Raw genomic sequence first — 56,970 nt, forward strand, 5'->3', positions numbered from 1 at the left:
GTATACCTTCTACTTTTTGTAGATAAAAAATGCATATTAGAGAATATTTAACACTTCTCGATACTATAAGGGGGATTATTAAATGGGGAGAGTCCAACAACTTGCACCAAATTTTTATTGTATTGATACACATGATTTAAATCGTGAACAGCGTACAAGCTCTTATTTGCTAATCGATGAAAAAATTACATTAATCGAGACTTCTGCTAGTCCTTCTATGCCATATATAATAGAAGGTTTAAATGAATTACATATTGATCTAGAGGATATTCAATATGTAATTGTTACACATATCCATTTAGACCATGCTGGCGGTGCAGGCTTATTTTTACAAAGTTGTCCAAACGCTAAATTCGTTGTACATCCACGGGGTGTATCTCATATGGTTGATCCTAGTCGCCTAATCGCAAGTGCAAAGAGTGTTTATGGGGCAGACTTTGATCGTCTATTTGATCCAATTGTCCCTATTGATGCTGAACGCATTATAGAAATTGGACATGAGGAGGTACTATCTTTAGGTCAACATCAGCTAACGTTTTATCATACAGAAGGTCATGCAAAGCATCATGTTTCCATGCTTTATTCTGCTACGAATGGATTGTTTGTTGGAGATACAACTGGTGTACGTTATCCAGAAATGGAGAGCGAATCGATCGATTTAATTATTCCCTCCACTTCACCGAATCAGTATGACCCAGATACGATGGAGCAATCTATCGAGCTTTATGAAACCTTAAATGCTACAGAATTGTATTTTGGTCATTTCGGTGCTTATAAAAATCCAGATGAAGCTTATAGACAAGTGCGCTATTGGACACCGCTATTTTTAGCTGAAGGGGAAAAGGCGTTAACGGTATCTAGTGATTTTAAAGAACAAGTACAATTTTTAGATACACGCCTAAAGGAACTTTTGTACAACTATTTACAGGAAAATGGCATCGCAGAAAATCATCCGGTTTATCAAACAATCCCCTTCGATACTATTGTTTCGGCAATGGGAATTTTGGATTACTTAGAGAAAAAGAATGCCAATAGTTAAAGCAGACTTAACTGGAGAGGAGTAATCCTCTCTGTTTTTTTATATTCATTTTTCTTCAACGGTTACGAAATGTTTGATTGCAGCAGGCAAGCAAGCGAGTTCTGATTTAAAGAACCCTGGGAATAGAAAGGTATCCTGAAGATTCGAAATAGGTAACCATTCTAACCTTTCTTCAATACCATCACTGGTGCAGCTCTCACATTTAACTTCGATTTCTTCACTTGATTTCATCAAATAAAAGAATGATATTTCATGAAATTGCGTTTCCCCATATGTATCACTTTGAAGTGGAAAAAAGTTTTCATGAATAAACACTAAACGATCAACTTCAAAATGTACTTTGGTTTCTTCAAAGCATTCTCGGATAATGGCTTCTTCCAAAGTTTCCTGTAATTTCACTCTTCCCCCGACTGAGTAGTAGTAAGGGTCACGATTATTTTTAACCATCAGCACTTTACCATCTCGGAGAATGATTGCGCCCACCCTCATATTGAACACCCCATCTTTAGTTGGGAATGTAATGTCCTGCTTTTGTTTATCCATCAGAATCTCCTCCCTTTCAAATGTTAACTCTACCACTCTATGTAGCTATCTTTTCTCGAAATTGCACCGGACTATGTAGGTACCGATGCAGAACAGCTTTGTTAGTATCTAAAAGGTATTGTTTTAATCATTATAGAATATAGAAAATATAGGGAATTAAAAATAATAAGAGGTGAGTTAAATGAACGATACGTTTTATAGTAAACACTTTCAGCTAGAACAAATTGGTCAAGGTATCTATGCAGCAATAGCCCAAGAAGGTGGCGGGGCTGTAGCAAATGCAGGTTTTGTGTATTTAGGCGATAAAGTAATCGTTTTTGATACATTTAACACACAACAAGCATCTAAAGACTTAAAGCTCATTGCTGAAAAAATAACAAACCGAGCTGTTACATGGGTTGTTAACAGTCATTGGCATGGCGACCATATTCGAGGCAACCAAACATTTAAAGATTCTATTATTATTTCAAGCCAAATTACATATTCAAAAATAAGAGACATTCATCCCTCGAGAGTCAGTAAACAAAAAAATGATATTCAAGGTTTAAAAGATTATATTCAATCCTTAAAAGACCAGCTACATCAAACCAACGATAACAAAATACAATATCAAATAAATTCTCTAAATGAATTAAAAGATTCTTTACCTACATTAGAATTAGTATTACCGAACCAAACATTTATAAATGACATAACCTTTCAAGGAACGAAACGTTGTGCAAAGCTTTTTACATTAGGAGGAGGCCATTCATTTTGTGATGCAATGCTTTATATACCTGATGAGAAAGTAATATTCATGGGTGATTTATTATTTGTGAAATGTCACCCAACGTTTTTTGAAGAGTCTGATCCTATGAAATGGAGCAATATTTTAAAAAAAGTTGGACGACTAGAAATTGACGTGGCTGTACCCGGACACGGTCCCAACAGGTACAAAAGAAGATATCTCAGAAATAATTAATTACATTTCAGAATTAACTTCCATTGCAGAAAAAAGTAACCAAAACGAGGAACTAGAAATACCTGAAATCTTTAAAGATTGGAGTTCACCGGAGATTTTCCAACAAAATATAAAACGACTAAGAGAAGTGTCAATTCAATAAAACAAACCTTCCCATCAAACCTGCTATAAATTAAAAAGACTCCTTTAAAAAAAGGCTGTGTTAATTAAAAAATAACAAAGGGAACTTGAATAAATGTAGTTCCCCATCCTTATTCTTTTAGTACAAATCTCCATAGTCTTTTATAAAAGCAAGTGTTTTTTCAAATAATATGGGTTGAATCTCAGGATATGTTAGGTATTTTGGTAGACTGCTAAAAAGTTGTACTTCTTCAATTTCAGAATCAGGTAATTGACCAATTTCCTCAATCTTTGCAAAATATAACCTTCCAAAAACCTTTTTTAAGGAATCATCCATTGAATAATCGCAGATTGGTAATAGGTCAACGTCTCTACTTCCAGTTTCTTCAAACAACTCTCTTTTTGCAGTTTCATCTATCTTCTCACCTGGTTCTCTGTGACCACCAGGTATCTCCCAAGATTGTCGATTAAAATGTCTAACATAAACCCATTGTCCCTGATAATAAGCGCTTATCACGGAAAATTCTAACTTTTCATCATTTACCGAACCAATATCATAAAATTCGATTTTCATTTTTCACCTCATTCATTTTTCATTTGCATAGGGTTTTAACCTATTTACTCGAATTGCTGATTGTGCGGAATCTGTGCATTAGGACATCTTTTTTTTAACTCTAAAATAAACTTCATTTTATCTTTTGGTAAAATTTTTATACTACCGTGAGCTGCTGTTTTATAAAATATTTCAAGACCCTTATCAGATGATGAAATTCGATAACCAGTAAACTTATCTATCGTTGGAGAAACCTTTGTTATACTTTGATATGGAATTTTACTTTTGAATGGTCCACCTTTAACTAAAAAATAATTTTCACAGAAAACAAACTTAATAGAATTTGCGTAACACCATATAAAAATTGCTGAAATTATAAACATTACAGACATAATAAATACTGTTGAAAATGATATAATCGGAAGCATTGATATAGCCCCCAATATCCAAATCAATAAGAATATTAAGTTTAAAGAAAAGATATCTACTTTTGAATGATAAACCATAAGAATTATCCTACCTTTCTTATTAATGTTGTAGGGATGAATCCCATCTCAATACAAGGGTATATGTTGATTATATCAATCCTAAGGCAAGAGGTTTGAGTTTAAAAAAATAAAAACAGATGCCATTGATATCTATTTCAAAAGATTTACACACAAAACTCATTACAGTCAAAAAGTTTTTTTGAATTCATGCATTTCAATGATAAGAAAAATTTCCCGAAAATGCTATTGCTAAAGGACGATGTTTAAATTCTCTTATGATTTGGAAGGTACAAATTGAAAAAGGCGCATCAGGAAACGTTGATTTCCATTGCGCCTTTTTTTATTTAGTAATTGTTCGTGCTAAAAATGCGGAGAAGTGTTGTCGTGTTAATGGTTGATTCGGTTTAAAATAGCCATTTTCACCCGTTGTAATACCATATTGAGCTAAAATTTGTACGTATTCATAGTACCAATCCGTTTTTGACACGTCTATAAAAGTAATCGGGAAACCTTTCTTTGGTTCTAATTGGTAAGCATTTACTAAAATCTTCGCCATTTGTGCTCGCGTGATTGTTCCATTTGGATTAAAACCATTCGGGTTTTTATCGATAATTCCGCCACTGACAAGCTTTTGGATATTCGTATAATTTGGATGCGTAATAGGAACGTCTGGGAATGCATATGGGTTTAACATTATTGGAATACTAGGTGCATTCGCACGAGCAATCATTGCTGCAACGTGCTGACGTTGCATTGGATTCGTTGGTTTAAACGTATTATCTTCATAGCCATTAATAATGCCAAGTAGACGAATACACATAATTTCTTGATAATAAGTGTGTGTTTTTGGCACATCTTTGAAATCCGATAATCCATCATTAAATAAAAGGGTATATTCACCATTACTCATTGCAGTAGCTTTAACATAATACGTACCTTTCTTTAATTCCTTCACGCCGCTTTGTTTATTATTCCTACCTTCCCAAATTACGTTATTGAAAGCATCAAGTATTTGTATGTTCATTGTACTTACTTGAAGAGGATCCATTATCCAAGAAATAGTTTTTGTTTTATCGATTGTAAATGTGTAATAATCAACGTCATGACGCGCATCGAAATAGCCATACATCATGTTATTGAAGTGAACAGGGGAAGCGTTACTCCTTGTGTCGTTCCCTTCTTGTTCTGCATAATCACTCTTTGTCGTTACTTGAAATGTATATGGTTTGGATTCATATGTAGAAACCCCCACATAGTAAGTACCTTTACCTAAACCTATTGAATACGTTAGATCGCTTATTACTTCCCAACGATTCCATTCACCAATAAGGTTGCCGTTTGCATCTGAAACCGATAATGATGTATTTGTCGGAGCGTCTAAATCAATATGGAATTCTTGGTAACCGGCTTTTTCAACATTTAATTTATAAACATTATATTCTCCTGCTCTTCCGGGTGAAATAGCACGCAATGGTGTATTGAAGGGAAGTAACTGTGCAGTTTGATTTGAATTGTTATCTTCAATATTAGGATAAGCATTTTCTTCAAAAGATAAAGTAAGTGCATACTTTTCATCATCCGATCTTGGTACGACCTTTAAATAATAATTGCCAGGTGCTAAGCCCATTTGGAATGATTTCTTACTGCTAAATTTAAATAATTCTTTGCCACTTTTATTATAGACATAAAAGTCATATTCTTTGTAGAAGTCTTGGCTATCTTTTTGTAAATCAATGTTAGCAAATCCTAACTTTGGGATAGAAAATGCAAACATATCTTCATCGGAGTAGTGGTTAGCGCTCGCAATTATTTGTTTGTTTAATGGTAGAGCTGTTGCTGTCTCAAATGTATTATTGAATTCGAATTCGCTGTTTTTTGGAGCATCTGAAAACGAATATGTAAATTCATAGTTATTGCCTTTAGCTTCGATAAAGTAAGTACCACGTTTAATTGGAACTGTTAAATTACCCTTTTGGCCATAGCTTAACAATTTATTTTCATCACTATACACGGCTAGGCTAGTCTTTGTACCAGAAACATGTAGGTATTGATCTTCTTGTGAAGTGATTTTGTAATAGTCTACGCCAGGGCCTAAACTTGTTGTACCTTTAATAGTTGTATTTGCAGGAATTTCTGGAACTTGTGAAGATATTCTATCATTCGGCTCAACATCGTATGTGTGACCCGCAGTAAATCTTGTTGTAAAAGCAAAGGAGGCTTCAGGGATGCGTTCCAAAGTACTGATACGCAGTTTATATGTTCCTGCCTTTACACCGTATGTTGCAGAAAGGCCATCTATCCCAATCGTTCCCCTATCTATAAAAAAATATAATTGATTACCATACAGTTCAAACTCCGGATACATTTTGTTTTGAGCACCATCAAAATCAATTGTTAAAAAGCCAAGCTCTGGAATCGTAATATCGTATGTAAGCCATTGATTTTGTTTGGCAGTTCCAGTTATTTTTTCATCAAGCGAAATCGATGCAGCGTCAGCCGATGTAGCGAATATGGCACTAAGAATAACTGCCAGTAAATAAGCGTGAATTTTTTTCATAATATACCTCCAAAAACCTAAATATATCAAAATCTTAACATACAATAAAAGGGTTTTTGAACTGGTAAAAAATGATTTTATGTTTTGGATAGTATGATAAACCCCTTCTTCTCTGCAAGAGGTTCGAATTTAAGAAAAATAAAAACAGATGCCATTGAGATTTATCTTCTTTGTAAGCTGTTTTATATATAAATTAGAACCATTTAAAAAGCATCGACACTTTAGTCGATGCTTTTTGTACGTAAGTTTTGCTCTTATCTTCTAACTTCTAGTCATACTTATAATGTAAGTCATTGCTCCTTTAACCGTTCTAAAGCTGATTGAAAATCCTGGCTCTCCCCTACTTGACGAAAATTTTTGAATGGATTACTCACTTTTCTCATTCGCTCCAGAACAGCTGGGATAGTAAAGAGATCTGGTGTTAAATGCTCATTAACCTCCTCCCAGTGTAATGGCGTTGCCACTAAGCCCTTCTCATTCCCACGAGTTGAGTATGGCGCAATAATCGTCTTGCCTTCTGCATGCTGCACATAATCTAAATATAATTTTTGATGTCTATTCTTCTTTAAACGCTCAATCGTATACAAGTCCGGTTTTTGCTCACATAAAAAACGACAGAGAAATTCAGTAAATACTCGTACCTCCTCATAAGTAAAGGTATTTTCAGGTAACGGTATATAAAGCTGTAATCCTTTGCCACCCGATGTTTTCACAAAAGATTGGAGCTTAAAATAATCGATCATTTCTTTTAAATCTAGTGCCCCTGAAACGGCAAGCGAAAAATGATCGACAGAAGGAGGATCTAGATCAAAGACAATTTCAGTCGGATGCTCTGTTTGTAACGTTTGAAATGGTATGTGAAGCTCTAATGCAAGCTGATTGCCTAGCCATAATAATGTTTCAAGATTGTTGCATACAAGATAATTAATATCGTCCATCCGCCCTGTTGAAGCAAATTCAGGGATCTTCTCTGGACTACTTTTTTGATAAAAGCTTTCGCCAGGTACCCCATGTGGAAAACGAATTAAAGTAAGTGGGCGAATACGAAGAAAGGGTAATAAATACGGAGAAATCATCTGCAAATAATGTAAATATCCATCCTTCGAAATACCGATTTCAGGCCAAACAGGCTTATCAGGATGCGTAATCTGAACCGAATCTGGGATAGGATAAAGTTGACGTTGCATATGCTGCCAATGACAGTCCTGTGGCAACATCTCCAGTCGAAATGCATGGAAACGTGGTTCTCGACATTTGCTGCCATCGAAATCTATACAGGCAATATCAAGACAAATGGATGGCTCCAGCTCCCATGTTTCATTATTCCTCTGTCCATTTGCTTGAAAAAATGCAATAAGTGTTTTCCGCTCTTCCTCTGACATTCCATGTTTAAAAATAACTACTTCAACTAGCTCCCCTTGTTGATAAATACTGCCATGAAAATAACCATTGCCATGATCATATTTCGTCACTATGACCGTTACATATCTCCAATTTTTTATTTTTAACCAATGTGTTGAGCGTGTATCTCCAACCCATTTACTCGTTTTCTTCTTTGCAATCATTCCTTCTCCATTGTAAACTTTAATATCCTGCCAAAGAGATTCACTATTTTCCACACAGCTAATCGCTTGCAAAGGACATGGATCCTCGTAATTGACAGTAACTGGAAGATTTAAAGTCTTAAAAAGCTTAGAAAGTTGTTGTTTGCGTGTTTTTAAATATTTATTTGTCAGCGACTCCCCTTTATTGTTCAGTAAATCAAACACAATATAATGACAAGGAAAGGCTTTTACATGAGTAGCAATTACTTCTTTATTTTGCATCCGCCCTCTTTTTTGGACTTGAGAAAAATCACTATTGAAGTTATTCGTTAAATAAACTAACTCACCATCAAATGTTAATGGTAAATACTTTTTAACTTTGTTAAATATACTTTTACAAAAATCGAGTATCTCTGGAAACAAGTGATTTAAGTTGTTACCATTTCTGCTTATTAACATCGGCTGTTCGTCCCAAACTAACATACATCTAAATCCATCATATTTTGTTTCGTACATCCACTCCTCACCAATAGGCGTTTCGAGCACTTCCGTTAATAGCATTGGTTTCATGTGAATACCTACTTTGCTTTTTACATACAGTTTTTGACGATTTCACTTTAAGATACATAAAAATAAGCAAAATATATCATAGTAAGAAAAACGAGGTGATACAAATGCATACAGTTTGGAAAGGCAGTATCTCATTTGGTCTTGTCAATATACCGGTAAAACTTCATGCCGCAACAGAAAATAAAGACATTAAATTACGTCAGCTCCATAAAGAATGTCATACACCTATTAGCTATAAAAAAGTTTGTGAAGGCTGTAACCAAGAAGTAAAAGATGAGGATATTGTCAAGGCTTATGAATATGCCAAAAATAAGTTTGTCGTATTAGATCAAGAAGAATTAGAGAACTTGCGTAAGGAAAATGAAGATAAGGCCGTTGAAATCATTGATTTTGTGAAATTAACTGAAATCGATCCTATTTACTTTGAACGTACTTATTTTTTATCCCCCGATACAACTGGCGGTAAGGCCTATTCCCTATTACGTCAAACATTAGAGCAATCCGGAAAAATAGGCGTTGCTAAGATTATTATACGTTCAAAAGAGCAATTAGCGATTGTCCGTGTTTATCAAAACTCTTTAGTAATGGAAACGATTCATTTCCCTGATGAAGTAAGAAGTGTTAGTGATGTTCCAAATATTCCAAGCGAACAAACCATTGTTCCAAAAGAGCTGGAAACCGCACTGATGCTAGTCGATCAATTAACAACAGAATTTAATCCTGAAAAATATACGGACGATTACCGTAATGCTTTAATGGAACTAATAGAAGAGAAAAAAGCTACAAATACCATATCAACTAGTGATAATCGTCCGATTCCTGATAATGTCACGGACTTAATGACAGCACTTCAAGCCTCCTTAGAGAAAACGAAAAAGCCAACAACGAGAAAACGAGCAACGAAAACGAAGAAAAATGCTTAAAAAATACACGTAAGAAGCGTATCCATTGATTTTGGATACGCTTTTTAAAATAGTTCTCTTTTATTTTTTATAACTAATAGCTTGTCTCTATACATTCCATATTTGTAATAAAAATTAGGTTTGCCAATCTCCTCAAAATGACGATTCCATTTAAACATTTTAATAAATATTGAAAAGGTTGGTTTGTAATTGGACTTTTCCAAACCTAGTTTTTGTAATGTAAATCTCTTTATTATTCGGTAGATTCGTATGAAATAATTCGTATCTAAGAAAATAATTAAGTCGGCATTCGAAAAACTTTCTGCTACCCATTCCTCCAAATGAACGCCCTCAATAATCCACGCATTTGTAAGAATAATATTATTTAAATAATCAACTTTTTGTTGATCGGTTCTTCTAATTTCACCTGAACTTTGTCTATTCCAAACAACATTATCTAACTCATAATAAGGCATGTTTAATTTTGCAGATAACTCTTTCGCTAAAGTAGTTTTCCCACTTCCAACAGAGCCTATGATATGTATTTTTTGAGGAAATTTATTGCTCAAATGAACCCTCCTATCCTTTATATTTTGTTCATTTTGTGGCTCATCACCAAAAGTTAGGGTTGGCAAATTGTTTAAAAGAGACATTTTATAAGTTGATTGGAGTGAGGCTGGGCGACTTCTGGGGAATCAGCGGCTCATCGGATATCCCCAGGAAAGCGACCAGGTAGAACGGAAATAAACCCTATATTTATGATACATGCCTAATTTGTGAGAATATTGGATTTATTATACAATATCTCTAAGATAAAGTTAAAGGAGCGAATGGTATGTATCAATTGGCAATTGAAAAAGCGAATGATTAAAATGTACTCGTGTATTTTTCTGTGCAAGACTGCACGCTACTTCAATTACCTATTTCATCAAATTTCATCTATATGACAGGAAATTCATTTCAACATTTTTAAGTAACGAAAGTCAAAATGCTTTGTTCCAATCCGTTAAAAAGCACTTACATCCAGGTGGAGAATTTGTATTTGATACGAGGACTGCACTTCTAAGTGAATTGTCTAACGTGGATGAATACGAAGAAAGTTCAGTCAATAACAAAGGTGAAAAACTAACGATTCAGCATTGTGAAGAATATGACCCCATCACACAAATTTTAAATTGCCGTACTATTAATAAGTTAGAACACACTACTTTCGAAGATGCTATTCGACTTCGCTATAGATACCCAATGGAAATGAAGAGGCTATTAGAACAAAATGGGTTCGAACTGTTACACATATATGGATCATGGAACAAAAGTGACTTTACAAAAGATAGTGTATCTATGATTGTACACGCACGGTTAAGAAAATAAAAACCTTATCCACAAACACCAGTTCTCTTTTCTGCTATAATAAAGAAAAAAAGCTAGGAGCTAAATAGATGATAAACATTCGTGAACGCATGGAGCATTACCATATAACAGGTTTAAGTCTTGTAGCTATCGAAAAGGGAAAAATCAGTAGAATAGATCAATTTGGTGTTTTGGAGGCAGGTACCGATAAAAACATTGATGAGCACTCCATTTTCAACGCTTGTTCAATCAGTAAGTTTCTAACAAGCATTTTAGTAATAAAATTGGTGGAACAAGGGATCGTAGACTTGGATGAAGATGTTAATAAAAAACTAGTGTCATGGAAGGTTCCTGACAATCAATTTACGAAGCATAAAAAGGTTACATTACGAAACTTACTAAGTCATCAATCGGGTATTGTGGACCCGGAAGGCAGTTTTATGCCTGTAGAATCATTCAAGGAAATGCCATCCATGATAGAAATTTTGAATGGAAAAACCACTTATTGCCCTACTTCAATTGAAGTGACTTATGAACCTGAAAGTGAATTTCACTATTCTGATGCAGGCTTTTGTCTTATTCAATTATTAATTGAAGATATAACACAAAAACCATTTTCTCTTCTAATGAACACATTTATTTTTAAGCCATTAAGCATGACAAACAGTACATTTTCTACCTCTCTTTCAACGGCAAATATGGATACTTTCGCATGTGGGCATGATCGAAATGGAGCGTTAATTCCAGGGAAATATTCTATTTACCCTTATCTTGCAGCTTGTGGTATATGGACTACCCCTAGTGATTTAACAAAATTATTACTGGATATTATGAATGCTATCAAAGGGCAAAGTAAAATCGGCCTTACTACAAAACACATGAAAGAACTATTTCGCTCACAGGGATGTAAGGAATGGACGGGCCTTGGCGTATTTCTAGATGGCGCGGACGAGAAGCTCGAATTTTCCTCACTTGGCTGGGGTGTTGGGTTTCAATGTATGCTAGTAGCCTATCCATACCTCGAACAAGGGATAGTTATGATGACTAATACTGATACAGGTATGCATCAAATGAAGGGAATCATGGGTGAAATCTATCATGCACTTTACTAATAACAGAAAAAGAGGCTATCATTCAGCCTCTTTCTTCACCTTATAATGCATTTGTACCATTTGTCCATAGCGTTGTGTATGGATTAACTTCAAATCTTGATATGGATTATGATCCTTAAACAATGGAATTCCAGAACCTAAAAGATGCGGTGTAACCGTAATAATTATTTCATCTATTAACTTTTCTTTCATAAAGGCATCGAGAATTTCTGCTCCACCAACCATCCAAATTTTCGACCCTTCCTGTTCCCTTAATCTGTTCGTAAACGCTACAACATCTTCATTCACAAACTCAACATGTTCGTTTTTACCACTTTGTGATGTTGTGAATACATAACATTTCTTATCGGGATATGGAAAAGACTCAATATGGTCTACAACCCAATCATACGTTCTTTTACCCATAATAATGGTATCAATGGATTGATACATGTCTGAATAGCCAGCATCCCCTTCCCCCTCTGTTTCTTCTAGCCATTGTAAATCATCATTTTCTTTCGCGATAAATCCATCCAAACTAGTCGCAATATATAAAATGATTTCTCGTGACATAATGTCATCTCCTTTTCTCTTTTGTAAAACTCATGAACAATATCTATAATATACACAAAACATGACAACTACTGTCACGATTAAAAGAAAAGGTGAGAAAATGTCAAAAGCAAAACGTTTATTAGATATTCTTCTTTTTGTTAGCGCAAAAAAGAAATTTACTGCACAAGAAGTCGCTGATGAATTCAATATTTCTATTCGTACGGTTCATCGATATATTTTAGATTTAAGTGATATGGGCTTACCTATTTACGCGGAACAAGGACGAAACGGTGGTTATACTGTCCTAACGAGCAGACTTCTTCCCCCTATTTTATTTACAGAAGATGAGGTAGTTTCGATTTTCTTTGCGTTTCAATCACTGCACTATTACCGCGATTTACCTTTTAATACGGAAATTAAATCCGCTTCTCATAAGCTTTATAGCTCACTTCAAGAGGAAGCGCAGCGTAAAGTAGATAAACTTCAATCCTACATCGCCTTTTGGAATCCTAAAAGAGCAATTGAAACACCTTTATTGAAAGATGCTTTAGAGGCAGCCCTTGCAAATAAAAATCTTCATATTCAATATGAATCCAAATCAGGTACTACTACGAAACATATTCATCCACTAGGTGTTTATGCACATGATGCGTTATGGTATATGCCTGCCTTTGATTTCACTAAACAAAAAATATTACTATTTCGTGTAGATCGTATTCTTTCTATCATAGAAAGTGAAGAAAACAACGATAAATTCTTAAATTTAGAGGAGTGGTTTGGCAGTCCATATGAAACTAAACAACCCATTCGTTTACACGTTTTATTATCAAGGGAAGGTGTAAGACAATGCAAAAGCGATCCAAACCTGGGGGATTTTATCGTCATAACACAAGATGGCACAGGCTATATTGATTCCATCATAGACAAAGGTGAGCTTAATTTTATTAGCCCCCTCTTCTATCGACTTGGTATACATGCTCAAATTTTAGAACCAAAAGAATTAATCACTATTTTACGAAAGCAGGCAAAAGACATTTTATCTATGTATCCAGAAAATGATTAATATTATATGACGATTTTGTAAGATTGGTGTTACATTCATCGTTACTACTTTATGCGCAACTTCCTTATACTTTGTAAGTGAGGAGGAGAAAACCTGCAACCAATTGAATTAAACAAACGAATTGATACATTAGATTATTTAAGAGGATTTGCTTTATTAGGAATTATTTTAGTAAATATTCCGGCATTATTATGGATTAATACACCAGACACATCTATAGATATTGCATATTATAGATTTTTAATATTATTTGTGGAAGGTAAATTTTTCTCGATTTTTTCATTTTTATTTGGTGTAGGTTTTTATATTTTTATTTCCCGAGCAATGGCTAAATATAATAACGCCTATCTTTTATTTATTAGAAGACTGATTATCTTATTATTAATTGGTCTTGTACATTTTTATTTTCAACCTGGAGAAGCATTAACCGTTTATGCAATATTTGGGCTATTGGCGTTACCATTTTACAAAGTTCGCAAAGAAATAAACGTAACTATAGGACTTATACTATTAGCGATAACTGCTTATTATGGCATCAAAATCGCTATGCCGTTTCCACTCATTTTATTGGGATTAGCTGCTGGGCAGTATCGAATTTTTGAAAAGATCCATGACAATCGTAAAAGTATATTTATCTTTACAGTTATAATGTTCTTTATTAGCATAGGTGGCTTGCTGTATCAATGGCATTATGTCCCAGAAGCAATGGTCAACGTTAATAATATGACAAAAGATGAATTTACTGAACATGTTATAAACATTGAAAAATTTTCATTAATCGGGCTTCAATTTAGCCCATTTGTATCGGCATTTTATGTTGGATTTTTAATACTTTTACTGCAACACCCTTTATGCCAAGTTTTATTTTCACCATTAAAAGACTATGGCCGCATGGCATTAACAAATTATTTAGGGCAAACAGCGCTAATCTTAATAATAGGCAATGCCTTTCACCTTATTGAAAATATTCGCTTCATCCAATCTCTTTGGATTTGCATTGGCATTTACATTTTCCAATTACTGTTTAGTAAGATTTGGCTTAATTTCTTTAAATTTGGACCATTAGAATGGTTGTGGCGTATGGGTACTTATTGGGCAGTACCTTCCTTGCTTATAACTTCTACTAATGCTAGGGAGCGCTCCTAAGAGAAAACTATTATTAATTTAGAAAATGGTAAACACCTAACGGAAAGCTTTTCTGCTTCATAAAATGATAGTATATCCAATTCGCTTCCAACCTACTCATTGGAAAAAAACACACCCCCACCATTACATTTTCATTTTGGTCACTTTCCGCTAAGGAAAAGCGACCTTTTTTTCATATCAGAAAGTTCTAATGGAATGCATTTTTCTTTTTAGTAAAAATATTCACTAATCCCAATAAACAATAAATCACACTAGACACTATGACACTATAAAATAACACAGAGATTGAAGTCGGACCCCATACCTTAATAAACTCCCAATTTGATCCCTCTATTAAAATTTTTGGGGACATTGTAATAAGTGCAAAAATTAATACAACACATAATAAATGAATAAATAATAAAAAAGTCCGTTTCAGATTTAAAGATGTTCTAATTCGTTGTTTTTTAACAATTTTCTTCAAACTTGATAACAATAAAATGCATAAAAACATCCCAAAGCCTACAACAATAACGCATAGAAGTGAAACAGTTTTATCCAACTTCTGAAGGTTATCAGAATAAATAGTATTAACCGTTTTACCTTCCCATAAATCCATCACACTTTGACCTATCGCCGTTGTATAGCTCGAGTTCATATTGGATAATATAGCCACTCCTAATTGTTCATCAGGCTGCATAATAAAATAAGATGTAAATGTTGGATTTTCACCGGCATGAAATAAATACTGTTTTTTGTCTCTTTCAATAACTCCCCATCCACTAGCGTAATATGTATCTTTATCGAAAGGCTCCACAGATTGATCTGGGATATGCGATTCTTGAATTATTTTATTATCAATCGAATAAATTTGGCTATTTCCTAACTGAAGCTTTAACCATTTTGCTATATCATTTATGTTACTTATAATATATCCAGCAGGTACATTTCCTCGGTAAATAGGTGGTGTATAATCCTGCTCTCTCATCAGTCCTATTTTATATCCTGACGCCATCTCATTAGATTTAACTTGATGAAGCCCAACAAATGAATTATTCATAAAGATTGGCTCTAATATATGCTCTTTGATATACATATCAAAGGATTGTTTTGAAACCTTTTCAATAACGAGGCCCAAAACATCATAATTGAGCGTTGCGTATTCATATGAGCTACCTGGTTGTCTATTTAATGGCTGATCTAGCAATTTTTTTACAGTCAACTCAAGAGCATTCCGTTCGTTACTTTTAGGGATATTATATATAGTGTTAGTAGCTATCCCACTTGTATGATATAGTAACTGATTAATAGTAATTGACTGAGGCTTTCCATTATATTCTAACTTTAACCATGGTATATACTTTTGGACATCATCAGATCGTTTTAGTAAGCCTTCCCGCTCCAATTGTAGAATGGCTAGTCCTGTGAATGCTTTCGATGTAGACCCTAGTTCAAATAATGTATTAGAGGTAACGGGGGTTTTTGACTTAACATCGGCGTATCCGAAGCCTTTTTCATAAACCGTTTTCCCCTTCTCAACAATAACTAAAGATATCCCTGGAATTTTACTAAGCGCCTTTTGCTCTTTCACAAATTGATCAATCTTTTGAATTTTTTCATTTGAGTCTGCATTTACTATTGTTGGCGTTAAACTAAATAAGATTACAATCATAGCAATTATAGACATATAGATTTTTAATGATGGTTTCATTTTCATTTCTCCTTTAAGCTGGTACAAGGTTAAAATCCCTTAACAACACCGTTAACTTTAACAAGCAATTAGTACCATATCCATCGTTTTACATGACTAAAAACATCACAACATGACAGTTTTGTAACGTACAGTTTAAGGACGTTACTTGATAATGAAGACTACCGGACAATGGATCTTGAATAAACACAAAAGATCAGGTTCCCATTCTAAAAAATGAGAGCTGATCTTTTTTATGATAAGTATTAAGATTTATATTTCTGTTCTAAAATCTTTCCTAAACTGATACTCTTAATGAATGCTGAAACGAAAAAATGTGTTGTTATCGTTTGTTTTTAATAACAACTTCAGTTACAGCTAACGCTTTTCTTGGTTTAATATTTTCCATAATGATATCCGCAATATCATTAGGATCCATTAATGTCTTAGTTTTTTCCTCAGGGAAAATCCCGTCCCAAAATTCTGTGCTCATTCCACCCATGTATACAGCACATACATTAATAGATGTTTCGCTTAATTCTAGTGCTAGACTCTCTGTAAATCCTCGCACACCAAATTTACTAGCACAATAAACAGATTCCGTTACTTTTCCTTCTAGACCAGCTGTAGAAACGATATTGACGATCGTTCCTTCATTACGTTCTTTCATACCTTTTAGCACTTCTTGTGTGCAAAAAATGGTTCCTTTTAGGTTAATATCAATCATTTGATGAATTGAATCCTCATTCAAGTCTTCAGCTTTATCAAAATAGCCAACACCAGCATTATTAATGAATAACTGAATGGATCCAAATTCCTCTTGGATAGAATGAATTACTTGAGCGACCATTTGTTTTGAAGTAACGTCAACCTCATAAATAGAATAGCCATTGGTTAAAGCTTTAGCCGTATTTTCAAGCTTTGATTTCGTTCGACCGAGTAAACAAATGTGATTGCCTAAAGACGAATATTTATTAGCAAGTGCTGCCCCTAAACCACTGCCAGCCCCTGTTATAACAACGATATTTTTGCTCATATTGATCATCCTCTCTCGCAGTTAATTATACCATTATAGGAACTCTTATCAATAAGAGGAACGCGTTAAATTGTATCATCCTTCCTGCTCTATTCAATTATATACAAAACGATGAGAGCACTTTATAAATGCATCTGCTTTTGTGGAAGCTAACACAAAAAGAATTGAAGATGATACCTAAAAACTTACTACTCCCTGATCAGTAGTAATAATTTCTTCTAAAAACGATTGACACACAACTAGTCTAAAGAACTATATTAATTTTTATTCATTTCGACTCATATACGCTCCCATTCATTCATATTTCCATGTCAATCGACACTTTTATGTTATTTTCTGGGTATTCAATACATATACTATTATATTTATAAATAAAGAGACATACTTTCATCGAACACGGAATATAATTCTGGAGGGTGTTAAATGAATACAATTAAATCTTTAATTTTCCCCCAAGACTTGAACAGATTAAATAAAACTCTACTCAAAGAGATTTGTAATAAAATGACTTTAGAATCTACTGGCAATGTAAATGAATTAGCAAGTAGAGTTTGGGACTCTTTTGAGCATATAGACTGCGACGTACTTAAAATGATCAGCAATAATATTTTCTCTGGAGCAGTTTCATTAGCTTGGTACCAGGCGACAAATAATACTGGTTTAATAGGATTTAAACAAAGTATTATTGATACTATGCCATTTAACCCGTTCGAAACAGTAGTTACTCCAATTTGCGAAAATGTTCCTATTGATCCCACAATTATTGCTGCTGCTGAAATTGAAGGTTCTAAAGCTTATTATTTAAGATTTATTCATAGAACAGGTGTTAATGTTGATTACTTTTTAACTAATCGAAGAGAATACATTAAGCACGAAATTACAACAGTTTATATTGATGAAGAAATGGGGATAATTGAAGTACGAGCAAGTTCAGCTATTGCCAAAAAAATTATTTCTTGGTTAACTAAAATTGTCGATGAAGAATATGAATTTAAACAGTATGATTTATTAGAGAAATATGGTGGTACACTTGAGTCTTTAGCTGATACCCTTCAAGGAAGGCTAATTGATGCTACAGGTAGACCAGCAGGATCAGTCAGTACATTTGAAGAAACACAGGGTCAATCAATTGTGAGTATACTATCTGCAATTGACGAATACTATACTAATGGTGAATTATCAGTTCTAGAGCAAAATTTAAATAGCGAAGATATTACCGGGATATTAGAAACAACACCTTTTACTTTGTTACTGTTAAGTGGTCTTGAAACAATAGGATTAGGTAGTATTAGAGAATTACGAGGTTTACCATTATACAATTATTTAGAACCTTATCTATCCAAACAAAAAGGATCCATCTTATTTGAACATAGTGTTGATGGCGTGAAACAAGAATATTCTATTCGAATTGGCGTAAATACAAAGACATTTAAGTTCAATGTATTTGCGTCTGAACCTGTTTTGGATTATATTAGAAAAAAATTGATTTACCAAATTTATTCTGCGAGGTAAAAGTATTGAGCAATTTAAAGCCATGGGAAATTTCTCAAAAAATAGATAATGCACTTGAGGCAATTGCTATTAGTAAAATGGATAAATTTTACCATAGTTATATTGCAAAAATAACTAACTTACCTCTTGGAGTAGTTATTGATACATTATCTGAATTAGAAAAAAAAGAAGCGCTCGTTATAAAATTAGAATTTCACTGCGAGGAATGTAATAGAAGTATTTTAACTGCTAATAAATCTGAACTTGAAAATATTGAGTCCATTCCTTGCAAGTATTGTGGTACAGAAAACTGTTTTGATCCTTTAAATGCTATTCCAATAATCGAATTAAGTGATGATTTCAGACAAAGTTTTTCAAAAAAAAAATTAATAACAAAAAGGAAAATGTCGGGTTAATGTATCAAAATAAACCTGAGAGCTTAAGAGAAATTATCGATATTTTAGCCCAAGAAAATTCTGATCAATTATTAGACAAAGTTTCAAAGCTCGGGAAAGTTACTATTATCTTAGGAGATGGTTATATGGGTGATTCTAGTAAATATGGTGGTTTAACTTTTGGAGAAAACAAAGGTAATATAACTATTGAAAACAATGGCACACTCAATCAAGGGATATCTAGCAGCTTGCCTAATGACATTATTAATGCTTTACAACAACTTCATGAAGAAATTCAACATCTATCAGACGAACAACGAGATATTGCAGAGGCTAATTATGAACTCCTTCAAACTCATATAGAAAATGGAGATAAAGAGAAAGCTAAAAAACCATTAGAGAAATTAACTAGTATACTAGGTGTTATTAGCTCTATTGTCTCGATCGCTTCTGCCTTAGGACTTGGAATTCCTTTAAAGTAATTATAATTTATTGTTTTTATATCCCACTAAAATGAAACTTTTTAGTAAATAAAGCCTTAATTCAGAGCTGTAGCGTGTGATAACGCTGCGGCTTTTTTATTCATCTATAGACAAATTCACTACAAAAAAATGTAAACTACATATATCGTATCTATAGGAGCATAAAAAGACATATTACTTTTTCTCCTCTATGGATCACTGAAGCTGGACCAGCGTTGATCCTTTTTTATTTTTCAAAGGCAATAAACTATACAAATATAGCTATAGCGTCATATAAATAATAATGTAAAACACAATTACCTTTGTCCTCCTTTTTTGTAATAAGGGTCACTCCAATCCCAAGTGACCTTTTTTATTGTCTTATCTCACAAAAAATTAATGGATTGACTAATTTTTAATCCTATAGCGGGATGGATGAATATCCCACCTATTCTCTACAGCTAACATATTATATATTGTAGAAAGGAGGGATATTTTTATGGGATACTATAGAAATTTAGGTAACTTTAACAATTGTTATTCCTGTGGCTGTGACGGTGGCTATAACCGTGGTTCTGGTTCAATATTCGCTCTAATCGTTGTTCTATTTATTCTTCTAATTATTATCGGCGCTACTTTCGTAAATAGAGATAACTGTTAGCATATCCATACAGGTCTACCAGCCTTTCGCAGCTCTTTTTTTGACAAAGGGTCGCTCTCAACCTAGTGACCCTTAAATCATTCTTTTTATCATAATATTCAGTCAATTATTTCAATCGTGAAAATGTTTTATTCCATAAAAAATAAGCATCCAATCGAAAGATTTTCTGCCCATATATTGAGACACACTTTTGTGAGTATTTTAATTGCAGAAGATGTTGCTTTTACAAAGGTGGCTAAAATAGGAGATACACCTGAATTGGTGAGGAATCAAAAGCTACTAGAATTCTTCCATCTTTAATAAATTTCAAGTGATTCTCTTTTTTTGCACAAATATGGGGTACAAGTTATTCTTGTACCCATTAAACATTGATATATTCATTTATCGAACTATCTAAATATATTGTGCTCATAAAGGTAATCATACGAAAGATCGACGAACAAATATTCATGCTCGTTAATAGCAATCGAAAACGTTCTTGTAACTTCCCCTGTCTCGATATCTCGATAAAGCTCTGAGATTTCTCCGCTTTGATCATTGCGCATTTTAATGATTGTTTGTAGGAAATATGGACGCCAGCTCCAGTTTTTATTGATGGCTCTTGGCTGCAACTCCCACTGGCCTTCTATACGCATTACGTTAGGAGATAGTTGGAAACCATCTTCATCACAAATATATACTCGGAATGAATAACTGTCCAACAGTTGGGCTAGTTGCTCTAAATGTGTGATGTTGTCACTAGAAGGTTTAACACGATGGACAATCGCTTCTAGCTCCTCCCTCAACTTTTTCAACTCAAAATATTGCACCTCTAGAATTTTCTTTTCAGAGGTAATAAACTGCTGGCACTCCTCCTTAAAACGCTCCTTTAAAATATCCTTTTCTACGAATGTCATTGCAGGATTTGCCAAGTATCGGCCTTGATAAAAGCGACCTCCATTCTTCCAGGCAAACTGCAATTGATAAACCGTTTCGATTCCTTCAAATAAGAGGTTTGCACCAATTTTATATGCGAGACTACCTATTGCTGATATCATATCTGACTGTGCAGACCAAGAATCATAATTTAAGTCTCGAATATTAACCTTTAAAATTTGAGGTGATAATAGAGCAATGTGCTCTAAATGACTCTCTGACCCCACTTCCTGAACAGCAATTTTGACACCAAAAGTCGTAAAGTAACGTACTGCATGGTGTAACTTTTGAATGTCACCTAAAAAACGATGCTCAGAAACAACTAATACAATACGATGTAAATCCTCTTCACTTAGATATTGTTGAATAATATTAAAATGACTTTCACCGAAATCCTGCATCAGTAGGTTTGGATTACTTGGAATATAAATATCAATATCCTGTCCGATTTCTTCTATTTTGGCTAATGCAGCGTGAAGAATTTTATGTTCCATGTCAATACGATATTCTTCGGGAATATCTTCGTTATTCACAAAATCTTTTAAATTAATTTGTTGACCCTCAATTTGTAACTGTCCGGAAATTTCGTAGGCAATCACCGTATGCGCATCCGCGCTAAATATCGGTTGAAAATACCCATGTATTTGATCTAAATTTGTTAACACTTCAATTGCATCCATTGTCGAAACCTCCATACATGATGTTATTCAAGAATAACATTACACTCACAGCTCATTACATGAAAAAAAAGCTCTCTAACTGTATAATAATTTGTTTAAAGTAAATTGGCAACTTCACATAGCGTTATTTTATGGGAAAAATCTGTCCTGAAATTTAACAAATTTTCACTTAACTGTTTTCTACATAAAACAAAATTAGCCTCTAATAATCTTTTTACATGCTTGCTGCTCCACTCTTCTTACAATAAAGAATACTTGAAGTACTCGTACTATGATAAAAAGCAAAATCATTCTTTCTGATAATACACTAGTACACTAAACACATGCTTATGTTTACCCATATTTTTCTGATAATTTATCACTAATAACGACTTTTCGTAAAATAGGTTGCTTAAGGACACATATTCTTATCTGTGTCACTCTAAAACATGTATTCCCTGAATTTTTCATGTATAGCTGTGTAAAAAACTCCGTTAGAAATTCTTTTTCACTATAACTTATGCAACAATCCAAAGTGAAGCCGTGATAACTAGAGGTTTTCATCCTATTTCCTTAAAATATTCAGCCGTACGCCCATTTTTTATGCTGACGTACTCCCCACAAATTTAATAAAAAAGCAGTATTCCAAAGTATAGTTTTTACCCTACAGGAATACTGCTCATGACTATTCTGACATAAAGAAATACCAAATAATCGCAATTGTAATTAATGATAAAATTACAGCAATTGTTACACGAAGCGGAGAAATTGGGGCATCTCCACCTACTCGACCTGTTTGTCCGTTTACCATAAATCGATAAATTTTCTCTTTGTAACGGAATGAAGAAAGCCAAATAGGTAGCATTAGATATTTGTATGTAATATCATCATGAGTTGTAGAGAATTGTAAATTAGATACTACATCTGCATTATGTTCCCAACGTATTTTTGAGGTAATTTGTGCATTTAAATGATTTGAAATTTCCCTCTTAGCCTGACTCCACCCGTCCTGTAAACCAATACTGTAGCGTTCTGATAAAAATCCAGATACATATTCTGGTTTATAGGCTTTATTATTAAGTAAATTAAAGGGTTCTATCTTTCGCATCATATTACGATCATAACGAGTTGTCGCACTTATTAAATGATCATCAATAAATTCCTGATAAAAACCACTTGTAGAATACCAATCTGTTTCAGTTCGAGTATTTCCCTCTTTATCTGTAACTGTGCGATGTCTACCATATCTTGCGGAATACCTTGAGCTTGTTTTTGTATCAAAAGTCCAATATGGAAGATAAACCCCTTTAAATGAATCAGGCTTTGCACTATCTTTTGCTGCTCTTGGTGTAAACCATTTCCCCTTAATCCAACTTTGGAAGTTCTCACCGGCTTGCTTATCTGTTATTTCAAATGCGCATACCCCGTTCGGTGCTAGTGTATTTTCAGCACTAGCCTCCATAACCTGATTAGAACCACAATATGGGCAACTATCAGCTACCTGTAATGCATCATAAATCGTTTCTGCCGCACAAGATTTACAAATGACTGTTTTTTTCTCAACACCCCAGTTAAAATTCCCACGTTTTTCAGCCATTGCAAAATCCATTTCCTGGGCAACTTTTTCCTCTTGCTTTTCCGGGGCTGCAATTTCAGACTCATAGCCACAATAAGGACATGCTAGCTTTCCAGTTGCTGGGTTAAATTCAATGGATGCACTACATGATGGACACTCAGCGTCAAAATCAAGCTTTACTTGTTTGACATTTTCAGCATCTTGCGTTGTCATCACTAGTCATCTCCTTACTTAACATCATTTTCATCAAATACATCGCCACACTCTGGACAGAATTTTGGTTGGTTTGCTGGATCCTCTGGATGCCAACCACATTTATCGCAAACGTATTGTAATGCTCCTGAAGGTTTTTTAGCTCCACATTCGCTACAGAATTTGCCTTTGTTGACAGCACCACATGTACAAGTCCATCCTTCTTCTGCTGGTTTTGGTGATCCACAATTTGAGCAGAATTTACCTGTGTTCTCGTTACCACATGCACATTTCCATGTAGCTGAGTTCGTCGCTGTTTGTCCTTGCTGGGCTGCCTGTTTATTTTGCTCATTCATTTGGTAAAGCTGTCCAGCATTAACACCACCTGCTTGTGTCGCCATGTTCATGCCCATAAATCCTGCCATAGCTCCACCATCATTGTTTGCTGCCGCAATCATTGCTTCCGCCTGAGCACCTGTTAAATGAGCCGCAGCCATACCTGGATCACGCATTACTGCATTACGTTGTAGTTGTTTAATCATTGCTTCATCTTCTTCAGATGCTTTTAAAGAACTAATGCCAAAGGATACAACTGCTAAACCACGAGTTGCTAGCCATTTCTCTGATAACACTTTATTAAGGGCATCTGCTAGAGCAACTGTATGTGCAGGAATCTCGCTATAGCGTACTCCGCTTGCTGAAATATGTGCAAAAGCCGGCTGTAACGCAGTCATCAACTCCGTTTTTAATTGGCTATCGATTGCATCTCTTGTAAATTCACGCTCAACGTTTCCACAAACATTTGTATAAAATAATAATGGATCGACAATTTTATATGAGTATTCGCCATGACAACGAATAGCAATATCAATATCCAGACCAATATTACGGTCGATAACACGGAATGGCACTGGTGCTGGTGTCCCATATTTATTGCCAACAATTTCTTTTTTATTAAAATAGTACACACGTTGATCCTTTGCAGGTTCTCCTCCAAATGTGAAACGTTTACCGATCTGCTTGAATGTTTCCATTATACCTTCGGACAAATCATTGCCATACATAATCGAAGGCTCTGTTGATGTATCATAAACATACTCCCCAGACTCCGCAGAGAACTCCACTACTTTTCCTTGCTCGACAATCATCATACATTGACCTTCGTTTATAGCAATAATAGAACCATTACTAATAATATTGTCATTGCCTTTATTTGAACCTCGTTTAGAAGTACGTTTAAAACCCTTTGCTACAAGAACATCCGCTGAGAGTGACTCACAATAGAAATATTCACGCCATTGATCCTCTAGAACTCCTGCTAATGCACCAATTCCTGCTTTTAATAAACCCATATTTATTCCCACCTTCAACTTATATACTTAAACTTATTTTACCATATCAATTATGCCTCAGCATATGCCGCTGTCGCGCAGATAAACATTACGTCCGGATTCGGATTTGTGCTTTCTATAAGAACTCCTTTCCAAATTCGTGACATCCGCTGAAATAAGCTAAAAATAATTTAATCATTATGTAGTACGCTTAAAAAGGACAATTTGTTTCATATTTTTTAAACTTCTTACAAAAAAAGAGGTAGCTCCATATGAATAAATCATAGGAACTTACCTCGCTCGTTTTGTAAGTAGCTATATTACATGCTTTTGTCGCTTTTTTAGTGGATCTTAGCGTTTCTTAAGAAAATGCGGAAAAAGCCACTAGCACCCAGGCAACGATAAATAACATACCGCCGATAGGGGTAATCGCTCCAAGCTTTTTCACACCAGTAACAGCTAATACATATAAACTACCGGAGAAAAACACAATACCTGCCAACATTAAATATCCTGCCCAAGAGAGCATACTAGATGTTCCTAAAAGGGCATCACTCGATAAAATACCAAGCCCCAGTAAACCTAATGCATGATACATATGATATTGCACCGCAGTTTCCCAAATGGCTGCATAGTGTGGTGACGCAAATTTATCTTTTAGTGCATGTGCTCCAAAAGCACCTAGCACGACACCAAGGCAAGCCATAATTGCACCTATCGCCAATAAAAGTCCCATTTATTATTCTCCTATTTCGTCTCACATGCGATTTCTTTGTATTTTGCATCCCATGCCGGATCAATTTTACTTAGGGATACCGGACGTAACGTATCTTTGTGCGCTAGAATATGTACGGACTGAGCAGTCGCTGCAATCGTGCCATCTTCATGTATAATTTCATAGCCATATGTTGTGCGTAAACGATCATGCTTTTCCACCCATGTACGAACCGTTGCCACTTGGCCATACTGCATAGCGGCCTTATAAGAAATAGATAAATCCATCACTGGCGATACATAACCATCTCTTTCTAATGCTGCATACTCAAAGCCTGCATCATTTACTAACTGAGAGCGACCTATTTCCATCCAAATGATATAGTTCGCATGATACACCACACCCATTTGGTCGGTCTCAGCATATCGAATTTCGATTTGTTTTTCACTAACAAACATTTTCTTCACCTCGTCCTACATTATAGCGTAAAAATATTGATTCGGCGGGGTTTTTGCTCTAGAGAAATTGGAACGTTGAAAAATAGATGGATACTTTCCTTGTTATTTAAATTAAAAATAGATTCCCAGAAATAGTAACTTAATTCCATATAAACTCATATAAACATTTTTAAGTGGGGTACTTTCTGGGGTACCACATAATTATTAGTTAAAAAATCAAGCAACGAGCAGGTACAATATTTTATATTCGAACAAAATATCATTCATTATTTAAATGAGTGACGTTAAAATATCGTAACCTCTCCTTTATTGTGAATATGTAGTGTTACTGTCTCTTTTCTACAAATAACAAAATTAGTGTTGCCAATGGACCTAATACAAGAGAAAGTAAAAACCAATTTAACCCCGTTCTATTCTTCCCTTGTGCAAGTGCAGCATTTATCAACGCCAATGTACCCCAACCTACGAAAAATTGGTTATCCATCATCTGCCCCCCCTATCTCATTTAACCATTCTACACGGTAGTTTACATTTCTTCACAAATTTGATCATAACACATTCAAATAACATGCTTCATTATCCGCACATTCCGAATTATTCTTTTGTAAAATAGAAGTTAAATCAGAAAAATTCGTCATTTTTATTTTCTCTTTATTTGTTGGTACCTGACTATTTTTTATAAAACCTACCCAATCATTTTCCATCACATTAATATTTTTCCCGTATACTTCCTCTATTTTTTTGCTACATTCTTTTGGTTATATACCTTTTCAAACTTTTCTAATCCATAAGTGAAATGAAGCTGAATGAATATAGCTCATCCTCATAAGGGCGGCCACTGTTTGGATAGCCAATCTCATTAACTACCCTCACGCGACTTTTTCTTTGCTATACTTTAGTTAATTTACTTAATTTAGTTAAAACATATTAGGAGGTATTTCAATGAGTTTATTCGCAGCTACCACCCTTGCCACAGGAGCTTTAGTCATCGCTCTTCTAAATGACATGAAAATTAAAAAATTAGAAAAACGCATCAAAGAACTCGAAAGAAATAATTTTCAACCATAACTTGATCATAGTACGATATTATAATCGCTCTATTTTCTTTTAATCAGCATAATTTGGCAGTTATCAAGATAATAATCCCGTTAATTCTTCGATTGGAATTTTAACAAATTCACTGTCACCGTTGTCGTACTCAATGTAAAAGGGCATAAACCAATTCGAGCTGTAGCGTGTGTAGTCGACGCTGCGGCTTTTTTAATGTATAGGAAACCTTAATTTGTACAGATTAATATTGAGTGTATCGCACGCACTTATTAGGTTGTGGCGCTGGTTGACCGTCACGGCCTCCCCATTTGTTAATTAGGGTCATTCCATCCAGTGACCTTTAAATAGTTATTTTGTGATTCTACAGCCACAATCTTTATTTTAATTTACTTATATTACATATAGAGGTGCTTTATTTGACTACATTCGGAAAATGCTTATATATCGCTTTCTTTGTAACACTGTTTTTATTTACAACAGTTTGGGATTATTTCAAAAATGGAAATTCGCAATTGCTTGAAAATTTTTTCTTTTCCTTCTGGGTAGCAAGTTTTTTATTCACGGCATTGCTACTTAGAAAGAAAAAAGATGCAACGGAAAAAAGCTAAAAACCAGAAGCTGATTTGAATCTAATTAGCTTACTTTTTCATTAGTTCTTCAAAGCTTATAACTCCAAAAGAATTTTGTAGCTCTTGGTCATTTACAACTTTCCCTCTTGCGTTACTCTGGCTAGTTTACTCGTGATCATGCCCGTGAGGAAATATTTACTGAACCGTCTTACCCTCCGAGTTTACTTCATATTTTTCAATAACATACTATCGTACAAGTTATACATTTGTTCCTTTCGCTACATGGCAAAAATTAATCTCTAACCTACAATCAAGCATGCAAAATGCGATGCCTTTATTCAAGCATCGCATTCGTAAATTGGCTAAAAATTAATTTGTTACTATTACTGCATAGTGTCATTGATATTTAAACTTGATGATTCTAAACTTTTCTAACCACTAAAATCAGCGGTTGATAACTCTACTTCTGCGACTGCACATGCTCACTCAAACGATCCCAAGTTTCAGTGATGCCCTGTAGCATACCCATATCCATAACAGTCTTAAGTGCCTCTGCAGACACATTCTCTGCACGATTGATCAGCTTAGTCTTTCCACCCAAATCGACGAATTCCAATGTAATCTCAGTCGTCGGCATGGAGTCATTCGAAGTACCTTCAGCATCAGAAAAGTAATCGGTATAGCTGATCTTCTGTGGCTCGATAATCTCCTTATAAACTCCTTTTCCCCACGCTTCCATACCAAAAAAATCACCTAGGTTTTGATCGACGCACTTCATACAGTAGTGCCAAACGCCTCCCGGACGGAAATCAACAGAGCAGACAGGAATTTCCCATCCCTTTGGCCCCCACCAGCATTTCAGATGCTCTGGCTCTTTAAACATCATGAATAACAAATCGCGTGGAGCATCAAAAACGCGCTCCAATATTAGTATACGATCGTTTTCAACTCTTGAAACAATTGAATTATTTGACATTGTAATTCCTCCATGATCATGAAATGATTTTATAATTCTTCTTTTTTCTGCAATACCTTCAAATACGCATCTAGATTTTCGAATCTTTCTTCCATTACGCACTGGAAGGACTGAATCCAAGAATCCAGCGCTTGAAATGGTTCAGGCCGGAGCTTGTAGATTCTACGGTTCGCTTCTGCTTGCACTTCTACAATCGCGTTGTCGCTAAGTACCTTTAGATGCTTTGAAGTTTGGGGTTGCCTCAATCCAAGCTGATCGGCAATTTCCCCTACGGTTAGAGGACCCTGGCGCAGTAGTTCGACGATATTCATACGATTTGATTCAGACAAAGCGCTCAACGTCGTTATGTCTACACCTGGAATTTTCCCTGACATGTCGCTCACTTCGTGATCACAGTATATTTAAACAGGAATATTCCTGTCATGGAATATTCAAAAATAACCTTTCAAGCATTCGAACTACTATTGTTATGCTAAAAAAAGCTTCATGTACTTTTCAATTGCTTTCATACTATTCCCATAATGGAGCCTGAGTAGTACTTCAATTTTTCAATTTGACCTGCGCAAATTTATGAAGTAAAGGGTTACGTTAGTTTATTTTCTTTTATTTTTTCCAATTTTCTCATTACCACGTTTAAAATTACCGGTAATTTTAGCTAACAATAACTGTAATGCTGTTATATTATCTTCAACTTCTTTGATTCTTGAGATAAGACTCTCAGCCTCCTTATCCTCTATAATTTTAATCTGTTTATCTTCGTAATATATTACTACCGTTCCTTTTTTCGTTATTTGATAATCAAACGGTTCTTCATTTAATCTGTTTCGTTTGTCTATTTTGCTCACTACTCCATCTCCCTAATTCTTTTAGTTTCAAACATTATATTCAATAAAAATGTTGGCTCACTTGTTTTCTTTAATTTATTCTCAATATGTATCCTGTGTTATAAATAATGTTTTCTCTTTTACATGCAAACCGTTCTTACCAAATTCTGTAGTTTCAGCAAACGCTGTGACTTTTCTATTATTTTTTTGATTCTATATGCGACAATTGCATTCTTTGTCTAGGTATCGTTTCGCCATTCATCTTTTACTTAATATTATTAGAAGATATAACTAATTAATTGAGGTGAAATATGGATTTCAATCATTTACGTTATCTTGCGCTAGGTGATTCCCTTACTGTAGGTATCGGTGTGCTGTTTTTGGATCCTGGGTTTGTTGAATATTACTGAAGTCTAAGCCAGCAAATTTTAAAAATGCATATTTCTTATCAAAAATATGCAAGGTCTGGAGCAACGACAGAGGATGTTTTAGCTATGCTCGACACTCCGATTGTTATGGAAGCTGTAAATTGTGCAAATATCATCACGATAACAGCCGGTGGGGATGATTTAATTAACGCTGCTAAAGGATACTTAATAAATAAAAACGAAGAAAGTATATCTCAAGCTATTAAACAATCAGAGAATAACATCTCAAAAATATTAAAAAAAATTCACCAGCTAGACAAACAAGATAAATATATTTTACGGTTACAAAATTTATACAATCCATTTATCGATATTCCTATAGCAGATGAGGCGATTAGAGCATTTAATTCCTTGATTAACAGTTTTGGTCGGGAAATGAATGTAAAAGTAGCTGATATCTATAGTGTATTTAAGGGAAAAGAAAAATTTTTATTATCAACAGGAGGGATTCATCCAAATAGTAGAGGATATTACCAAATGGCATTAGCTCTAAGTAGGCTCAGATAATCCACGTTTAGAGGTGATTAACATATGAACTATATTGATGAAAATCATGACCTATGTAGTTCCATAAGTTTATGATTGGGTCGTGAATGTTCCTGTCCAAAAATTTCTTGGAACTGCTGAACTCGATAGATTCAACTTTACTTGTGGTGCAAAATATGAACAACTTCTGTATGGTTAACTTGCTCCACATTTATTCTTAACTGATGTGGAAGGCTAGTAGATAATTTCACGGAATGTAATGTCAAAATAGCGACGTCACGGTAGAAATGGATGGAGTGATATGTGAACCAGCAGTTTATAACTGGTGGTTCACTCTGGGGTACTGACAACTTTCTATTTTGGTACCATCGTTTATCGTTCATTTATTCTTTCTTAACCCCGCATTGAAAGAGGTTTTATTGAATACAAAAAAGTCACTCATTTTTACTTATGAGTGACTCTAGCAATCGTTATAGAAGATCTCTTCTGGTTGCTCCTTTATTCCTCTTTCTGCAGCAAATCTTTCAATACTAGATGCTCCAAAGAATCCAACTATTCCATCTACTTTTTCAATAATATAAGCAGTTTCTTCTGGTTCTACGTGAGCTTAAATCTCCCATAATCTTTTTACATCGACCAATTCTTGCCCATCGAATTCCATTCTGTATATGTCTGGCTTTGTTGTATGTAATAAAAAGTTCAAATCGTATCTACTATCATAAAACCCCATCATTAAAGTCATAATTGCCCCATGTGTGCCAATTACTACTTTCTGTCCTTGATACGTATTTAATACTTCTTTTAAAACTTTTATAGCACGTTGCTGGCAATCAGCATTCGACTCTCCTCCCTCTAAAGCAAAGCTTGGATCAGAAAATGACTTTTCTAATAAAGGGAATAAGTCCTTGTCAGACATTCGTTTATCTCCAGCAATAAATATTTGCTCTTTAAGATCTTCAAATACAATTACCTCTTTTTCTATTTGATGAGCTATTTTCTGAACAGTTAGGATTGAACGTCTATAAGGGCTTGAAATAACAGCATCAATGCCCTCTTTTTGTAGGATGTCAGTTATTCGTCGAGAGTCTGATTTTCCTTTTTCAGTTAATTCTCTCGTTCTCTCATTTCCTTCTTTTGGTGAATCTCCGTGTCGTACCATATAGATAAATGTTTTCATAATACCTCCTACTTTCTGTGTTTGACTTTTTCCATATTGCTCGGAAGAACTTCTACTGTTCATCTTCTACTATAGGTAAGACTGTTGAATATTTAACTTCTCTTAAAGATAAGTTCGTTTGAATGCGGGATATGCCCAGCCTATTTAATTTTCTAATAAAGCTATCTAATTCTTTTCGATCTCTAATAATAACCTTTAAAAGATAATCATACTCTCCTGTTAAACAATGACATTCTAATACCTCGGTCATTGTTTTTAAGGCATTCTCCAAAGCTTCTAATTCCTTAGCTTGATGAATATTTGTACTCATGAAAACGTAGCACAGTAAATCGAATCCCAGTTTCTCATGATTTAAAATGGCAACTTGTTTGTCAATAAATCCTTCGCTTTCTAAACGTTTTATCCTTGTATGGGTTGCAGGCGGGGACAAATTCACCCGTCTCGCTATCTCTGCATTACTAATTTGAACTTCTCTCTGCAAAATATCTAGTATTTGAGTATCCACACTATCTAACAATTTTCTTTCAACATCTCTCATGCTATTTTCTCTCCTTTTTTTATTCGAAAATTCCGCTATTTCAGACGGGCATTATTAATTTTATTCCGTAAAACTCCGTTAAATTTACTATTATTTTGATTTTTATTCATTATACAAAATATTATACTGGCAAAAAAGCAAAAATGTTATGATTCTTTTATCTAATATATACCCTATGTAACATACGAGAATCAAAGGAGAGATCGTGATTTGCCGAATGTCTATGTTTTATTAATGCTTCTAACTAGTTTACTTTGGGGAGGCAATTTTGTAGTTGCCAAATCTCTTGTTAATCATGCCTCTCCGTTAACATTGACGAGCTTAAGATGGCTCATTGCCGTTGCTGTACTTTTGCCAATGGTATGGTGGAAAGAAAAAAGATTACTTCCCTCTCGAGATGCCCTTCTTCCTTTATTGATAATAGGCATTACAGGTGTGGTATTGTTCAATATCTTTCAATTTTTAGCATTAGAAAGAACTACATCGACGAATGTTGGCCTCATTTCAACATTAAATACAATTTCAATTGCCGTTTTTTCATTTATTTTTCTAAAAGAGAAGATTAATATACTTCAAGCACTTTCAATGCTACTTTCGTTGTTTGGTGTTCTTCTCGTACTTTCAAAAGGGAACATCAACCAATTATTTTCTTTTCATTTTAATTTGGGTGATATATGGATGCTTGCAGCTGTATGTGTATGGGGTATTTATTCTGTCTGTAATAAATGGGCAATGAAAACTACCTCGCCACTAATGGCTAATTTGTATTCAGGTATATTTGGACTTCTTGTACTATTGCCGTTTAACCTTAAGGATTTTACTATTTCTAACGTTAATCATTCTTTTATTCTATCCCTTTTATATACAGGCTTTATCTCTACTGTCGTTTGTATGGTACTTTGGAGCATTGGTATTCAAAAGTTAGGGACTACGACATCCGGTGTTTTCCTTAATTTCAATCCTATTTTCACAGCACTTTTAGCGTTTTTATTTTTAGGAGAAAGCATTTCTTGGACGCAAGGGATTGGGGGATTGATTGTTATTATTGGATGTTTGTTATTTTCGTATTTTAAAACAAAAACAACTTATTTAAATGCGTCCCTTTCAAATTAAGAGTAAAACATTGATAGAAGTTGTATAGAAAAAAGTGTCAACACAATTAGTTGACACTTTACCGACATCAAAGAGAATTATATTATTCACTTTTAAAGGAATAGATATTAAAAATAAGTCTATAGCATAAGTGCTAATCGTAATCTCTTTACCTTCTTCAGCAATTTTTGCTTGATGAAACTGTTCTGAAACTTTTCTTTTCCCCCATTTTTTTGGTAACCATTCAAATCCTGAGAACATAAATATTAATCTACCTTCTTTTCACTAATTTGTATTGTAAACTCAAAGGTTTGAAGATATGAAGCAATACATTTTCCAGAATGACTTCCTCGCTGAATTTTACCATATACCTTTGAAAAGTATTTTTTTCGTTGGTTCCTTGACTATATAGTTACTATACAGCTTATAGTGTATACCTGGAATAATTGTTTGTATGTAAAACATACACTTTTATTAATTTAGGAGGAACATCGATTATGTCAGAAAGTATCAAGTTAAGACCGTTAGAAAGAGAAGATTTAAAATATGTTCATAAATTAAATAATGATTCTAGAATCATGTCATATTGGTTTGAAGAACCATATGAATCTTTTGTAGAACTACAAGATTTATTTGAAAAGCATATCCATAAACAAAGTGAAAGACGTTTTATTGTTGAAAAAGATAAGGAAATTCTTGGGCTAGTGGAATTAGTTGAAATCGACCTGATCCATCGCAATGCAGAATTTCAAATTATTATTGATCCTAATTCCCAAGGAAGAGGATATGCCTACTCTGCTACTATTTTGGCAATGAAATACGCTTTTCATATTTTAAATCTACACAAACTATATTTAATTGTTGATAAACAAAACGAAAAAGCCATTTACATTTATAAAAAAGCTGGATTTCATATTGAGGGAGAACTTAAAGAAGAATTTTTTACTGAAGGTAAATATCGAGACGCCCTTCGCATGTGTATATTCCAATATGAGTTTAATAACCAAATATAGCTTTACTTGCCATTCTTAGCTGTAGCGTATTACTACGATACGGCTTTTTTCATTCTGTCAAATTTCCTCAAAAAGTTTATAACCTCATTCAAACAAGGAGATGAATGCAACAATCCACGCTGCTATCACAAGTAATAAAAACCACCAACCCATAAACTTTAGTAACATTTCTAAAAATGGTTTCTTTTTGAATTTATCTGAAAAGGAACTCATCTGTATAGCACCCTCAGGATGCTTCAACAGCATATAAGAAATACTGCCAAAAATTAATGTAATCAATATTGCCACAATAAACAATTCCAATAGTCCCACCTTCACGTTTAATTCATTATCCCACTGACAAGAACCTCGAAGTGTTTGTTCATTTTCGTTTACACTCGTAAAATTTCCAAACAAAAACTTTTTTGGCTATCAGCTTAAATATATTACTATTTCCAACTCTAAAAATCTCCCCTTTTTACGTTTAATAATTGTTCTCCACACCAACCTTAATACCACTCTGTTTGCAATGTAGCCATATGGATGCTTTTGAATTCGAGTAGTGCGCCTCGAGATTTTGTAGTAATTCATCTCTGTTAACCAAAAAAGACCACGGACATATGCCTTAACAGCGTCTATTGTAAAAGAATATTCAATTGCTACATCAATAGAATTTACTCTAATAAATGGAAATAACACACTAACCAACAATTGAAGTTGCAAATTTTGTTTCTATAACAGTATTATTCCTTTTAAGATGAAATTCGTTATCTTTACCCGTATTGTTCAGTCTGAGCTTTTTTCCAATAAGTGTTTGCTCCTTTACTTTTTAAATCCAAAACCGCTCAAAGAAATACCGGAATAAATATTTATTACTCCAATAGAGATCATTAAAGCGACCATCATTAAAGGGATCGATAAAAATATAACACTTATTAAATTCTTAGGTTCTTTCATCGGAACCCAGCCATTTTTAACTAAATCTAAATGTAAATTGGGGTCACTTTTCGGCAATTTCTTTAATATTTTCATTTAACCCCTCCATTCGAGAAATTTTATACTATCTTGCTCCATAATAATTCTATTGATCTTTAATAATTTCACTTAATTGGAATATGCCTTCTTTTATTTCATCGAGTGAAGCATATCCATAAGAGATTCGTATAAACTGTCCTGATTTTTCAGCATAAATACTACCAGGATTTAGAAGGATATTGCAGGATAATGCTTTCTCAAATAGCCTTTTTACTCTAAATTCAGGCTTAATTTTGACCCAAATGAACAATCCACCTTTTGGGATGTCCCATGTAGCGTAAGGACTTAAAAATTTGTCCATTGCATCTAAAGCAACTTTTCTTCGAATCCGAAGTTGTTCTCTTACCTTTTCAAGGTGACCATCATATAAATTACTAGATAACCACTCTGCTGCAACGAGCTGGGAAAGCGTACTAGATCCATAATCGGATTGCATTTTTAGATCTGCTAATCGATTAATGACTGACTCCGAACCAACTACCCAACCAATTCGTAATCCCGGACTCAGGGTTTTTGATAAACTCCCAACATATAATACATTTCCGTAATAGTCCATTGCTTTCAGTGGTTTAGGTGGTGGATTGTCAATCCATAAATCACGGTACACATCATCTTCTATAACCGGCAGTTGCTCTCTTTCACAATATACCATTAATTTTTTTCGTCTGTCATCTTGCATTAAGGCACCTGTTGGATTGTGGAAGGTTGGAATCGTATAAATAATATTCTTTCCTTTTTCCTTTATCGGGTAAATTGAATCTATTATTATCCCCTCATTGTCCATCGCTAATCCTTGCAACTCCATCCCCGCAGACTCAAAAACAGTCAACGAGTAAAGATAGGACGGCATTTCTAACAATACCGTTGAACCTCTTTTTAGGAGTCCAATTGAAATTAAATGTAGAGCTTGGAGTGCACCAGAAACTATAAGAATCGACGACGGTGATGCTTCGACTCCTCTTACATTTAAATAATCACTAATTGCTTGGCGTAATTTTATATTTCCTTTTGGTTCTTCATATCCAAAAGAGGTTAATTGATTTGATACCTTTTGAACAATGAATTTCATCTCTTCTAACGGAAACATCTCAGGTGATAATTCTCCCTTACTCAGTTGAATAAGATTCGTATTCGATTCCGCTTCGTTAATCTCTTGTACCATAGAAACGCTAGGTTTATGAATTCCTAAAGTGATATTTTCATTCCAGTTAGTCGAAGATTTTGCCCCCATCAAAGTCCAAGTATTATTGGTGACCACTGTTGCCTTCCCTGCTTTACCTTCAATTAGTCCTTCTGCCATTAGTTCCTCTAATGCAGCTATAACTGTACTACGATTAACTTCAAACTGTTTTGCCAGATTACGTTGACTAGGTATGCTACTTCCTATTGCCCATTCTCCCTTAGCAATTTTTTCTTTTATAAAATCAATAATCAATTGATATTTTGGCTTTTTCATATGTACTCCCCTATGTATACCCCATTTAAACTGGTTGGTTTTTTTTATTTTAACCTGTTGAAGAAATTTCACCAAAGTCCTATTAACATTAAAAACATCAATTTATTGTTTGATAAAGAAAACGAGGTGTATTCATGTTAAAAACATTAGATTTCAAAATTATATCTGCTCATTTCATAACAATTTTTTTGTGGGCTTCAGCTTTTCCAGGAATACGAGTTGCATTGACAGCATACTCCCCTGAACATATATCACTTTTACGATTATTAATCGGCTCATTCGTATTAATAATTATAGCAGTTATCACAAAAATTCCTTTACCTGCATTGAAAGATATACCAATTATATTATTACTTGGCTTTTTAGGTTTCTCCGTGTATCAAATAGCACTAAATTATGGAGAACAAACGATTAGTGCTGGCGTTGCTAGTTTACTTGTTTCAACAACACCGATATTCACTGCTCTGTTAGCTGTATTCTTTTATCGTGAGAAGCTTGGATTATGGGGATGGGTAGGATCTCTGGTTGGTTTTTGTGGTGTAGCATTTATTTCCGTAGGAGATTCAACTACAAGCTTTTCATTTAATACCGGGATTATTATAGTTTTAGTAGCATCTCTTTCAGAAAGTATATACTTTGTTTTTCAACATCATTATCTTAAGAAATATGGGGCAATCCCTTTTACAATGTACGCAATCTGGGCTGGCACTATTTTCATGTTGATATTTTCACCCGGACTAGGTGAAGCCATAATGGATGCCCCGATAAATGCAACATTAGTCATTGTATATCTTGGCATTTTCCCAACAATCATTCCTTATTTTACGCTAGCCTTTGTTACTTCACGAACAGGAGCAGCTGAAGCAACAAGTACGCTTTATTTAACCTCTGTTTTTACATTTCTTATCGCATGGATCTGGCTTGGTGAGGTTCCGCATTCTTCTGCCGTAACAGGTGGCTTTATTACTTTAATAGGTGTATTTATTGCAAATATTAAGAAAGAAAATGTTATGAAGGAAAATAAGAATGCTCAGAATTTAATCTAATGATCTCGGTTGGAGAAATAGCGATAGACAATCCATACAAATAAAAAAAGCCGAGTACTCAAATATTTATGAGTAACTCGGTCTCATTCTAGTTTAGTTCATTTTTTACCTGCAATTTCCTAATCGATCTTTCAATTTAGATGTTCATTTCCTTCTCAAAATAAAAACACCCCTTTAGATAACCATATCCAAAGGAGTAAAACGGTACGACTTTATTTTAAATCTATTTGGTTAACTTGGAATCTTCTCTCTTTGGTATAAATGCAGAAAAAAGTCCGATTAAATTAGGTAGTATACTTAATAGTAAAAACATCCAGTTTTTCGTCATGATCGAGATAATCGTAAAAACAATAATAGACGTAGCAATGACGATTAATCCAAACTTCACACGAGAAGGCTGCAACGGGACTGTGCTGGACATGTTGATAGACAAAATAATCCCAATTATACCCCAGCTCCCTAGGTGTGTTAAAAGAAGGATACCTAAAACCATTGCGTTGCTTAATTCAATCCCAAACATGATTAAAGAAAAGAGAACATAAATCGCTCCTAATGTCACATACCATGAATAGGATTTTGCATTTTGCCAAATATGGTAGTATAGCTCATCTAAACCTCTGTTTTCTCTAGCTTTTTTCCGTCCGAACCACCAGCCAAGGATCCCACAAATCATTCCTCCATACAATCCAATAATACCCCCGATAGAAACCTCCATAATTACATTCTCCCCTCTTCGAATATAAACACTTCTTCAATCGTGCAATTGAAAGCTTTTGATATGTTGTAGGCAAGCTCTATAGATGGATTGAATTTTCCAGATTCAATTGCAATGATTGATTGCCGTGAGACCCCAACTTGTTTAGACAATTCCTCCTGCGTAATCTTATTCAATTTACGCAATTCACGAATTCTATTTTTCATATTGCCTCCTTTAAAATGTAAAGCAAACTGTACATTATTTGATAAGTAAAGTTTACTTTACATCACTAAAATTGTCAAGTAAACTTTACAATCTGACTTTTAAAATAACAAAGACCCGTATTAGGAGATATCTGGGAGACATAACAAAAGGAAACAAAATAAAACTGTTAAAAGTTAAACAACATTCTTCAACTAAATTGCTCCGTTAGTTGAATTATTTCGAAAACATCCTAGTTTTATTATTAAGGTAGCAGTAAGAAAGGGCTTACCTTTCTTAAAAGAATTGTTGACCAATTCGATTACTCTCAAATCGCACAATAAAAAACCTTCCACATTTGATGTGAAAGGCAATAGCACTTAATATGCGGAATAAGGGTACTTCTACAAAAAAACTCACTTGAAATAAAAATTCATCGCGTTTTGATATAGAATTTTCTCAGCTGACTTGGAATCAAACAATTCTTGAATCAGTTCAATATCGGCATAAGCAAAAGGCCTTTTTGCTCTTGTAGACGGCAAATCTGTGCCGAACATTAACGCCTCTGGATTGACAGCATAAATGGATTTCAAAGCATTTTCTACATCTAGCTCCACACGACCAAATCCTGTCGCCTTTACTCGTACCCCTTTTTCTACGAGTTGCAACAAATGAGGTAAGCCTTCCTCGGATAACCCTAAATGATCAATAGATATCGCCGGTAATTTTTCAATCGTTGAGGCAATTTCAGGCAAATCTTTTGCATCTATATATAGTTCACTATGCCAACCAGCTAAATCATAAACACGTCTCGCAAAGTAATCGAGCTTAGATAAATCTTCAGAGCCGCCACGCTTCACATTGAATCGTAGTGCCTGTACACCTTTTTTATGTAAATCCATAATCTCCTCATCTGTCACCGAAAATGGTAGCTGCGTAACACCGCAAAATGCAGAACCCATTTTCTCTAAAGCATTGACCAAATAATCTTGGTCAAAACCTTGGAAAGAACCTGAAACAATTGCACCACCTACAATCTTGTATGTTGCTGTTTCATTTTGGTAATCTTCAACAACATAGCTTGGTGGCACATATCCTTGATTTTCGGAAATAGGAAAATCAAAATCAATAATGTGAAAGTGTGCATCAAAAATTCTCATCTTTCCGCCTCCTTTCTTTTACGTTATCAAATACAGCACATAAAGGGAATATATGATTTTTTATGTAAACCCATAATTTTTTCTTATCAAACAGAACATCCAAGTCGTTAAATATCCCCTTCAACATATGACTTGAGCCAAAATATATTTCCTTATAAGAAATACCTTAAAGCATTGCTTCCAGCTGTAATTAACGCTATAAAACCTCCACCATGATCCATACTGCATAGCAATTCTCTTGTTGTTTTCTCTTACTATTCCAAATTGAAATCATGCTACTTAATTTATAAGACCACACCCAAAACTGCAGCTGAAAAAATACTTTTAATCATTCCCATTTCTTGTCGCTTTCTATTTTTACATTTTTTTGTGTGCGCAAATCAATGCTTTTTTCTGTCGTATTTATTACAAAATCTCTTCTGTTTCACTTAGGTCTTCTGATTTTGTTGACCACTTTAAATCGCATCCACGTTTTCAATATTACGAATACCTAGATATGCAATTATTACTCCAACTGCTGAAAGTCCTAATTGAAGTGGAATGAAGGTCACCAAAGAAATATCTGGGTTATAAGAACAAGCAATTGCCACAACGAGTAACGATGAACCGATAGTGGCAGGAACAGAATGGTTACGCATCCCAAAATATAAAGGGATTAAGCTTGTGCCTGTTGAGGCAATAGCAAATGGAACCATGCTTATGACTTCACCTATGAACTGATTTGCAGTTAATGTAAATGGAACGATTGGAAAATAAATATTAATGAAAAAAAATAGACCAGCCACAACGATATTAGACACTATCATAGTGCTAACCGTTAAGAAAGCTATCAAGGTCAGTTTACTAGCGATCAGCTTCTTCCGACTAACAGGATAAGAGAACATAATCAAAATTGTCCTGTTTTTATATTCTTCAATAACTAGTTTCGCAATTAATACAGAGGCAAACACAATAAACGTTGCTCTCACGCTTGCGCCTATCAGTACATAAACATCTTGATACGTTGAAATGGGTAAATCACCCTCTCTTTGTGCTATATAAATAACGGAACACACTACTGCTGTAATAATGATGTTTGCGATAATCGCACCTTTTACATACCAATGTAAATTAAATTTCTTCATTTCCAGCTTTAGTAACTTTAACATAGCATCATCTCTCCTCTTAAGTTTATTAGCCTATTGTATGATGATATAAACAATACTCATTATGTTGAATATTGGTGGACTATAATGATTCTTGTATTCATCCATTTTTAAACGGATTAAAATAACAGCTAAAATAATGATCAATATTGTTTTAATAAGAATGTTCAATATTGATATTTGTCCAATATATTCTGTAAACATCAGTCCACTTTCTGCTTTACCCCCCCATGGCACATGACCAATCGGGAGGATGGTTGCCACAATACAAATGATTATTCTTATAAAATAGTTAGATAAGTGATATTTTTTCCATCCTAGTTCCATCAATTTAAGCATGGATTCTCTCTCCGTTCGTTTATTTAAGACATACTCCTCAAAAGAGCGACACTATTTATTGATACTTTCAATCTCAATGGCATTCCTATTGAGTGTTTTTTGCAAAGAAACTAATATTTCATGTGAAACTTTTATCAGTGGGTATTTGGTATTTTCATCTTCCCCTCCGATTAGTCTTCACAATCAAGCTTTTACGGGCAGTTCCCTCACACCTTTCTTCACAAACCTGATTACACTAAAACGACCCCTTTCATGTACTTTAATTGTACGAATCGATCATCTCTTTTTTCTTACTCATTCCTTACAAATTTATTAATTGTAAATCTCTCGTAGGGATAATCTACAAAATAAACAGAACCCCAAATGTTAGAAACTACTAACATTTGGGGTTCTGTTCCATTCATCAACACAAAAAAGCTAGGCTCACAAAAGAATTGTGAATACCTAGACTTTTTTATGCGTGTACATTTGTTAACCTTGACATTACTAGTTTACCACATAAATCCCAATAATTTCTGAACAAACCGTGAAGTTTTATAATTACTATTCACTTTTCTTATATTTGAGTTCTACTACCATACTTGAAAGCTTCATGAGCGTTTTCCAATTACGGATAGTTGCTGGAACCTCAAGCTTTTTTATATTATTACCAAGTTTGGAATTCCGGATGCTATCATAAAATAAAAGATAGACATCTCTTCCATTTATGACACTGAGTTCTCGATCACTTGTATACGATAAAAACTTGTCACTATTGACCTTAGTAGGAGCTGTCGGCAAAAAAGCAACATGCAAACATTCCCCTTTACATGAATGATTCGCTTCGGAAATCTCCTGATCTGAAAAAGGGGAATGACTAATAATTTGCTGTATTTCTTCTGCTGTCCTAATAACAACATCACTGGAAATGCCAAAATCCTCTTTAATTTTATTGTGAATATTCTTTTGCAAAAGCACCTCGTTTTCGCCTGATTCAAAAAGAATGTTTCCACTTTGGATATATGTCTTCACATTATGTAATCCTAGTTGCTCAAGAGAACTTCTTAATTCTGCCATGATGATTTTATTATGCCCGCCTACATTAATTCCTCTAAGTAGTGCAATATATATGGTCATACTATCCGCCTTTCTATCTACATTTTATTTGTTAAACATAGCAACATCCTTATATTGCTGTAAAGGCTGATCCTCTAGAAAGTCAATGATCATCTCATTAAAAATATCTCTGCGCATCGTACTTAAAGGATCGAATGCATTTTTGAATAATGCTAGTTTTGCATTTTCAATATGGTTGAAAATAGTTCGGGATCCTTTTCCTTCATCAACACCGGTAATAACTTTTCCTTCACCACCCATTACAAGCGTAGGTGACTTTATTCGATGCAATTGATCCGTATGGGTTGGAAATGGTGCTTTTTTCATTGCAAGCAACATCTTCTTATCAATCGAAAAAGAATCTCTTAGAATCCGTTGAGTATAAAGATCCTCCTTATAAAATTTCATCATGAGATTTATAATAGTACGGTACGGAAGCAGACTAAAAATAAAATTTGAGATCGACAATACCCAGCTAGCCGCGATTGTTGGCATCTCACTATAACTATTAGAGATTACGAGTTTGTCTACGTATGTTGGGTACTTTATTGCAAGCAGCGTAGCCAATTGACCGCCTTGTGATACACCGACAACATGAATTTTGCTAATTCCAAGTACATCTAAAAAACATTTTATATCCTCCACAATGATATGATGATCATATTTATTATTAGGAAATTCCTTTGTCGAATCACCGTGCCCTCTATAATCGGGCAAAATCATTTGATAGCGTGATGAGAATACTTCAAATTGAGGCACCCACATTTTCCATGATGCTCCGCTACCGTGCAAAAACAAAATAGGCGTCCCTTGACCTATAATTTCGTAATGGATTGAGATACCGTTCGCATTAACTTTTGGCATAAATACTCCCCCTACTTTGTATTACTACTCTTACGTTCTTCCCACTGAACTAAAATTTGCTTTGTCTGTTGGATCACAAATTCAAAAAACTCAATACTCTCATTGATTGTTGATACAGCTTGTTCCTCAAGAACTAGCTCCTTCGCTCTACGCAAATATTGTGTCATCATTGCGCCTTGTGCAATGCTCGTATGTAAAGTCGATGTCCATGCGTCTGAATGTAGTTGATAGAAATCTCGTTTGCTACCAGGAATCCCTACTTTCCGAAATAAAGAAATTTGAACTCCTTGTCGAACTGACAATGATGCCATGCCTTTACTAATTTGCAAGTCGCTCACCATATCATCAAGTGACTTTGGCGTACTCGATATCAACAAGTACCCCCATATCTTTCCAAGTGTTCTTGCACCACCTGAGGATTCTATATAAGTTCCAAAATCCTCTATTAATTCTTTCTGTTGACCGTTTAATAAAGTGTTTTCCATATCGTCCACCTCTTTACATTTAACACGTTTAATATATATTAAACATATTAAATGCATTTTTCAATAAGTGGTATAATACACAATAATTTCTGAGCTTATTTTTCCTTATCTCTGCACTCGGTTTAATTAAATAAATCTTACAAGTTAACAACAAATGTCAGTGCTTTATGAACTGGTTATTGCGTTTAACTAAAAAGCAAAGACAATGTCAGCGATTTAGCTTACAAAAAACGTTCATACTTTTTTCTTAAAAATCAAATTTTGCACATATATTAGATCCCTTAGTAGCTTTAGTTGCGCAAAATCTATTCTATTTAATGTAATGTTAAATGGCCAAAAAGAAAAGCACCCATCAAATGAGTGCCTTTACAAACTTTTTCTTATCTATACGAATCATGTGTAGGTTGAAATAAATCTTCTTCTGAATTTCTGACAACAGAAAAGTGTTCTACATTATAATGACCATGAAGTGTATTGTTATGATGCTTTATAATTTGTTCTGCACTTAAAATATCGCTGTCCGCAGTTGAATGACCATCACCCACTAACGTGACATCCAAACCATTAATTGTCGCAGTTCTTACTGCACTATCGATACAGTACTGTGTCGAACAGCCCATTACAACAACATGTTTAATTTCTTGAGATTGTAAATGATTTAAAAGTTCAGTTCCATGGAAACAATTCGTTGCTTTTTTATCGAAAATCTTTGCTTCCTTAGGTATGCTAATGCCATTATGAATATCGAACCCTGTCCCTTTACCTTCAGCAATATCAAGATCCCTTACAAAGACTACTGGAACATTGGATTTTCTTGCTTTGTCAATGACTAAATTGATATTTCTAATAAGCTGTTCTTTATTATAAACAGTCTTTTCTTTCTCATTGCCATCGATTAATTCTTGCTGAGCATCAATAATAAGTAGTGCTTGTTTCAAATAATTTTCCCCTTTCAATTTGAGGAAACGTTATATAAATATTAATTAGACGGTTTCCCCTTTTTGTTTATCACGCTAGCATAATTTTCCTTCATAATATCTACCCCCTAAATGATATTGTCATTTAAGACTAATTAATTTTATCACATCTCCCATGAAAGGTAATGATAGGTAAGGTAAAATATTCCAATCTCATCACTAAAACATATAATGATGAGCCACATTTCATTAATTTTTTACACTATTACAATGCTCAATTATGTAAGTCATACATTGAATAGTGTCATCAATGCGTTGTTTTTTCGAATTACAATAGCGTATATTAGAACCTTCTCGAATATTGATGGCTCCGTTAATAATATTGTGAAGTCCTTCTGGTAAATGATGCAATGCATATTTACAAGCATCTACTTTTGAAACAATATCTTGTTCTTGCAGCGTGTAAAATTGCCGTAAAATCCCTGTTACTGACCACTCTACTTCTAAATCAACTAATTTATTTGGTATTAAAAATGCTTTATATTTTTTTATCTTTTTCAATCTATTTGACCAATAACTGTTCATATTTTCTAAAACATAATCCTCAAGCACTCTTTCATCAACACTAAAACTATATGTAGCTATATCCTGTCCTAAAATAGTAACCCCTTTATTTTTTAAAATCCACCAAGTAATTGGGTTAATATTATCATTACTCCAATTTGTGTTACCTTCGTTTACGTTTAAACAACCTTTTACCTCATTCTGTTTCTTCCCAAGATCCTCAACTAGTAAATAACATCCATCCATTCCTGTATCCTTATATTTTCGATTTAATTCTTTGTGAAGATCGGATATTACTTTCGCATCTTCTTCGGTTAAGGATCTATTGACAACTGCCATAAAATCGATATCACTTGAACCGTTTATGTAAGCGTTAAGAGCAATTGAGCCGTGTAAATAGAACCCTTCAAGCGTATTCGGTAGTTTATTTTGAAATAAGTTTATATATTCATTTAAAATATTTTGAACCTGAGTAGGAACTCTAGAATTCATAAAAACTCTCCTTTTAATCAAATAATACTTATATTACCAAAACACTCGCTACATTTTCCATTATTTATGCGGTTATCATCAAAAAGTAGGGTTGATTTTCATGGCATTAGCCTTAGACAAATGTTATTTCTACTTTTGAAAACGAATCAATAATGTACTGATTCTGAATCAGTTATTTTTTTATAACACTTAAATAGACTAATCAATTCGATTTCCACTCTGTTTATTTATTGGAGTATCTTTTAAAAATTCATTGGGTATTCTAGGAGTTAGATAAGGGGTGGGGGAATTTGTACACAAGTTATTTACAAGTAGTTGTTCAAACGATTATTAGTTTCTTTGTTCTTCTGACACTTACGAGGTTTTTAGGTAAAAAACAACTAAGTCACTTAACCTTCTTTAACTATGTAACTGGCATTACAATTGGTTCAATGGCAGCCAATATGGTAGTTTTAAAAACAATTGTATACACAAAATTTTTAGTAAGCTTAATTGTTTGGTGTGCGCTTACTACTTTAATTAGTTACATCGCTCTAAAATCCGGAAAAGCAAGAACTTTACTTGATGGACAACCGACAATCGTTATTAAAAAAGGCAAAATAGATAGAAAAGCTTTAGCAAACACTAAAATTAATATTGATGATCTAACAATGATGATTAGACAGTATCAAGTTTTTTCAATTACAGAAATTGACTATGCTATTTTAGAACCGAATGGCATGCTTAGTATTTTGAAAAAACCTGAATTTCAAAGCACCCAAAAGATTGATTTAAAACTCGCTCCTTCATCTCCGGCTTTTATTCCCATTGAAATCATCACAGATGGGAAGCTATTGCCACAAAATTTACTGGAAGTTGGAAAAAATAAAGACTGGCTAGATAGTGAATTAAAAAAGGCAAATATAAAAGCAATTGAAGAAGTTTTCTATGCAGAAATTCAACCGAATGGTAAAATATTTATCCAAAAATTTGATTAGATAGATTTCTTTACTCAGTTGCTCTATAACACATAATACTTGACAAAAAAATTTTTTTATGCAATAATTTACTTTTAAGTAATTTATTTATACAATAGGATTCTCCTGGCCAGGGGAATCCTATTTTTTTTTGAAGGAGTGTATTTGTATGAATAAAGGTGAATCCAGTTTAACTTCATTAATCTCGGCTTTTAGTAGAGCTTATCATAGTCAATTTGATAGCCATAAAATATTTGATGACTACCTTGCAAAAGAATTGATCACAGAAAAAGAGTTCAATGATATCCAAACAAATATGGTTCAAGGCATACAGTTTTTTAACAAAGAAATCGAAGAAAAATTAAATGGAAATACTGAAGAGCTATTAAAATGGATTGTGCAAACTCAGCTCTCCCCTACACCCTTGGCACGTGCAGCATATTGTGAAAAAGTTTTACTGAATGAAGTCATGTTAGGTTTACAGCAATATGTCATACTCGGAGCAGGGTTAGATACATTTAGCTTAAGACATCCGGAACTTGAAAATATTTTGGAAATCTTTGAAATTGATCACCCTGCAACACAGGAATTTAAGAAGAGTAGACTGACTGAAGTTAATTTAAAGCTTCCTAATAATGTACATTTCGTTTCGATGGATTTCACTAAAAAGTTTTCATATCAAAATCTAATGGATACCGGCTTTGACAATAAAAAAACTTTCTTTAGTCTACTAGGCGTTTCTTATTATTTAACGAAAGAGGAAACTTCAAACTTGATCGACCATTTGTTTGCCAATGTTCCATCAGGAAGTTCCATCGTACTGGATTATGCAGATGATAATTTATTTAAAGAAAAAGGAATTTCGAATCGAGTAGATAACATGGTGAAAATGGCTGCAGCAAGTGGCGAACCAATGAAATCATGTTTTACTTATAAAGAAATGGAAAAAATGTTAGAAAACTCAGGGCTACTAATTTATGAGCATTTATCTCCAGATACAATTAATGGGCTTTATTTTAACAATCGTAAAGATGATCTAACAGCCTTTGAAACGATTCACTACCTTCATGCTGTGAAAAAATAAATTGAATTTTGGAGGAATCTAATGAAGTTTTATCAATTTTCTAATATAAATGGTAAAAACATCTCACAGTTTAATTCAAATTTCATTATTTCTCGCATTATCAACACTGAAGCATCAGCTAGTATCGGTTGTATGTATTTAGAAGAAAACGGTGTTATTGGCTATCACCAAGCTGTAGTTCCCCAACTTCTCTTAATTGTAGAAGGCGAAGGATTTGTAAGAAATGAACAGAAGCAATATTTTCAAGTTCAGCCTGGTGACGCGATTTTTTGGGAGAAGGACGAATGGCATGAAACAAAATCGGCTAAAGGATTAATTGCCATCGTGATAGAATCTGAACAATTAAATCCCGCAGCTTTTATGCCTTTAAAATGACGAACTAATATTTTCAAACTATTTCTCAGGCAATTAACTATGCAAGAATAACATCGTATCATATTTTAGTAATGTAAGATGGTTTAGTCTTACACCTCCAAGGCTTGTTACTAAGGGTCACTTATAATAATAAGTGACCCTCTATAAATCCACTATTCAGAAAATAGTGTTTCTATATAGTTTATTGGACAAACCCCTAGTGTATTTCCATCTGGATCACATAAAATGAAAGAATTTAAATAATTGCCTAGGAAATTTAGTGGAATCGAACTACTTCTTTCAAATCTTATTTTCTATCCTCGTATTTTTCTTTAAATTTAGGACTCAGCTCACTCCACACATCAAATTTATTTCCGTCTAAATCATAAAAAACAAAATTTCTCCCCGCATTTCCCCTATTTTCAACTTCTCCAACTCTAATTCCTTTATCGAAAAAAACTTTCCGTATCATCTCTAATGCACTTTTTCCATCAACCTCAAAGGTTATCGAAAAATGTTCTTCGCCATAGCAATCAATGAAATTTGAGCTTTGATTGTTCAATGATCTAACAAGAAAAATACTTTGATTGGCAAAATTAAGAATAGCTTTATCACTATCTTGGTAACTACACTCCGCTCCCAATTTACTTACATACCAATTACATGATAATTCTACATTGCTAACTGGAATATAAGTAGTTCCTATTCTAATTAACGTTTCACTCATCTAATCCGCCCTCTCCAGTATCTTTACTGAATTATTCAATTCTTAGCCTTTTTATCCCTTCAAGGCAGTTCCATAATTTCAAGCAAAGATTAAATAACTTCAGTTTTATTGGTCACTATACTTGAATGTTTTTAAGGAAATAATAAGTGTTAATGCAAAGCATCCTATTAAAAGGAGTAAAGATTCCCCCCATATACTAAAATTATTTAGAAATGCGGCTTTAATGCCATTTAAAAACCATTCAAATGGATTTACTAAACTAATATATTGTATAAGATTTGGCGCTTTTTCCATTGTAAAAAATGCATTACTACAAAGTAGCATTGGTATCATCAATACATTGGCAGTCATACTTAAATGTCCTTCATTTTTCACGATACTTGAAATAAAAAAGCTTAAAAAAACAAAACTTAATGAAGCTATTAGAATAATCGGTGCCATATAGAAGAGGATATTAAAAGAAAAATTTAGATGATTGATAGCAATAGAGAATAGAAGCACTATATAAGATAAGATAATTGCTACTATAGCCCATGAACTCGAAATACTGACAATATATCTCCATAAAGGCATAGGTGTAGCGTGAAGTAAATTATAAACACCTCGTTTTCTTTGCGATAACGCTATAAAAGCAGTGGTCATAAATGAATAAAAAAATACACTAACGGCAATGATTCCTTCTACATAATTTCCTGCATAGCTCGGTAAAAATATCCTTAAAGCAATAATCGCAGCAAATGGCATTAGTATAGACCAAAATAGTAAATACATATCCTTTATACTGGATTTCAAATTTAATACGAAAACAGTTTTCATTTTCTCGCTCCTCACTTCGTTAATTCAAAAAATAACTCTTCTAAATTTTGAGTTTGGTAGTGCTCCATTAATCCATCAGGCGAGCCGTTTGCTACTATTTTTCCGTGATGCATAATCAACACTCTGTCAGCTACATTCATTACCTCCAACATATCGTGGGAAGAAAATAAGACGGCTACTCCGCTATCTTTTAAACGTTTAATGATTTGTTGAATTTCCCTTTGTCCCCTAGGGTCCAATCCTGCAGAAGGTTCATCCAAAATTACTAGTTTAGGATTATGCAAAGTTGTCACGATAATTGCTAGCCGTTTTTGCTGTCCTAATGACAATTTGATAGCAGGCGTTTTTTTGACCTGTAATAAATCAAAAGTGGCGAGTTTTTCATCAATTTCATTTTTTGTTAGCGATATTCCATAGAATGCCGCAAATAATTTCACATTATCTTCTACAGAATAGCCTTCGAAAAATGGGGTTGATTGAAGCTGCGTACCTATTTCCTTTTTGTAATCTGATGTCCAGTATTCAATCGTTCCACTGTCCTGAGGAATAATGCCAAGAAGCATACCGATTGTTGTAGTTTTCCCAGCACCATTTGTGCCCACCAAAGCTATTACCTCCCCCTTTTTAATGTCAACATTTATATGATCAACGACACACCGAGCTTTATAACTTTTCGTTAATTGACTAGCGCTAATGAGCTTTTTCATATTTTCTCTCCTTACTTCATATTGTATATTCAACGTTGAATATATGGCTATTTTTTAACTCCCTCATTCGAGAGAGTTACTTTTTTTCATTATTTCAATAGCTTGATGGACAAATTTTGATTGTACTTTCACAATTTCTAGCATATTATCAAATGCTAGTTGGGTTAAAGCTGGCAGTTCCCCTTGCATAGCAATCAATTTCGCCTCATAGCCAGTATGGATTGCCTTTTCTTCTTGTTCCAAAATTATTTTCTGCTTTTCTAATGCTTCCACAGCTTTAGCTTTTGGCAGTTTAAATGCAAAGGATACTCCAGAATACAAAGTTGTAGGATAAGCTACAGAGGATTTTTCAAGAGCCTCGATAATTAATTCTTGCTCATGTGCCTTGCCCTTTTCAGTAATTTGGTAAATTGCTTTTTGTCTATGACCCGTGGATTCAATACTAGCCACCTCTATATAACCATCTTTTTCAAGCTTCTTTAAAGCATTATAGATCGAGCCGATTAGTACACCACCCCATCGTTCAGCGTCACTTAATTCAAGCATCACTTTAATATCATAGCCAGTCATTGGTTTTAGCCCCAACATAGCAAGAACTAATAGTCTTGTCATAATAATCACCTTTTTATATTCAACGTTGAATAAATTGAATATAACGATTCTGCATTTTTTTGTCAAGCCATTTAATTATTTACTATATAATCATTATTCAAAAAAAACAAAATACATCATAATAATGTTTTTTATGGTAAAATGAATGGTATTGCACTATCAAAGGGCATAAACCAATTCCTGCTGTAGCAAATTTAATTTTGCTACAGTCTTTTTATTTTACTGAAATAAGTAAAATATATCCAGAATAGAAAGTAAGAAATGGGGAATGCAAACTTGCATTCCCCATTTTCTAATTATCTTTTTTGCAATTTAATTTAAAGATTCACTAAGATTATTGCTAACTGGCCAGGCATTTTGTAAAAATTCATTAAACCTTAGTATATTCGGTTCATTTGAGCGAACTTTTAAATTAATGGCTGATGTAATGATAGATTCTGAAACACGTTGGAGGATGCTGATCGAACCATCTTGTATTTCATTCTCAATAGCATTTTGACCTAAAATCGCATAGCCTGTTCCGTTCAACACAGCACGCTTTATCATCTCATCGCTGCCACCTACCATAATAGTGGACTGAGGTTGAAATTCGGCTTTTTTGAAGTATTGTTCTATGATATTACTGAAACTACAATGATAGTCGTAGGAGATAAAGGTATCTTCTCTTAGAATTTCATGAAAACTTCTTTCTTTGCTAATTTCAGAAGAAGCAACTAAGAAAGCCTTTTCTTCTTCTAAAAAAGTTTTACTAATATCGATATCATTACACTCATTCGCAATAATAGCAATATCCGCTACGTGGTCTCTCACACTTTTAATAGCATGTACACTATTTAGTGGAAGAAGACTTATTTTCACAGTCGGGTAGATTTCCAAATAAGCTTTTACAATCGGTGAAAGATGTTGAGTACAATAATATTCTGAGGCAGCAATAGTAAGAATGCCAGACGGTCCATGTAGCTCTTCCATGTCTTTTTCTATCTTATCAATAAAGATAAATAAGCTATCGACATGGTCTTTTAGCTTTTTTCCAGCAGTAGTTAGAAGAGTCTTTTTACCAACTCTAGTTAAAAGTGTGTGCTTCAGTTCTTTTTCTAACGATTGTATTTGTAGCGTAATAGTTGGCTGTGTATACCCTAATCTTTTAGCAGCCTTTGTGATATTTAATTCTTCTGCAACCACTTGAAAGGTTTTCAAATTCCTTAGTTCCATTAAATCACCGTCTACTTTCCCCTAATTCCCACATAATAACCCAAGATATATTTCCATTATAAAGTAATAATTAGTCTTCTTCCATTTAAGAAATTATGAGTGTTATGCAAGGTCGATTTAGATATTATTTCTTTCTATCCTGCTATATCAACTATTTTTCAACTATTAAAATTTCTTATGGTTGGCATTTGACGTTTTTTCTGAATTAAGAGAAAATTCTTTCAACATTAACGGAATGGGGATGAGATTATGATTGATTGGAAAAACATTAACGAAGAAGGTTTATTAGCACCTACAATGGCAAAGGATTTTCCAAATCTTCAGGTAGTAAAATCGGAGGGATTATTTTATATAGGAGTCGACGGTAGAAAGTATCTAGACTTTACTTCAGGTATTGCTACAGAAAATACGGGGCATAGACATCCAAAGGTAATTACAGCTATTAAAGAACAAGTCGATCATTTAGTTCATGGTCCTATCGGTATTATTAATTACGATTCAATTATTCTATTAGCTAAGAAATTGAGAGAGATTTTACCAGACCCATTAGATTGTTTTTTCTTTGGAAATAGCGGAGCTGAAGCAATCGAAGGTACAGTAAAATTAGCAAGACATGTAACCAAGAGACCTTATATTGTTTCTTTCCTTGGAGGATTCCATGGAAGAACGATGGGCGCCTTAAGTCTTACTACATCGAAAAGTAAATACAGAAGGAATTTACCGGTTGGAGCAAACATGACATATCAATTACCTTATGCTCAATTAACGGAAACACCAGATGGTTTAAACCATGATGAATATTGGTCAGAACATGTTGAAAAAGATTTCGAACGTTTATTTAATCATCAAGTGTCTCCGGATGAAGTAGCAGCTGTTATTTTAGAACCTGTTCTCGGAGAAGGCGGTTATGTTATCCCTCCAAAAGCATGGTTACAAAAAATAAGAGAAATCTGTGACCGATACGGAATTTTATTAATCTTTGATGAAGTTCAGACTGGTTTTGGTCGAACTGGTGGCTGGTTTGCGGCAAATCGATTTGGTGTGACACCAGATATTATGGCGATTGCAAAGGGAATTGCCAGTGGCTTGCCCCTTAGCGCAACAGTAGCTTCAAGGGAGTTAATGGAACAATGGACAATTGGTAGCCATAGTACTACATTTGGCGGAAATCCTGTCGCATGTGCAGCCGCATGCGCTACAATAGACGTTTTGGAAGAAGAAGGTTTAGTGGAAAATGCTAGAATATTAGGTGACTATGCATTAAATAAATTAATACATTTAAAAGAAAAACATCCCACGATTGGAAATGTTCGTGGAATTGGTTTGATGCTAGGAATTGAAATTATTCATCCTGAAACACGAGAACCAAATGGTAAGGGCTTAATGAACATCCTGGAGAAGTGTCTGGACAAAGGGGTTATTTACTATTTGAGTGGTAACAAGGGAGAGGTAATCCGAATGATGCCTCCATTAAATATAAATAAAGAACATTTAGACTTAGGAATTTCTTTACTTGACGAAGCGATTACCGAATACGAATTAGAATTAAGTTTCGGGGGTGAATAAATGAATATACTGGATACTTTTGTTCTTCTACTATATTTCGGTGTCTTAATGATTATCGGAATAATTGGAGTTAAAAAAGCGAAATCTGAAAAGGATTTTGTCCTCGCAGGAAGTCGACTAGGATACTACAGTCATGTCGGTTGTTTAGCGGCAGTTATTATTGGTGGTGCAGCTACTATGGGCTCCACGACATTAGGCTATAATTTCGGGGTTTCTGGTCTTTGGTTTGTTTCGATGATGGGCTTTGGTATAGCTGCCTTGGGTCTTTTCGTCGTTAATAAAATTGGCGGTTATGAGGTTTTTACTATTAGTCAGTTACTTGGAAAGCGCTTTGGAGAAGGTACTCAACTTATCAGTGCTATTGTTACAGCCATCTATACCCTTATGGTCGTGGTAACACAAGTAATTGGTATGGGAAATGTTATTCACGTGTTACTGGGCTGGTCCCTTATTCCATCTATGATTATTGGCGGAGGGATCGTGCTCTTTTATACAATCCTAGGCGGTATGTGGAGTATTACATTAACTGATATTATACAATTTATAGTAATGACTATCGGTGTATTTTTTATTATGTTCCCGTTTAGTGTAAACAGTGTCGGAGGGTTAACAGCTTTATTTAGTAGTGTGCCAGAAGCACATCTTAGCCTTACAAATATCGGCTGGGATCGTATCTTCCAATACTTTTTATTGTACTTCTTTGGTCTAATGGTTTCTCAAGACATCTGGCAGCGTGTATTTACAGCGAGAAATCAAAAAGTAGCGAAAAGGAGTGCCATTTCGGCCGGTTTATACAGTGTTTTATATGGTTTAGTACTAAGTATTGTAGGTATGTGCGCTCTTGTACTACTTCCAAATCTAGGGGACTCCCAATCAGCGTTTACTAGTCTTGCATTAGAAATTCTTCCACCAGGCTTGTTAGGGCTTGTTCTTGCTAGTGTTTGTTCTGCACTTATGTCAAACGCTTCAGGTGCTATCTTTGCCTCTGCGACCCTAATTACGAACGATATTATTAAGGTATACGTTAAAAAAGATATGACTGATGAAGATATTATTAATACATCGCGAATTGTCATATTTGGCTTAGGTGTGTTAGCCATCATTTTCTCAGTATGGATTCAAAACATATTAGTGGCATTAGATATGGCCTACGCAATTTTATCAGGCGCTATCTTCGTACCTCTCATCGTCGGCCTTTATTGGAAGCGTGTAACAAGTAAAGCTGCTTTCTATTCTATTATCGCTAGTTCACTAGTTATCTTTGTTTCATTTATAATTTTTGGAATTACTTCTACACTACCGATTATTTATGGTTTAATTACTGGACTCGTTGTTATTGTTGGTTTCACACTTATTATTCCCGAAAATAACATTGAGGTGAACAAGGAAAATACGTCCGTTTATAAGTAAATACTATTGAAAGCTCCAAGTTCATAAGACAAACACAAAGTAAGCTGCACTCCAATAGTTAGACACATCTAACAATTGAAGATGCAGCTTTTTTATGATAATTAATTTAGAAATGCTAATTGAGGAATTTGCTATGATTTGGTAAAGCAATCTGCTCAAATTCAGTCGCTAACTTATGCAAATTTCTAGTAAGCTCTTCCCCTTTCATTGGTAATCCATGTCCTGTAATAGCAACTGAAGGTTTTAGTGCTTCTAATTTTTTTACTGAATCCCAAGCAGCCTGCCAATCCGTCGTGAAATATCGTGGCGGCCCACTAATTTCCCTTTTTTGTAGCAACACTTTGTATAGCGACTCTTGTTTAACCGTAACAAATGCATCTCCAACAATTAACGCCCGATCCTCTTCATGAAATAAAGATACATGCCCTGGCGTATGACCCGGAGTATGAATCCAACGAAAACCTTGCATAAATGGAACACTGCCATCGGACGGTAGCGCTTCAACGTTGTTTCCTAAGTTAATAGCTTCATTCGGGAAAATGGATGACACTTTGGCTATTAAGCCACCATTTACAACAGGATCAGGTTCAGGATAATTTTTTTGACCAGTTAAATAAGGTAGTTCTAAAGGATGGGCATAAACTGGCATACCCCAATGTTCAATTAGATCAATTATCGCCCCTACATGATCAAAGTGACCGTGTGTCAAAATTAATGCTTTAGGTCGACTATTTGACCCAAACCTCTCCTCGACTATTGAAGTAATTTCCTTTGCACTTTTTGGCATTCCTGCATCAACTAATACGAACTCTCTCTTATGAGGTTCACCGTAGAGTACGATATTAACAAATTGAATCGTATGTTGGTATAAATCAGGCAATACTTCTACACCATCTCCGCTCCATATTGAAGTTGCTGGAATATATTTAAAGTCGCTACCATAATTCATATCTTTATGCATGGGAAACCCTTCTTCCTTCATTGAATTGTAGACAATCATATTTTTCCTTTATACAGTAAAAATAATACAAGAAAAAAATGGATTATTATTCAAAACTAACGACTTTTTTAGCTAAAATCTAGCAGTTATAGTTTATTTTAATGGTTTTGCTTTCTAATGCAATTCCTTCTTCACTCGATAGTGATGTAATAATCTCTCCTGTTCGCTAGCTTTATGTTTAAAAACATATAAGCATCACTTGAATTTTCTATTAAACAGAACAGATCTATCAGCATTAATCAAAACTTATTTCCCTTTTCAAGTAAAATTTTTAAAAATGCCCAGGATCAACTCCCGTTTTATGTCCCCTTTCTTTAGTTCCTTTCAATCACTCGTGCCAAAGCCAATACGCCTACAAATGTCATCTTCACTTACGTTAACAAGTAATAAAATAGTCGTATTGTATATTATTACCTATAAATATATAATTTTACTGTCCTTTGTTCAAAGTGAATGATTCTGATTTAAATTGTACGAAATAAAAACATGGAGAGGAACGTGATAGTTTGGAGACCTTTATGTACATTGTAGGAATTATTGTAGTGATTGTGTTTTTACTTATTGTAGGTTTAATCACAACTAGCAAGCGAATTAAGAAGAATGCTAAAAAAATGCGAGTAGACATGGAGATGGCTAACCCTTTACCGAAGGAGAAACAGCATTTGCTTGCCTACGGTGCCAATCTCGCTCTCTATCGGTCTGAATCGCCTCGGATCCTATCAGTAAAAGTAGATCATGAAACTTTGAAGGAAGGTCTTTCTTCATACTGGGACGTTAGTAATCCGGAAGAGGCTGTAGAAACCCTAGAATGGCTTCTTACTGAAGGACATCGTTCGAGGTATGATCAGCTTTTTATG

Annotated in this window: 62 protein-coding genes and 1 pseudogene (1 of these 63 only partly in view); 22 read left to right on the top strand and 41 right to left on the bottom strand. The window is 34.3% G+C overall.

Going from position 1 to position 56,970, the window contains the following annotated elements; all coding sequences use genetic code 11:
* Window positions 1-82: 82 nt before the first annotated feature.
* The gene (locus ACQKNC_RS10905) at window positions 83-1,039 is read left to right on the top strand and encodes an MBL fold metallo-hydrolase (RefSeq protein ID WP_427424865.1); all 957 of its coding nucleotides are present in this window, start codon (window positions 83-85) and stop codon (window positions 1,037-1,039) included.
* A 45-nt stretch (window positions 1,040-1,084) separates the two neighbouring features.
* Here the strand turns inward: ACQKNC_RS10905 and ACQKNC_RS10910 are convergent, their stop codons facing one another.
* A complete protein-coding gene (locus ACQKNC_RS10910; protein ID WP_427424866.1) occupies window positions 1,085-1,582 on the bottom strand; it encodes an NUDIX hydrolase in 498 nt (165 codons plus the stop codon).
* 181 nt (window positions 1,583-1,763) lie between these two features.
* On the opposite strand from ACQKNC_RS10910, the gene ACQKNC_RS10915 reads away from it, so the two are divergent.
* The gene (locus ACQKNC_RS10915; protein ID WP_427424867.1) at window positions 1,764-2,543 is read left to right on the top strand and encodes an MBL fold metallo-hydrolase; all 780 of its coding nucleotides are present in this window, start codon (window positions 1,764-1,766) and stop codon (window positions 2,541-2,543) included.
* Window positions 2,544-2,802: 259 nt separating this feature from the next.
* Here ACQKNC_RS10915 and ACQKNC_RS10920 read toward each other — a convergent pair whose 3' ends face one another.
* The 4 genes from ACQKNC_RS10920 to ACQKNC_RS10935 form a co-directional block, all read right to left on the bottom strand.
* Complete coding sequence (locus ACQKNC_RS10920) at window positions 2,803-3,237, bottom strand: NUDIX hydrolase (RefSeq protein WP_427424868.1); 435 nt, start codon at window positions 3,235-3,237, stop codon at window positions 2,803-2,805.
* Window positions 3,238-3,281: 44 nt separating this feature from the next.
* Window positions 3,282-3,644 carry a PH domain-containing protein gene (locus tag ACQKNC_RS10925; RefSeq protein ID WP_427424869.1) on the bottom strand — a complete coding sequence of 121 codons (363 nt, stop codon included), beginning with the start codon at window positions 3,642-3,644 and terminating at the stop codon, window positions 3,282-3,284.
* A gap of 400 nt (window positions 3,645-4,044) precedes the next feature.
* Window positions 4,045-6,261 (bottom strand): S-layer homology domain-containing protein, encoded by a 2,217-nt coding sequence (locus ACQKNC_RS10930; RefSeq protein WP_427424870.1) that lies wholly within the window; start codon window positions 6,259-6,261, stop codon window positions 4,045-4,047.
* 290 nt (window positions 6,262-6,551) lie between these two features.
* Window positions 6,552-8,375: a DNA ligase D gene (locus ACQKNC_RS10935; RefSeq protein WP_427424871.1), complete on the bottom strand. Its 1,824-nt coding sequence runs from the start codon at window positions 8,373-8,375 to the stop codon at window positions 6,552-6,554.
* Window positions 8,376-8,479: 104 nt separating this feature from the next.
* Between ACQKNC_RS10935 and ACQKNC_RS10940 the strand changes: the two genes are divergently transcribed.
* Window positions 8,480-9,298 carry a Ku protein gene (locus ACQKNC_RS10940; RefSeq protein ID WP_427424872.1) on the top strand — a complete coding sequence of 273 codons (819 nt, stop codon included), beginning with the start codon at window positions 8,480-8,482 and terminating at the stop codon, window positions 9,296-9,298.
* Window positions 9,299-9,342: 44 nt separating this feature from the next.
* Here ACQKNC_RS10940 and ACQKNC_RS10945 read toward each other — a convergent pair whose 3' ends face one another.
* Window positions 9,343-9,846 carry an AAA family ATPase gene (locus tag ACQKNC_RS10945; protein WP_427424873.1) on the bottom strand — a complete coding sequence of 168 codons (504 nt, stop codon included), beginning with the start codon at window positions 9,844-9,846 and terminating at the stop codon, window positions 9,343-9,345.
* Between the two features lie 424 nt (window positions 9,847-10,270).
* Here ACQKNC_RS10945 and ACQKNC_RS10950 point away from each other — a divergent pair, with 424 nt between their 5' ends.
* Both ACQKNC_RS10950 and ACQKNC_RS10955 read left to right on the top strand, forming a co-directional pair.
* Entirely contained in the window at window positions 10,271-10,648 is a 378-nt protein-coding gene (locus ACQKNC_RS10950; protein WP_427424874.1) for a hypothetical protein, read from the top strand.
* 68 nt (window positions 10,649-10,716) lie between these two features.
* Window positions 10,717-11,739, top strand: coding sequence for a serine hydrolase domain-containing protein (locus ACQKNC_RS10955; RefSeq protein ID WP_427424875.1), 1,023 nt, complete (start codon window positions 10,717-10,719; stop codon window positions 11,737-11,739).
* Between the two features lie 18 nt (window positions 11,740-11,757).
* Here the strand turns inward: ACQKNC_RS10955 and ACQKNC_RS10960 are convergent, their stop codons facing one another.
* Window positions 11,758-12,291: a dihydrofolate reductase family protein gene (locus tag ACQKNC_RS10960; RefSeq protein ID WP_427424876.1), complete on the bottom strand. Its 534-nt coding sequence runs from the start codon at window positions 12,289-12,291 to the stop codon at window positions 11,758-11,760.
* A 100-nt stretch (window positions 12,292-12,391) separates the two neighbouring features.
* Between ACQKNC_RS10960 and ACQKNC_RS10965 the strand changes: the two genes are divergently transcribed.
* Entirely contained in the window at window positions 12,392-13,336 is a 945-nt protein-coding gene (locus ACQKNC_RS10965) for a helix-turn-helix transcriptional regulator (RefSeq protein WP_427424877.1), read from the top strand.
* A gap of 93 nt (window positions 13,337-13,429) precedes the next feature.
* The gene (locus ACQKNC_RS10970; RefSeq protein WP_427425010.1) at window positions 13,430-14,482 is read left to right on the top strand and encodes a DUF418 domain-containing protein; all 1,053 of its coding nucleotides are present in this window, start codon (window positions 13,430-13,432) and stop codon (window positions 14,480-14,482) included.
* A gap of 187 nt (window positions 14,483-14,669) precedes the next feature.
* On the opposite strand, the gene ACQKNC_RS10975 is transcribed toward ACQKNC_RS10970, so the two are convergent.
* Entirely contained in the window at window positions 14,670-16,178 is a 1,509-nt protein-coding gene (locus ACQKNC_RS10975; protein ID WP_427424878.1) for a serine hydrolase domain-containing protein, read from the bottom strand.
* A 316-nt stretch (window positions 16,179-16,494) separates the two neighbouring features.
* Window positions 16,495-17,187, bottom strand: coding sequence for an SDR family oxidoreductase (locus tag ACQKNC_RS10980; protein ID WP_427424879.1), 693 nt, complete (start codon window positions 17,185-17,187; stop codon window positions 16,495-16,497).
* Window positions 17,188-17,610: 423 nt separating this feature from the next.
* On the opposite strand from ACQKNC_RS10980, the gene ACQKNC_RS10985 reads away from it, so the two are divergent.
* The 4 genes from ACQKNC_RS10985 to ACQKNC_RS11000 all read left to right on the top strand — a co-directional run bounded on the left by ACQKNC_RS10985 (window position 17,611) and on the right by ACQKNC_RS11000 (window position 20,195).
* On the top strand, window positions 17,611-18,699 hold the full coding sequence (locus ACQKNC_RS10985) for a hypothetical protein (RefSeq protein WP_427424880.1): 1,089 nt from the start codon (window positions 17,611-17,613) through the stop codon (window positions 18,697-18,699).
* Between the two features lie 5 nt (window positions 18,700-18,704).
* Window positions 18,705-19,094, top strand: a complete 390-nt coding sequence (locus ACQKNC_RS10990; RefSeq protein ID WP_427424881.1) for a hypothetical protein — start codon at window positions 18,705-18,707, stop codon at window positions 19,092-19,094.
* The gene (locus ACQKNC_RS10995) at window positions 19,094-19,555 is read left to right on the top strand and encodes a hypothetical protein (protein WP_427424882.1); all 462 of its coding nucleotides are present in this window, start codon (window positions 19,094-19,096) and stop codon (window positions 19,553-19,555) included. Before ACQKNC_RS10990 ends, ACQKNC_RS10995 begins: the two co-directional genes overlap by 1 nt.
* 478 nt (window positions 19,556-20,033) lie before the next feature.
* Window positions 20,034-20,195, top strand: a complete 162-nt coding sequence (locus ACQKNC_RS11000) for a YjcZ family sporulation protein (RefSeq protein WP_427424883.1) — start codon at window positions 20,034-20,036, stop codon at window positions 20,193-20,195.
* A gap of 389 nt (window positions 20,196-20,584) precedes the next feature.
* Here ACQKNC_RS11000 and ACQKNC_RS11005 read toward each other — a convergent pair whose 3' ends face one another.
* The 6 genes from ACQKNC_RS11005 to ACQKNC_RS11030 all read right to left on the bottom strand — a co-directional run bounded on the left by ACQKNC_RS11005 (window position 20,585) and on the right by ACQKNC_RS11030 (window position 26,525).
* Complete coding sequence (locus ACQKNC_RS11005) at window positions 20,585-21,790, bottom strand: EAL-associated domain-containing protein (RefSeq protein WP_427424884.1); 1,206 nt, start codon at window positions 21,788-21,790, stop codon at window positions 20,585-20,587.
* 664 nt (window positions 21,791-22,454) lie between these two features.
* Complete coding sequence (locus tag ACQKNC_RS11010; RefSeq protein ID WP_427424885.1) at window positions 22,455-23,558, bottom strand: hypothetical protein; 1,104 nt, start codon at window positions 23,556-23,558, stop codon at window positions 22,455-22,457.
* A gap of 14 nt (window positions 23,559-23,572) precedes the next feature.
* Entirely contained in the window at window positions 23,573-24,889 is a 1,317-nt protein-coding gene (locus ACQKNC_RS11015; protein ID WP_427424886.1) for an SPFH domain-containing protein, read from the bottom strand.
* Between the two features lie 340 nt (window positions 24,890-25,229).
* Entirely contained in the window at window positions 25,230-25,604 is a 375-nt protein-coding gene (locus ACQKNC_RS11020; RefSeq protein ID WP_427424887.1) for a DUF423 domain-containing protein, read from the bottom strand.
* 11 nt (window positions 25,605-25,615) lie between these two features.
* Window positions 25,616-26,041 carry an acyl-CoA thioesterase gene (locus ACQKNC_RS11025; protein WP_427424888.1) on the bottom strand — a complete coding sequence of 142 codons (426 nt, stop codon included), beginning with the start codon at window positions 26,039-26,041 and terminating at the stop codon, window positions 25,616-25,618.
* Between the two features lie 325 nt (window positions 26,042-26,366).
* On the bottom strand, window positions 26,367-26,525 hold the full coding sequence (locus tag ACQKNC_RS11030) for a hypothetical protein (RefSeq protein ID WP_427424889.1): 159 nt from the start codon (window positions 26,523-26,525) through the stop codon (window positions 26,367-26,369).
* A 458-nt stretch (window positions 26,526-26,983) separates the two neighbouring features.
* Here ACQKNC_RS11030 and ACQKNC_RS11035 point away from each other — a divergent pair, with 458 nt between their 5' ends.
* On the top strand, window positions 26,984-27,109 hold the full coding sequence (locus ACQKNC_RS11035) for a hypothetical protein (RefSeq protein ID WP_427424890.1): 126 nt from the start codon (window positions 26,984-26,986) through the stop codon (window positions 27,107-27,109).
* A gap of 1,011 nt (window positions 27,110-28,120) precedes the next feature.
* Here ACQKNC_RS11035 and ACQKNC_RS11040 read toward each other — a convergent pair.
* The 3 genes from ACQKNC_RS11040 to ACQKNC_RS11050 form a co-directional block, all read right to left on the bottom strand.
* Window positions 28,121-28,636, bottom strand: coding sequence for an SRPBCC family protein (locus ACQKNC_RS11040; protein WP_427424891.1), 516 nt, complete (start codon window positions 28,634-28,636; stop codon window positions 28,121-28,123).
* Between the two features lie 29 nt (window positions 28,637-28,665).
* Window positions 28,666-29,010, bottom strand: coding sequence for an ArsR/SmtB family transcription factor (locus ACQKNC_RS11045; RefSeq protein ID WP_427424892.1), 345 nt, complete (start codon window positions 29,008-29,010; stop codon window positions 28,666-28,668).
* Window positions 29,011-29,229: 219 nt separating this feature from the next.
* Window positions 29,230-29,481, bottom strand: coding sequence for a hypothetical protein (locus tag ACQKNC_RS11050; RefSeq protein ID WP_427424893.1), 252 nt, complete (start codon window positions 29,479-29,481; stop codon window positions 29,230-29,232).
* A 413-nt stretch (window positions 29,482-29,894) separates the two neighbouring features.
* Between ACQKNC_RS11050 and ACQKNC_RS11055 the strand changes: the two genes are divergently transcribed.
* Complete coding sequence (locus ACQKNC_RS11055; RefSeq protein ID WP_427424894.1) at window positions 29,895-30,395, top strand: GDSL-type esterase/lipase family protein; 501 nt, start codon at window positions 29,895-29,897, stop codon at window positions 30,393-30,395.
* A 439-nt stretch (window positions 30,396-30,834) separates the two neighbouring features.
* On the opposite strand, the pseudogene ACQKNC_RS11060 reads toward ACQKNC_RS11055, so the two are convergent.
* The 3 genes and pseudogenes from ACQKNC_RS11060 to ACQKNC_RS11070 form a co-directional block, all read right to left on the bottom strand.
* Window positions 30,835-30,972 (bottom strand): annotated as a pseudogene (locus tag ACQKNC_RS11060) (hypothetical protein); the annotation flags it as partial.
* Window positions 30,973-30,981: 9 nt separating this feature from the next.
* Entirely contained in the window at window positions 30,982-31,551 is a 570-nt protein-coding gene (locus ACQKNC_RS11065; protein WP_427424895.1) for a histidine phosphatase family protein, read from the bottom strand.
* 52 nt (window positions 31,552-31,603) lie between these two features.
* Window positions 31,604-32,089 (bottom strand): Lrp/AsnC family transcriptional regulator, encoded by a 486-nt coding sequence (locus ACQKNC_RS11070; protein ID WP_427424896.1) that lies wholly within the window; start codon window positions 32,087-32,089, stop codon window positions 31,604-31,606.
* Window positions 32,090-32,299: 210 nt separating this feature from the next.
* On the opposite strand from ACQKNC_RS11070, the gene ACQKNC_RS11075 reads away from it, so the two are divergent.
* On the top strand, window positions 32,300-33,202 hold the full coding sequence (locus ACQKNC_RS11075; protein WP_427424897.1) for a DMT family transporter: 903 nt from the start codon (window positions 32,300-32,302) through the stop codon (window positions 33,200-33,202).
* On the opposite strand, the gene ACQKNC_RS11080 is transcribed toward ACQKNC_RS11075, so the two are convergent.
* Window positions 33,194-33,442, bottom strand: coding sequence for a hypothetical protein (locus ACQKNC_RS11080; RefSeq protein ID WP_427425013.1), 249 nt, complete (start codon window positions 33,440-33,442; stop codon window positions 33,194-33,196). The genes ACQKNC_RS11075 and ACQKNC_RS11080 overlap by 9 nt on opposite strands.
* 236 nt (window positions 33,443-33,678) lie before the next feature.
* On the opposite strand from ACQKNC_RS11080, the gene speG reads away from it, so the two are divergent.
* Window positions 33,679-34,194 carry a spermidine N1-acetyltransferase gene (gene speG, locus ACQKNC_RS11085; protein WP_427424898.1) on the top strand — a complete coding sequence of 172 codons (516 nt, stop codon included), beginning with the start codon at window positions 33,679-33,681 and terminating at the stop codon, window positions 34,192-34,194.
* Between the two features lie 84 nt (window positions 34,195-34,278).
* On the opposite strand, the gene ACQKNC_RS11090 is transcribed toward speG, so the two are convergent.
* From ACQKNC_RS11090 to ACQKNC_RS11100, 3 genes are all read right to left on the bottom strand, one after another.
* On the bottom strand, window positions 34,279-34,497 hold the full coding sequence (locus ACQKNC_RS11090) for a hypothetical protein (RefSeq protein WP_427424899.1): 219 nt from the start codon (window positions 34,495-34,497) through the stop codon (window positions 34,279-34,281).
* Between the two features lie 498 nt (window positions 34,498-34,995).
* Window positions 34,996-35,205 (bottom strand): hypothetical protein, encoded by a 210-nt coding sequence (locus ACQKNC_RS11095; protein WP_427424900.1) that lies wholly within the window; start codon window positions 35,203-35,205, stop codon window positions 34,996-34,998.
* A 49-nt stretch (window positions 35,206-35,254) separates the two neighbouring features.
* Window positions 35,255-36,664: a PLP-dependent aminotransferase family protein gene (locus ACQKNC_RS11100; protein ID WP_427424901.1), complete on the bottom strand. Its 1,410-nt coding sequence runs from the start codon at window positions 36,662-36,664 to the stop codon at window positions 35,255-35,257.
* A gap of 134 nt (window positions 36,665-36,798) precedes the next feature.
* On the opposite strand from ACQKNC_RS11100, the gene ACQKNC_RS11105 reads away from it, so the two are divergent.
* Entirely contained in the window at window positions 36,799-37,710 is a 912-nt protein-coding gene (locus ACQKNC_RS11105) for a DMT family transporter (protein WP_427424902.1), read from the top strand.
* A 223-nt stretch (window positions 37,711-37,933) separates the two neighbouring features.
* Here the strand turns inward: ACQKNC_RS11105 and ACQKNC_RS11110 are convergent, their stop codons facing one another.
* The 10 genes from ACQKNC_RS11110 to ACQKNC_RS11155 form a co-directional block, all read right to left on the bottom strand.
* Complete coding sequence (locus ACQKNC_RS11110) at window positions 37,934-38,425, bottom strand: hypothetical protein (protein ID WP_427424903.1); 492 nt, start codon at window positions 38,423-38,425, stop codon at window positions 37,934-37,936.
* A 2-nt stretch (window positions 38,426-38,427) separates the two neighbouring features.
* On the bottom strand, window positions 38,428-38,631 hold the full coding sequence (locus tag ACQKNC_RS11115) for a helix-turn-helix transcriptional regulator (protein WP_427424904.1): 204 nt from the start codon (window positions 38,629-38,631) through the stop codon (window positions 38,428-38,430).
* Window positions 38,632-39,024: 393 nt separating this feature from the next.
* Entirely contained in the window at window positions 39,025-39,768 is a 744-nt protein-coding gene (locus ACQKNC_RS11120) for an amidohydrolase family protein (protein WP_427424905.1), read from the bottom strand.
* 455 nt (window positions 39,769-40,223) lie between these two features.
* A complete protein-coding gene (locus ACQKNC_RS11125) occupies window positions 40,224-40,916 on the bottom strand; it encodes an ABC transporter permease (protein WP_427424906.1) in 693 nt (230 codons plus the stop codon).
* Between the two features lie 30 nt (window positions 40,917-40,946).
* The gene (locus ACQKNC_RS11130; protein ID WP_427424907.1) at window positions 40,947-41,252 is read right to left on the bottom strand and encodes a hypothetical protein; all 306 of its coding nucleotides are present in this window, start codon (window positions 41,250-41,252) and stop codon (window positions 40,947-40,949) included.
* Between the two features lie 543 nt (window positions 41,253-41,795).
* The gene (locus tag ACQKNC_RS11135; protein ID WP_427424908.1) at window positions 41,796-42,368 is read right to left on the bottom strand and encodes a DUF1697 domain-containing protein; all 573 of its coding nucleotides are present in this window, start codon (window positions 42,366-42,368) and stop codon (window positions 41,796-41,798) included.
* A gap of 24 nt (window positions 42,369-42,392) precedes the next feature.
* Entirely contained in the window at window positions 42,393-43,211 is an 819-nt protein-coding gene (locus tag ACQKNC_RS11140) for an alpha/beta fold hydrolase (RefSeq protein WP_427424909.1), read from the bottom strand.
* A gap of 11 nt (window positions 43,212-43,222) precedes the next feature.
* Window positions 43,223-43,696, bottom strand: coding sequence for a GbsR/MarR family transcriptional regulator (locus ACQKNC_RS11145; protein ID WP_427424910.1), 474 nt, complete (start codon window positions 43,694-43,696; stop codon window positions 43,223-43,225).
* Window positions 43,697-44,076: 380 nt separating this feature from the next.
* Window positions 44,077-44,634: a cysteine hydrolase family protein gene (locus tag ACQKNC_RS11150; protein WP_427424911.1), complete on the bottom strand. Its 558-nt coding sequence runs from the start codon at window positions 44,632-44,634 to the stop codon at window positions 44,077-44,079.
* A 228-nt stretch (window positions 44,635-44,862) separates the two neighbouring features.
* A complete protein-coding gene (locus ACQKNC_RS11155; RefSeq protein WP_427424912.1) occupies window positions 44,863-45,669 on the bottom strand; it encodes an aminoglycoside adenylyltransferase domain-containing protein in 807 nt (268 codons plus the stop codon).
* Between the two features lie 290 nt (window positions 45,670-45,959).
* Between ACQKNC_RS11155 and ACQKNC_RS11160 the strand changes: the two genes are divergently transcribed.
* The 3 genes from ACQKNC_RS11160 to ACQKNC_RS11170 all read left to right on the top strand — a co-directional run bounded on the left by ACQKNC_RS11160 (window position 45,960) and on the right by ACQKNC_RS11170 (window position 48,084).
* The gene (locus tag ACQKNC_RS11160; protein ID WP_427424913.1) at window positions 45,960-46,646 is read left to right on the top strand and encodes a YetF domain-containing protein; all 687 of its coding nucleotides are present in this window, start codon (window positions 45,960-45,962) and stop codon (window positions 46,644-46,646) included.
* A 148-nt stretch (window positions 46,647-46,794) separates the two neighbouring features.
* Complete coding sequence (locus tag ACQKNC_RS11165; RefSeq protein WP_427424914.1) at window positions 46,795-47,709, top strand: class I SAM-dependent methyltransferase; 915 nt, start codon at window positions 46,795-46,797, stop codon at window positions 47,707-47,709.
* 21 nt (window positions 47,710-47,730) lie between these two features.
* Complete coding sequence (locus tag ACQKNC_RS11170; RefSeq protein WP_427424915.1) at window positions 47,731-48,084, top strand: cupin domain-containing protein; 354 nt, start codon at window positions 47,731-47,733, stop codon at window positions 48,082-48,084.
* A 286-nt stretch (window positions 48,085-48,370) separates the two neighbouring features.
* On the opposite strand, the gene ACQKNC_RS11175 is transcribed toward ACQKNC_RS11170, so the two are convergent.
* The 5 genes from ACQKNC_RS11175 to ACQKNC_RS11195 form a co-directional block, all read right to left on the bottom strand.
* Entirely contained in the window at window positions 48,371-48,790 is a 420-nt protein-coding gene (locus ACQKNC_RS11175) for a VOC family protein (RefSeq protein WP_427424916.1), read from the bottom strand.
* Between the two features lie 105 nt (window positions 48,791-48,895).
* Entirely contained in the window at window positions 48,896-49,606 is a 711-nt protein-coding gene (locus tag ACQKNC_RS11180; protein WP_427424917.1) for an ABC transporter permease, read from the bottom strand.
* 11 nt (window positions 49,607-49,617) lie between these two features.
* The gene (locus tag ACQKNC_RS11185; protein ID WP_427424918.1) at window positions 49,618-50,313 is read right to left on the bottom strand and encodes an ABC transporter ATP-binding protein; all 696 of its coding nucleotides are present in this window, start codon (window positions 50,311-50,313) and stop codon (window positions 49,618-49,620) included.
* A 63-nt stretch (window positions 50,314-50,376) separates the two neighbouring features.
* Window positions 50,377-50,925, bottom strand: coding sequence for a PadR family transcriptional regulator (locus tag ACQKNC_RS11190; RefSeq protein WP_427424919.1), 549 nt, complete (start codon window positions 50,923-50,925; stop codon window positions 50,377-50,379).
* A gap of 312 nt (window positions 50,926-51,237) precedes the next feature.
* Window positions 51,238-52,122 (bottom strand): LysR family transcriptional regulator, encoded by an 885-nt coding sequence (locus tag ACQKNC_RS11195; RefSeq protein ID WP_427424920.1) that lies wholly within the window; start codon window positions 52,120-52,122, stop codon window positions 51,238-51,240.
* A gap of 264 nt (window positions 52,123-52,386) precedes the next feature.
* Here ACQKNC_RS11195 and ACQKNC_RS11200 point away from each other — a divergent pair, with 264 nt between their 5' ends.
* Window positions 52,387-53,703: an aspartate aminotransferase family protein gene (locus tag ACQKNC_RS11200; RefSeq protein ID WP_427424921.1), complete on the top strand. Its 1,317-nt coding sequence runs from the start codon at window positions 52,387-52,389 to the stop codon at window positions 53,701-53,703.
* On the top strand, window positions 53,704-55,113 hold the full coding sequence (locus ACQKNC_RS11205; RefSeq protein ID WP_427424922.1) for a sodium:solute symporter: 1,410 nt from the start codon (window positions 53,704-53,706) through the stop codon (window positions 55,111-55,113).
* Window positions 55,114-55,228: 115 nt separating this feature from the next.
* On the opposite strand, the gene ACQKNC_RS11210 is transcribed toward ACQKNC_RS11205, so the two are convergent.
* Entirely contained in the window at window positions 55,229-56,074 is an 846-nt protein-coding gene (locus ACQKNC_RS11210; protein ID WP_427424923.1) for an MBL fold metallo-hydrolase, read from the bottom strand.
* A gap of 557 nt (window positions 56,075-56,631) precedes the next feature.
* Between ACQKNC_RS11210 and ACQKNC_RS11215 the strand changes: the two genes are divergently transcribed.
* A protein-coding gene (locus ACQKNC_RS11215) for a DUF1266 domain-containing protein (RefSeq protein ID WP_427424924.1) crosses the window boundary here: on the top strand, window positions 56,632-56,970 show its 5' portion. It continues 441 nt past the right edge of the window; 339 of the gene's 780 nt are visible here — the first part of the coding sequence; it begins with the start codon at window positions 56,632-56,634; its stop codon lies beyond the right edge, outside the window.

Origin of the sequence: Lysinibacillus sp. NPDC094177 (assembly GCF_050279145.1) — a bacterium.
Lineage (GTDB): Bacteria > Bacillota > Bacilli > Bacillales_A > Planococcaceae > Lysinibacillus.

What these genes read in the sequence shown, in the direction of transcription:
- ACQKNC_RS11065 (WP_427424895.1), bottom strand. Translation starts at nt 31,551, where the DNA reads ATGAAAACATTTATCTATATGGTACGACACGGAGATTCACCAAAAGAA.
- ACQKNC_RS11020 (WP_427424887.1), bottom strand. Translation starts at nt 25,604, where the DNA reads ATGGGACTTTTATTGGCGATAGGTGCAATTATGGCTTGCCTTGGTGTC.
- ACQKNC_RS11135 (WP_427424908.1), bottom strand. Translation starts at nt 42,368, where the DNA reads ATGACCATATATATTGCACTACTTAGAGGAATTAATGTAGGCGGGCAT.
- ACQKNC_RS11095 (WP_427424900.1), bottom strand. Translation starts at nt 35,205, where the DNA reads ATGAAAATATTAAAGAAATTGCCGAAAAGTGACCCCAATTTACATTTA.
- ACQKNC_RS11175 (WP_427424916.1), bottom strand. Translation starts at nt 48,790, where the DNA reads ATGAGTGAAACGTTAATTAGAATAGGAACTACTTATATTCCAGTTAGC.
- ACQKNC_RS11015 (WP_427424886.1), bottom strand. Translation starts at nt 24,889, where the DNA reads ATGGGTTTATTAAAAGCAGGAATTGGTGCATTAGCAGGAGTTCTAGAG.
- ACQKNC_RS11010 (WP_427424885.1), bottom strand. Translation starts at nt 23,558, where the DNA reads ATGACAACGCAAGATGCTGAAAATGTCAAACAAGTAAAGCTTGATTTT.
- ACQKNC_RS11080 (WP_427425013.1), bottom strand. Translation starts at nt 33,442, where the DNA reads ATGTTCTCAGGATTTGAATGGTTACCAAAAAAATGGGGGAAAAGAAAA.
- ACQKNC_RS11120 (WP_427424905.1), bottom strand. Translation starts at nt 39,768, where the DNA reads ATGAGAATTTTTGATGCACACTTTCACATTATTGATTTTGATTTTCCT.
- ACQKNC_RS11000 (WP_427424883.1), top strand. Translation starts at nt 20,034, where the DNA reads ATGGGATACTATAGAAATTTAGGTAACTTTAACAATTGTTATTCCTGT.
- ACQKNC_RS11105 (WP_427424902.1), top strand. Translation starts at nt 36,799, where the DNA reads ATGTTAAAAACATTAGATTTCAAAATTATATCTGCTCATTTCATAACA.
- ACQKNC_RS10955 (WP_427424875.1), top strand. Translation starts at nt 10,717, where the DNA reads ATGATAAACATTCGTGAACGCATGGAGCATTACCATATAACAGGTTTA.
- ACQKNC_RS11125 (WP_427424906.1), bottom strand. Translation starts at nt 40,916, where the DNA reads ATGTTAAAGTTACTAAAGCTGGAAATGAAGAAATTTAATTTACATTGG.
- ACQKNC_RS11055 (WP_427424894.1), top strand. Translation starts at nt 29,895, where the DNA reads ATGCATATTTCTTATCAAAAATATGCAAGGTCTGGAGCAACGACAGAG.
- ACQKNC_RS10935 (WP_427424871.1), bottom strand. Translation starts at nt 8,375, where the DNA reads ATGAAACCAATGCTATTAACGGAAGTGCTCGAAACGCCTATTGGTGAG.
- ACQKNC_RS10905 (WP_427424865.1), top strand. Translation starts at nt 83, where the DNA reads ATGGGGAGAGTCCAACAACTTGCACCAAATTTTTATTGTATTGATACA.
- ACQKNC_RS10980 (WP_427424879.1), bottom strand. Translation starts at nt 17,187, where the DNA reads ATGAGCAAAAATATCGTTGTTATAACAGGGGCTGGCAGTGGTTTAGGG.
- ACQKNC_RS11100 (WP_427424901.1), bottom strand. Translation starts at nt 36,664, where the DNA reads ATGAAAAAGCCAAAATATCAATTGATTATTGATTTTATAAAAGAAAAA.
- ACQKNC_RS11035 (WP_427424890.1), top strand. Translation starts at nt 26,984, where the DNA reads ATGAGTTTATTCGCAGCTACCACCCTTGCCACAGGAGCTTTAGTCATC.
- ACQKNC_RS10960 (WP_427424876.1), bottom strand. Translation starts at nt 12,291, where the DNA reads ATGTCACGAGAAATCATTTTATATATTGCGACTAGTTTGGATGGATTT.
- ACQKNC_RS11110 (WP_427424903.1), bottom strand. Translation starts at nt 38,425, where the DNA reads ATGGAGGTTTCTATCGGGGGTATTATTGGATTGTATGGAGGAATGATT.
- ACQKNC_RS11180 (WP_427424917.1), bottom strand. Translation starts at nt 49,606, where the DNA reads ATGAAAACTGTTTTCGTATTAAATTTGAAATCCAGTATAAAGGATATG.
- ACQKNC_RS10965 (WP_427424877.1), top strand. Translation starts at nt 12,392, where the DNA reads ATGTCAAAAGCAAAACGTTTATTAGATATTCTTCTTTTTGTTAGCGCA.
- ACQKNC_RS11030 (WP_427424889.1), bottom strand. Translation starts at nt 26,525, where the DNA reads ATGGATAACCAATTTTTCGTAGGTTGGGGTACATTGGCGTTGATAAAT.
- ACQKNC_RS11165 (WP_427424914.1), top strand. Translation starts at nt 46,795, where the DNA reads ATGAATAAAGGTGAATCCAGTTTAACTTCATTAATCTCGGCTTTTAGT.
- ACQKNC_RS10920 (WP_427424868.1), bottom strand. Translation starts at nt 3,237, where the DNA reads ATGAAAATCGAATTTTATGATATTGGTTCGGTAAATGATGAAAAGTTA.
- ACQKNC_RS10930 (WP_427424870.1), bottom strand. Translation starts at nt 6,261, where the DNA reads ATGAAAAAAATTCACGCTTATTTACTGGCAGTTATTCTTAGTGCCATA.
- ACQKNC_RS11170 (WP_427424915.1), top strand. Translation starts at nt 47,731, where the DNA reads ATGAAGTTTTATCAATTTTCTAATATAAATGGTAAAAACATCTCACAG.
- ACQKNC_RS11005 (WP_427424884.1), bottom strand. Translation starts at nt 21,790, where the DNA reads ATGGATGCAATTGAAGTGTTAACAAATTTAGATCAAATACATGGGTAT.
- ACQKNC_RS11130 (WP_427424907.1), bottom strand. Translation starts at nt 41,252, where the DNA reads ATGCTTAAATTGATGGAACTAGGATGGAAAAAATATCACTTATCTAAC.
- speG (WP_427424898.1), top strand. Translation starts at nt 33,679, where the DNA reads ATGTCAGAAAGTATCAAGTTAAGACCGTTAGAAAGAGAAGATTTAAAA.
- ACQKNC_RS11155 (WP_427424912.1), bottom strand. Translation starts at nt 45,669, where the DNA reads ATGAATTCTAGAGTTCCTACTCAGGTTCAAAATATTTTAAATGAATAT.
- ACQKNC_RS11190 (WP_427424919.1), bottom strand. Translation starts at nt 50,925, where the DNA reads ATGACAAGACTATTAGTTCTTGCTATGTTGGGGCTAAAACCAATGACT.
- ACQKNC_RS10975 (WP_427424878.1), bottom strand. Translation starts at nt 16,178, where the DNA reads ATGAAAATGAAACCATCATTAAAAATCTATATGTCTATAATTGCTATG.
- ACQKNC_RS10910 (WP_427424866.1), bottom strand. Translation starts at nt 1,582, where the DNA reads ATGGATAAACAAAAGCAGGACATTACATTCCCAACTAAAGATGGGGTG.
- ACQKNC_RS11025 (WP_427424888.1), bottom strand. Translation starts at nt 26,041, where the DNA reads ATGTTTGTTAGTGAAAAACAAATCGAAATTCGATATGCTGAGACCGAC.
- ACQKNC_RS10985 (WP_427424880.1), top strand. Translation starts at nt 17,611, where the DNA reads ATGAATACAATTAAATCTTTAATTTTCCCCCAAGACTTGAACAGATTA.
- ACQKNC_RS11185 (WP_427424918.1), bottom strand. Translation starts at nt 50,313, where the DNA reads ATGAAAAAGCTCATTAGCGCTAGTCAATTAACGAAAAGTTATAAAGCT.
- ACQKNC_RS11145 (WP_427424910.1), bottom strand. Translation starts at nt 43,696, where the DNA reads ATGGAAAACACTTTATTAAACGGTCAACAGAAAGAATTAATAGAGGAT.
- ACQKNC_RS10915 (WP_427424867.1), top strand. Translation starts at nt 1,764, where the DNA reads ATGAACGATACGTTTTATAGTAAACACTTTCAGCTAGAACAAATTGGT.
- ACQKNC_RS10940 (WP_427424872.1), top strand. Translation starts at nt 8,480, where the DNA reads ATGCATACAGTTTGGAAAGGCAGTATCTCATTTGGTCTTGTCAATATA.
- ACQKNC_RS11140 (WP_427424909.1), bottom strand. Translation starts at nt 43,211, where the DNA reads ATGCCAAAAGTTAATGCGAACGGTATCTCAATCCATTACGAAATTATA.
- ACQKNC_RS10995 (WP_427424882.1), top strand. Translation starts at nt 19,094, where the DNA reads ATGTATCAAAATAAACCTGAGAGCTTAAGAGAAATTATCGATATTTTA.
- ACQKNC_RS11045 (WP_427424892.1), bottom strand. Translation starts at nt 29,010, where the DNA reads ATGTCAGGGAAAATTCCAGGTGTAGACATAACGACGTTGAGCGCTTTG.
- ACQKNC_RS11205 (WP_427424922.1), top strand. Translation starts at nt 53,704, where the DNA reads ATGAATATACTGGATACTTTTGTTCTTCTACTATATTTCGGTGTCTTA.
- ACQKNC_RS11070 (WP_427424896.1), bottom strand. Translation starts at nt 32,089, where the DNA reads ATGAGAGATGTTGAAAGAAAATTGTTAGATAGTGTGGATACTCAAATA.
- ACQKNC_RS11210 (WP_427424923.1), bottom strand. Translation starts at nt 56,074, where the DNA reads ATGCATAAAGATATGAATTATGGTAGCGACTTTAAATATATTCCAGCA.
- ACQKNC_RS11115 (WP_427424904.1), bottom strand. Translation starts at nt 38,631, where the DNA reads ATGAAAAATAGAATTCGTGAATTGCGTAAATTGAATAAGATTACGCAG.
- ACQKNC_RS11040 (WP_427424891.1), bottom strand. Translation starts at nt 28,636, where the DNA reads ATGTCAAATAATTCAATTGTTTCAAGAGTTGAAAACGATCGTATACTA.
- ACQKNC_RS11200 (WP_427424921.1), top strand. Translation starts at nt 52,387, where the DNA reads ATGATTGATTGGAAAAACATTAACGAAGAAGGTTTATTAGCACCTACA.
- ACQKNC_RS10925 (WP_427424869.1), bottom strand. Translation starts at nt 3,644, where the DNA reads ATGCTTCCGATTATATCATTTTCAACAGTATTTATTATGTCTGTAATG.